This window comes from Helicobacter sp. 12S02634-8 (assembly GCF_002272865.1).
Classification (GTDB): Bacteria; Campylobacterota; Campylobacteria; order Campylobacterales; family Helicobacteraceae; genus Helicobacter_J.
Genome location: NZ_MLAP01000005.1, coordinates 1 through 56,817 on the forward strand (window position 1 = coordinate 1; position 56,817 = coordinate 56,817).

Below are 56,817 nucleotides of genomic sequence, written 5' to 3' on the forward strand. Positions count from 1 at the left end.
CCTCCCTCCTTTTATTTAAAAATAAATAATACTTGGCGATAAGTATATTCTAATCAGAAAGGTTTGTCAATAGTATATAAAGTAATAAAATCTAGTCTTTTATATAGCTATTTTATGTCCTATGGATCATAGCTGATGGGTGGATTTGGGTTAAAAAGATATGAAATATTTTATCTATGGATACAAATAGATGTTGCATTTTATTGGTTGTGTGTGCCTTCTAATGTGTATGCAAAATCGTGATAATGCTTGATGTGGGGGGGATATGAGAGGATATGAAAGGAGGGTTGTGTATTTTTAGTATCTATTGTCGATAGATATTTGATAGGTTTTAGAGTGGTAATGATTATAGTATTTAAAATATTTAATTTTATGGAAATTTTTCTATTTTTGATAAAAGGTAAAATGATATTGATATATTTCTTTAATCCATTACTTTCCCTCATATCACCCAAATAAATCACTATGCTTGCCTATATCAATGCAAATTAAGATCAGTCCATCTTGTTGTTTTTGATAAATCAATAATAAATCAGGTCTTAAGTGGCATTCTCTGTATTTTTTCAATTTACCCATCAAGCTATGATCTCGATACTTTTTGTCTAAAACTTCATTATTGGCAAGCTTTTCTAAAACAATCTTGAATATATTTTTATCTTCTTCAGAGAGTTTTTTATATGACTTCTTGAATGATTTTGTTAGCTTAATGGTTGGCATCTAAAAAATCTATTGCTTCATTATAGCTAGAAAAGATATCGACTTTTCCATTTTCTGCTTCTGTGATCGCATTTTTTAGTTGTTTGCCAGGAGAGCTTTTGTCTATTTTTGGAAAAGCTGATTTTGTATTATTCCCTTTTCTAACCTGTATTTTTGCTTGTGGCTCTAGTTTGACTACGCTTTTTATAGCCTTTAGCAATCGCTCATCTGCATTGGATATTTTCAATATTAATTCCACTTTGCACTCCTTACATTTTCCCAAAAGGGATAATGCCCTTGATTTGTTGTATTATAGCATAGCCTTTTCTCTCAAGCTACAAACAAAATCCAAGGGAGCATAACAAGCCTTGAGTTGGGAATTTAACTTAAGGGGTGGTTATCAAACAACAGACATAAAAACTCTTTAAGTTTCCAACTGATGGAATATACAGCAATAAAGTGGTTACCATTTGAATATGCTTGAAAGATTATTTTAAATGGTAACCACTTTGGTAACCATTGTTCTAAAAATAGGGGAGTTTCGCAAATCAGGGGCTTGCAGAAAATCTATCAAAAAAATCTGCCAAAAAAGCTCGTAAAATAGGTGGTTTTAGAGGAAAATTGTATCAATGTTTGGAATATTGTATGCAAAAGAAAATGGAAATGGTGTCCACGGCGGGATTTGAACCCACGACCTTATGATTAGGAATCATACGCTCTATCCAGCTGAGCTACGAGGACTCAGGGACCGCACCTTGAGCATAGCTCAAAATGCAGTGAGTGATTATTTTTTCACTTTAGCTACAAGATCTTTAAGACCTTTTCCAGGTTTAAATTTTGGCACCATTTTATCGGCTGTTTTATAAGTTTTGCTGCTTCCAGGAACTTTTCCTGATTTGCCTTTTTGGAGAACGACTTCAAATTTTCCAAAACCTACTAGCTCAACATTTTGCTTTTTAGAAAGTGCTTTTTCTACAGCTGCTGTAAAAGCATTGACTGCGTTTTCAGCCTCTTTTTTGGTCGCAAATTCACCTGCATCTTTGACAAAATCTACAAATTCTGCTTTATTCATAATAGCCTCCATACTTGGAATATTTTTGTTTTTATTCAAAACTCGGCTATTCTACTTATATTTTCTCTTAAAATCAAGGCATTTAAGGGGATTTTGCAAACTTTAGGGGGAATTTTGCTCCTTTTTAAGGCATTTTTATATACAATAAGCTCCAAATTTATCCCTATCATCACTCTAAAGCAAAGGATTTGACAATGGCTCTAAAAGTCGCAATCAACGGAAGTGGGAGAATCGGACTCTGTGCAAGCAGAGTGATCGGCGCAAGAGATGACATTGAGCTTGTAGCCCTCAATAGCACTGCTGATATCGATACATTGCTACACCTCATCTGTTTTGACTCAGTGCACCGAGGCTACGATGCAGAAAAAATCGATGCGACAACCTTACGCATTGGCAAAAGCAAAAATGTAAAAATACTCTCCAATCGCGATCCATTGCAGCTAGACTTCTCTGCGTATGGGGCAAGGGGCGTGATTGAATGCACGGGCAAATTCAACTCTTTGGAAAAATCCTCCCTCCACCTCAAAGACAACATTGAAAGAGTCATCATCTCAGCGCCTGCTGAAAATACCCCGACTTTTGTCTATGGCGTCAATCATACCACCTATCAAGGGCAAAAGGTCATTTCAAACGCTTCTTGCACGACCAACTGCCTAGCACCCATTGTCAAAGTCCTCCACGAGCGTTTTGGGATAGAAAACGCCTTGATGACAACGATCCATAGCTACACCAACGATCAAAATCTCTTAGATGTCAAGCACAAAGATATCCGCCGTGCTAGGGCTGCAGGGCTCAATATGATCCCCACGACAACAGGTGCAGCCAAAGCCATTGGGCTAGTGATCCCCGAGCTTGAAGGCAAACTCAATGGTATTTCTATTCGCGTCCCCACTCCTGATGTGAGCTTGATTGACCTCAGCGCTAATCTTGCCACAAGCACCACAAAAGATACCATCAATCAAGCACTCACAGAAGCACAAAATAGCTCAATGCAAGGTATCATTGCTGTGGATACAAACAAATGCGTTTCTAGCGATTTCATCGGCTCAGCCTATAGTGCCATTTTTATACCCGATAAAACGCTTGTGCTCGCAGATAAAAGTATCAAGGTCTTAGCTTGGTATGATAATGAAATGGGCTATAGCCACAGACTTGTAGATATGAGTGTTTGGGCGTTGAGCCATTAGAGATTGTAATGCTAACTTTCAATCAATATTTTGACAAAAACCCCGAGCTAAGACATCTTGCTCACCCCACTAAAAAAGCCTTGGATAATGTGTTTGGAATCATCAATGCAGAATATCGAGCCAAAAAGAGTGGTTATTACAGACTGCCCTTTGAAGAAAAAGCCCTCAAAGATTCCAAGCAATACATCACAGACCATCAAGCCCTCCTCAAACAAATCAAAAACTTAGTCATCATCGGCATAGGTGGGAGCTCTCTAGGGCTCAAAGCCATTGATAGTATCCTCCAACATCTCCCCGTGCGCAAAGAAATCACACTGACCTTTTTAGAGCATACCGATCCGATTGAAATACAAAAATCACTCTTTGGTATCAGCAAAGAAGATACTTTATTTGTCATCATCTCCAAATCTGGCACGACCATCGAAACTTCATCGTTGATGAAATATGTCATCTGGCGCTATGAGCTGCTTGCTAGCCAAGAAAGTAAAGAACATATGGTATTGATTACTGATGAAGACTCTCCTCTACATCTCTTAGCACAAGATCAAAATATCCCCGTGCTCACTATCGCTAAAAATATCGGGGGGCGCTTTTCTGTCTTGAGTAGTGTGGGGATTTTGCCTTTAATGCTTTTGGGCTATGATGTCAATGCCTTGCTGCAAGGGGCTGCTGCATTTGAACAGAGATTTTTTGAACGCAAAGAAGAGCACTTGCTTAAAAAAGCAATTTTTTTAGCCAAAAATCGCGAACATTTTCCGATCAATATTCTTTTTTCATATTCGAGTGCGCTCAAAGATTTCAACTCTTGGTATGTGCAGTTATGGGGAGAGTCGCTAGGAAAGCTTGATATTTATGGTAAAAAGGTTGGTCTTACGCCGATTGGTCTTATCGGGAGTATCGATCAGCACTCATTTTTGCAGCTCATCGCACAAGGACTGATGGATAAAACCGTGACTTTTATCAGCCTAAATCGGACCAAATATGCCGAACCCAAAATCCCTGATTTAAAATGCAAATACCTTGAATCGACAGATTTTGTCAATAATACCTCCTTTGCTAAACTGCTCAATCTCCAGCAAATCGCCACGATGGAAACGATACAAAATGAAGGTATCCCTACAGACCATATTGAAATCGATGAGCTGTGTGAGGGGAGTGTGGGGAAGTTGATTATTTATTTTGAGCTTTTGACTTCGTGTGTGGGCGGGATTTTTAATATCAACTCCTACGATCAGCCTGCTGTAGAGTTTGGCAAAATCCGATTGAGAGAGATGTTTTGAATCCAATCAATCAGCAAGGCTAGGAAAGGCTAAGAGATGGGATATTTTCAAAAGTATCTGCAAAAGTATCTATATGCATGATGTGATACCACTAACTAATGTAAATATATGCTCTGATTGCAAGGTCAGCACTCCATGAATACACTCAAGGTATGCTTCAATCAGTATATTTTACGCTATATGCATCTTTATGACCCTGGTTATTTTAGCTTGATCTATGCTTTTAAGACGCTCATTGCAGTGTTTTTGAGTATTTTTATCAATGTGCTATTGTTTGGCCCTGCTGTGATTGTATGGGCAGGTTTGTTGCCGATCCATATTTATTTTTTGAATACCTTGATTGGCGATAGACCTTCAAAAATAAAATACCTGATTGCCTTTGTGTGCTTGAGTGCTTTGGCTGTATGGATATTTAGCATAGTGGCAGATTATGGGGTTTGGCTGTCTGTGCCTGTGGTGGTATTGGCTTTTATAGTGGGGATTGTGGGGGCTTATAGTATCGATTTGCAAAAAGTCCTCAATATGGTTCTCATCAATGGTCTAGTCGCTTGTATCTATGTGGATTCTCAAATCTCCTTGAGCTTAAATCACGAGATTTTGACGATTCTTATAGGTGGTGGGAGTGGGATTTTGCTGCAGCTTTTTGTGTTTGTGGGCAAATATGGAAAATTCACCAAAAAAAGATTCCCACCCTTGCTCTTTGATTTAGAATTAATGCTCCAAAGCATTACAGACACAGCCGATTATCCCCAAATTAGAGATAAGACACTCCAACAAATTGAGAGTATCAAATATATTTTCAACTCTCAAGCAAGCAAAATCAAAGACCCCCATACAGTCAAAAACGCCAAACGAGCTTTATTCTATCTCTATCGGATTGAAGAAATCTACCACTCGATTGATTCGATCCATCATTATTTCACAACTCAAGGCTTCCCAAAGCTTTTTACCCATCTCCAAAGAGAAATGATACACAATCTCAAAGAGCTATCCAAGCTTTTTGAAGCCCATCGCCCGCACCTAGAAAGAAACGCCCTCCAAGAAGCCTTGAGGGCTGATAACATCGCAATAGACAGAGTGTTTATCAATTCGATAAAAATCATCTATAACAAAATGGAGTCTTTCCGCAGAGGCGGGGAAGAAGAAGCCTATCTTGCGCAGTTTGTCCCCCCAAAAACGCTCAAAGATATTTTAGGAGTATTCCAATATGCCCACCCTATCTTTCGATATTCGATCAAATACGCCCTAGTGCTTGGGGCAAGTATCTTTGTAGCCAGATACCTCAAGATAGACCACGGCATGTGGATTGCTATGGGGGCAATCGCTATCATCAGACCAAGCCTAGGGAGTATCAAAGGTATCAGCAAGGATTATGTGATCGGGACTTTTATCGGATTACTCGCAGGTATAGGGCTTGTGATGGTGTTTGGAGGGACGCAGGTATTCCATCTTTTATTTTTGGTCGTTTTGTTTTTATTCATCTATTTAAAAGTCTATCCTTATTGCTTATGGTCTGGGGTGATGATGGTGGCGTTTGTGATGTTGTTTGCGAGCTTGAGGGCAGATTTTTTGCCATTGATTTTTGATAGATTTTTGTATATTTTGATAGGTTTTGGGATCGTGTTTGGGGCTTTTTGGTTTTTATGGCCCAAATATAGCCGCGATGAAGTGATACCTAATATCAAAAATAATATCTTACAGCTAAAAAAGCTCACAGCCACAATCTTAGAGGGATTGGGGACAATGATGGATGCACGCAGGGAGTTTTTGGGGCTACAAAGTGTATTTTTCACTCAATACAATCAGCTCAATGCCTCGATTCAAGAAGCAGCAAAAGAAAACAATATCCCAAACACTTCTGAAATCACTCACGCATTGAACGCTCTCAAATACATCGATCATATCCATCAAAACACCAACAAACTCTATGATTATTTGCTGCATATCCCACAAGCTGAATTATGCGATAATAGAGAGCTTTTCAAAAATGATATGACCCTGCTCTTGACGCGATATGAAATGCTCTCAAAGCTCATTGATGGGCTGCCTTATTATTTCAAAGAAGAAAAAGATGGGCGATTTTTATGTATGGAAGAAAAATTCAGTATGATAGTCGATAATATTTTTGACTTACAAAATCAACTCTATCTGGTTGTTTTGTCAAAAATCAAACACTGATTAAACGCTAAAGTAGGGGCAAGTCCCCAAGTTAATTGCAATATTGATTAAAGTTTATGGAGAAAAAATGAATACCTTAGAAAAAGAAAGAAAAAAAGTTGCTTTGTTTATTGATTGTGAAAATGTCAGTCAAAAACTCATTGGCGAGATTATGGAGCGCTTGGCTGAAGTGGGAGAAGTGTGTGTGAAAAAGGCATATGGAGATTGGCGCAATACTGCAATCAAGGGCTGGGAAGAGGCATTGATCAAGTATTCGATTGAGCCCATACACATCATCACAGGCAATCGCAATGGCGATGGGAGCAAGGCAGGCAAAAACTCTTCAGATATTAAAATCACCATTGATGTCATCAACACATTGCACTCAGGCGTGATGGAGTGTATCGCTTTGGCTACAAGTGATAGTGATTTTGCCCCCTTAGCCCAAGAGATAAGAACTAAGGGCATTCCAGCCATTGGCTTTGGCGAGAGAAAGGCAAGAGAGGATTTCCGCAAGGCTTTCACGAGCTTTGAAGAACTAGGTATCATACACCCTACCAAAGACCCCCAGCTCTCCAAAGACAAAAACCTCATCAAGCTACTCAAAGAAGCTGTCGAATCCACCTCAGGCGATGATGGCAAATCGCTTGTTTCTCGGGTGGGTCTTTGGATCAAAAATAACTATTTCAAATCAGCTTCTTCTTATGGTCTTGATGGCTGGGGCGATGTGTTTAAGGCATTGCCCGATTTTTTTGATGTGACTTATAGTGGTGTCAATAACAGCATCATGAGTGTGCAATACCGAAAAAAATCCTAAAGCCCAAAATATCTCCATAGTCCAAAAATTTTTAAAAATTTTAAAAAATTAAAAAAGAAGGGGGGTGGCTAGAAAGTTCAATGCCATAGATAAGAGGGATAAGTGCTATGCCCACGCGCGAGTTTGCCAATACAAGTGATACGAACTCGATATTTTTTAGCAAGACGCAAAAGCCGCACAGAATCTTTAGGTGCGATACAAAAAAGCACTTCATATTCTTCACCACTCTGATAAGCGCTCTTGCGTTGAAAGAGCTTAAAGGCAAGGCGATTGGCGTTTGAGAGCGTGTTGAGCTCTGCGTAGATACCATCAGAAACATCTGTGCATATATGCGTAAATTTGGCAATCGCGCGGATAAAACTCTCGCGCAAAATCGGAGAATAAAAACGCGAACGCAAGGATTTGACACCACCTCTTTGGCGATTTTTAAGCTCTTTGAGGCTGCTACCTAGAGTGCCTGTGTGGTAAATCAGATCCCCTACTCTGCCCCCATATCGCAAGAGCGCAGGTCGCTTCGCTTGCCCAATCATTGTGATTGTGATACCCAATATGGGCGCACTGATGGTATCGCCCCCGATGATTTGGATCTGAAACTCTCTGCAAGCCCGCACAAAACCAGCAATCAAAGCGCGGATATAGCCTTTGGTAATGTCTTTAGGGAGCGAAAGGGCTAAAAGTGCATATTTAGGCACAGCGTTCATCACTAAAATATCTGAAATATTGACCAAAAATGCCTTATAGCCAATCTCTTGAGGGCTAAACCACTCCCTTTTGAAATGCACCCCCTCCCAAAACATATCCATTCCATACACAGGGCTATTGATATCATTAGGCAAACAAGCAGGCTTTGGATAGCCACCTTTTTGAGAAGTCAGCAAAACTGCATCATCACCCAAGCCTTTTGTGATACCTGTATCTTTGAGGGTTTGGATAAAAAACTTTTCAATATCTTCCATCAATGCCTACTGACTTTGATTTGATACACAAACTCATTGCATTTTCATACTCATATCTATCCAAACAGCCTGATGGATCAAAGACCCCACACTGATGGCATCTACGCCACTTTTAGCATAGGCAAGTATCTTGTCTTTAGTGATATTCCCACTGCCTTCAAGCAAGATATGGGGATAGTGAGTATCTCGATAAGCAACGACTGCAGAGATTTCACAAATAGGCATATTATCACACATCACAATATCTGCGCCTGCTTGCATAGCGATTTTAGCAAAGCCCACATCTTCGCACTCGATTTCGATTTTTGATGTCCAAGGGATATGCAAGCGCGCTTTTTTGAGAAAAGATTGAAGCTCTTGGGGTTGGATATGTCGCAAATGTGTATCTTTGAGCATTAAAGTATCATCTAAGCCCATACGATGGTTTTTCGCCCCACCATTACGGACAGAATATTTTTCAAAATCCCTCAAAAGCGGACGCGTCTTGCGTGTATCTAGCACAGCTATATCAATACCTTTGAGTTCTTTGAGATAAGCTGCGGTGTTGGTTGCGATCCCACTAGAATGCTGCAAGATATTAAGAATCACCCTCTCGAGCTTGAGTAAAAGCGTATAACTCCCCTCTAACTCTAGCAAAATCTTACGATCGCTAAATGCCTCACCATCATTGATATGCCATATGCATTTGACATTGATGAGCCCAAAAAGCTCACAAATATACACCTTGCCTGAAAATACGCCAGCTTCTTTGGCGATAATATGGGCTTTAGCACTAAAATCTTCATCAATCAGTCGCTCAAACAAATCCCCCCGTCCCAAATCCTCTTCCAAAGCTTGTAAGATAAATTCTCTTCTACTCTTTGCCATCAAGAAAGCTCCAACATCTTATCCAAAGCCTGCTTGGCAAACACAGCTGTTTGTGTATCGATATTGATTTGATTATAGGGGCGATGGTTTTTATAGGCCTTCAGGACTTCAAAAATATCTTCTAAGGTCGTTTCGTTCATCGTGGGGCATTCAGGGATAGTCGATGAGAGCACAAAGGTATTTTTCTTGCCAATAGGTGTAGGGCGCAAGCGATTGACAAGGTTGAATTCTGTGCCAACAGCGACCTTTTGGGTTTCAGGAAGTGCGCGGACATAAGCAATGATCTGGCTTGTAGAGCCAACAAAATCAGCCAACTCCACCACATCAGGGCGACACTCAGGATGCGCAGCGATGAGTATATCGGGATATTTTTGCCTAAAAAACTTCACATCATCGGGCGTAAAAAGCTGATGGACAGAACAAAAACCATTATAACAAATCACATCAGCCTCCAAGACCTTTTTTTGAGAATCGATACCTAAAATCGCTGATTTGAGCCCATAAGAACGCGCAAGATTCTCGCCCAAACATTTATCGGGCAAGAAAAAAATCTTTTTTTGCTGCTGATAGGTGTGTTCAAAAATCTTTTTAGCATTAGAGCTTGTGCAGACAAGCCCTCCCATCTTACCGACCTTGGCCTTGACATCTGCGTTGGAATTGATATAAGTGATCGGAGTGAGCATAGAAGCAGGAATACCATAGGATTCCAAAAGAGCAAGGCTATTGTCAAAATAAGTGCTACTAACCATACGCGCCATCGAACAACAAGCGATTTTAGGCATAATCACTTCTTTTTGAGGGGCTAAGATCTTCACGCTCTCACCCATAAAGCCCACGCCACAAAACACAATAAGGTTTTTTGAGCTTTGAGAGCCCTTTTTGGCAAGCTCTAGGCTATCTCCACTGAAATGCGCTAAATGCACAATCTCATCTTTTTGATAAAAATGTGCCACCAAAAGAGCGTCCAAATCCTCTAAAAGTCCTTTAATTTCTTGTTGAATGTCTCGCATCATTGCAACCTTTGGTTATAGAGTTTGTGTCGTGTCTGTAATCAATTCGCCTATTGTATCACCAAATTTTACTTTTGAGCTAACAAGACAAGAGGGCAAACAATGCTCCACAAACACTACAATCGTAGATCCCATCTTGAAAAATCCGATTTCTTGGGCTTTAGCGATATGAATAGGGGTGGGATAATGGTAGGTGGTGCTTTGTGCGTGTGCGGTGTTTGTGCTGATACGAGGCTCAAAATGCAACACCATCTGCCCCACATTTAAAGCCCCCACTGCCACAAAATACAAAATAGAATCATTGGGGGTCTTGGCTACAATCACTACGCGTTCATTGCGGACAAACAAATGGGCATTTTTGCGTAATGATGGTTCATTGACAGGCAAAAGCTCTCCTGCAAAATACCGCACTTCCATCACCTCTAAATCACAAGGGGCGTGATAGCGGTGGTAGTCTTTGGGCGAGAGGTAAAGATTGATATAAAAATATCCTGATTTGAGCGAGCTCTGCCCCAAAAGCTCGCCCACGCTATAAGACATACCTTTGATTTGGAGGGCTTGGGCGTCAATGACTGCACCTAGTTCAGTGATTTTAGCATCACAAGGAGAAATGAGTGTCTTAGAAGATGGGTCAAATGGGCGTTGTGTGCGTAAAGATCGGGTAAAAAGAGCATTGAGTGTTGCATAGCTCTCTATGGGGTCAAACTCTTGCAAAGAAATACCAAAGATTTTGACATAAAGCGCATTGATACGCCTTTGGATAAAAGCAGGGAATTTATAATTAGCGAACTTTCCAAAATATCGTGAGAGAGTATTAGACAGATGCATTTTTTTCCTTTTGATAGATTTCCCAAATGGGGATTTCAAAGAGATCGGGCGCATTTTGGAGCACTTCAAAGGGCTTGAAACGCTCCTTATATCCCATACAATAATGGTCTTTGATCCAATACCCTGGATAGAAAAATTTCAAGCCCTTTTGCTGTGCGAGCTTGATTTGGGATAAGATATTAAATGTCCCTAAGCTCAAATCCTCTCTGCTAGGGTCATAGAAAAAATAAATCGCTGAAACACTATCCAAAACAATATCCACCAGCCCAAGCCCCACAAGCTCATCTTGGATATAATAAGCAAACTCATAGCCAAAATTCATAAACCCCTCAACAAACATATCTCCATAGCTCATCGCATCAATACCCTTATAATCCCAGCCCTTTTTACCCACCATATGGCAGTGGTATTTGTGATACAACTCTAGCCGTGCTGTATCAACTTGAGGTTTTGAGATGATGAGTTGTGTGGCTTTATTTTTAGCGATGGTGCGTTTGTGGTTTTTACTCAAGACAAAATCCCCCACAAGCTGACGGATTGAAATACAATCTCTACACCCCGGACAAACAGGGACAAAAAAATACCGCCCAAATCGCCGCCAACCCCTCTCAAGCAGCCCTCTATAGAAATGAGGACGGCAGTTTTGGATATGGAGATAATAAAATTGGCTTGTTCTGGTCTTGATATAGTTGCACTCTCTTTGTTCGGAATAAAAATCTGTAATCTGCATGCAATCAGAATATCACTTGATATCAGCCAGCTTCAAAATAAACTCCACTTCACCCCGCCCAATTCTGAGTTCTTTGGCAATAGACTCAATACTCCAACCATCTTGAAACATCGTGATAATGCGTTTTTCATCGATATCATTGCCACTGGGTGCGAAATGCCCAAATTCACGCAGTCTATTTTCTAATGTGATGATCTTTTCTTCAAAATAATCCCTATCTTTCTCTAATGTTTCTTGCACCCCTTGGATATGCGTATAGAGATTAGAAAAGCTAGCACTCAAATTGCTTTTGACTTCATTTTTGATATTAGCCCCCAGCGTTGAGTTAGCAAATTCAGATTGCATTTCATTTTCTTGCACCCATTTTTTGATTTTATAGATTTCTTTACCCAATATCTCAATGGCCTTTTCTAGGCGCTGGGCTTTTTTCTGGGATTCTCTGTCTTTGATATAGCTATAAAGCACCAAAAATATCAGTGCCAAAAGCACCAATCCAGCAGATGCTAGCCATAAATCATCAGGAGTTATATGCATATATTTTCCTTTCTATCCCATCGGGAGTGTATTGGGGTGTGGTTGTGATTTTTCATATTTATGCCTCCGCAAATATTCTATTTCTTGATTGGCAATATACATATCAAAGTCTTGAATATCCCTTGAGTGCATTTGCGTAATCTGGAGGATCTGCGTATCAAAAGCCTTGCCAAAAGCCCCGATATATCTTTGAGGGAATATAGGAAGCTCAAAGCGCAAATAATATTCTTGTGATGGCTCAAACGCCCCCTGATTAGCACAAATCACCCCGTGCCCTAGGGCTTGGATTGATGTTTGAAAATCTAAGGCAAGGAGTTTTGGGGCTTGGTCTTTGATGAGGGCTTCTAATGTGTTGAGTTTATGATAAATCTGTATCAGCACCTCTAAAATCACTGCATTTTCTCCATTGCCAAAAGCATTGCTAGAGGCATTGGCTTTGTGTTTTAAATTTTCTAGCCATTTACCCAAGGTATCGCTCCCATCTGTGCTTAAATGCTGATATTCTGCAAATGTATCCACGCAAGGTATGCCATATGCAAGGGGCAATAAACAAGGGACAATGCGCGTAGGGAAGCCATTATCTTTGCAAACCTTAGCAAAATCAACTTCCATAAGTCCTACCCAGCCCATCTAAGAGTATAAAAAGGAAAAATACAAAGCCCAAATAGCCATTGGAAACAAAAAACGCCTTAGGGATATTCTTAAAATCAAGACTGACTAAATACTGCTCATACACAAGCATTATCATTGCAATCCCCAACCCCATATAAGCAAAGATCCAGCCATTTGAACAATACACAAACAAAGCCCAAAACACAACAGCAATCATATGGAAACATCGTGAAATCCAAAGTGTTTTTGTTGTGCCAAATGCTGATGGGATAGAATAAAGCCCCTCTTGTTTGTCAAACTCAATATCTTGGAGTGAATACAACAAATCAAACCCAGCGACCCAAAACACAACCCCCAAAGCTAAAAACAAACTCCATAAAGGCACGCCCCCCAAAACAGCAATGACCCCAGCAATCGGAGCTAACCCCAAAGAAATGCCCAAGACCAAATGGGCCAAATAGCTAAAACGTTTCATATAAGAATACCCACCTAGCACCACTAAAAAAGGCACAGAGAGCAAAAACGCTAAATCATTGATCCCATAGCTTGCCCCGATAAAAATCAATGCATTGCAAGCACAAAAAATCAAAATACTCCCCGCACGCACTCGCCCATCTACGCTCGGGCGCTGATTGGTTCTAGCATTTTTTGCATCAATATCCCGATCGCAATATCGATTGAACGCCATAGCAAAATTTCTCGCACTCACTAAAGCGATCGCACATAAAATCAAGGTTTTTACTCCAAACCAAACACTATGATTGGCATCAACAGAAGCCACAACCATTGCAATCAAGATAAATGCCCCAGAAAATATCGTATGCTCAAACACCACAAGTTCGCTGAAATTTTTAAACTTTTTTAACACACTCGCCTCGCTAAAAACTATTTGATTCCCAATGAAACGACTTTTTTCAAGCCCTCTGAAACGCTCATATCTGATTTTTGTATCTTGTCTTTTTTGACCCGAAGCAAGATACCTGAAGTGGGATTGGGCGTAGTGGGGATAAATACCCAATAAAATTCTTCTTCTTCTTTTGTGATAAAACCTATGAGGCTATTACCTGCTAAATCCACATACCCCACGCCCAAATATCCCTCAGCTCCCTTGCCTGAAAACATCTTGATGATGTCTTTTAAGACAGCATATATCGTAGCCACTCCAGGGATTTTGCCGATGATAAATTCTGAAACCTTAATCAGCAAAAATTCTTTATTCTTCTCAAACAAAAACCCCGCATAAACCAACAATAGCACCATCGCTACCAAAATCCCTGCTGTAGCGCTCATACTATTGGCTGTGGTATCAAAAATAATCTCAATGAAATATTTGATGAATCCAAAAATAAAAGAAAGCAACCAAAGCAAAAGAATAATGGGCAAAAGCACCAAAATACCTTTCCCTATCAGCCTAAAAATCGTATCCATTGGTTTCCTTGAACTTTTGGGGATATTTTACAATTTTTTACCTATAAAAGCTATAAATATCGCCACAGCAAAACAATAAAAAATCCGATACTCCAAAGATTCAAAAGCACATACATCTTCTTTGAATAAATCGCACACAAAGACAATCCCACATATGCAAGCACAAAAATCCCCGGCGCATAATACTCAATAAATGGAGGGTTCAAAGCAGCCCCTTGGAGCAAAAACTTATCCATCACCCCGCCAAACCCTAATGCATGCAGTCCCAAACTCAAGGGAAAAAAGACTATAAAAGCAATGCTTACTGGGATAGAAATCAGCTGATAGGGCGTGAAATAAGGGAAAAAATAATGCACGATGGGAGCGATGTTAAAAAAAATCGCAAAGTTGAATAAAATCGCATAAAAAATCTTATGCATTTTAGGGCAGTGCTTGATGAATAAAAAGATATAAAATACTCCTGCTACTGACAAAATAAAGCCGATATTTATTAGCAATGATGGGAAAAGAGCGATACAAAAAAGACAGACAAAAAACAATAAAGAAAAGCTAAGCAGCCGAATCCCGCTATAATAAATCAAAAACCCAAGCACAGCCATCACAAAAGAGCGGAAAAAAGAGGGCTGATAATCCAAAATCAGCAAATACCCAAACATTAATATCAATATCAAAGCCCCCAAATCATAGGCTTCATTGCGATAAGGAAAATAACGATGTTGGCAGTAGCGATACAAAGGCGCAAACACAAGATAAAAAACTCCACTCAATACTCCCAGATGGAAGCCACTGATAGCGATGATATGGGCAAGCCCAAGCTTGTTAGACACATCTCGCCATTGCTTATCAAGGGGATCAGCGATAAAAAGTGCACGATAGAGATTCCCTGCAGACGCCCCCTCTGCTGCTTGGGCGTGCTGCTTGTCGATAAAATCTCTGATTGTATCTCGATAATCCCTTTTATGCAATAAAGAAATACTATAGGCAAACACATAACAGCTTTTAAAAAACTGCAAAAAGCTACATTTTTGGATCTGTCCATATAGGCGAATATAGCGATTTGCTATAGATTTTAGGTCTTCTTTTGAGGTGGTATAAAATATGTTGTTGTTTGTATCTGAGAGCTTGAGGACAAAATAATGTTCGATTTTGCGTGTGCCATTTTTGAGGGTTTTTTCTACAGATTTGGGGTATTGCAAGACAACTTGCGCATAGATTTCTTGGGGTTTACTAAAATCAAGCTGAGAAAACTGCCGATACTTCTCCCCCACACTATAGGCAAACACAAGCACAAACAATCCAATAAAAAACACCCACTCACGCACCCCCTCAATCAAAAGCACAGCATAGGGCGAAGACTTAGACTTATTCACAAATCAAATATCTGCAACCGAGATGACCGCAGAATTGGAGATAGAAGTGGCTGTGGGGATAGAGGTGGCTGTATAGGAAACTTCAGTTTCTGAAGCAATATCTTCAAAGCGCGTATAAGTGCCATTGAATTGGATTTTGATCGTGCCGATTTCACCATTTCTATTTTTAGCCACAATGATTTCAGCAGGCTCAATCGCCCCTTTTTTGCTTGATTCTTCTTTGGAGCGCCTAAGCTCTGCTTCATATTCCCGTAATTTCTTTTCATCACCCTCTTTTTTGAGCTTAGCGAGTCTGTGGTCTTCATCTTTTTTGCGATAAACTTCATCACGATAGAGAAATAAAATAATATCAGCATCTTGTTCAATCGCCCCTGATTCTCGCAAATCTGACAATATCGGCCGCTTATCATCGCGGCTATCGACAGATCGGTTGAGCTGACTTAACGCGATAATGGGTATCTCTAGCTCTCTAGCTAGCGTCTTGAGTCCTCTGCTGATTTCGCTGATTTCTTCTTGGCGCATCATATCAGGGCGACGATTCCCATTACCCATCAGCTGGAGGTAGTCAATGATAGCAATTTCAATATTTTGATTTTTACTTTTGAGTTTGCGGAGTTTAGAACGCAATTGATTGATACTCAAGCTCGAGCCATCATCGATAAAAAGGTCTTTAGACGCCATCATCTCAGAGTATCTTGAGAGCTCTTGCCATTGGTTGTCATTGAGATTGCCAGTTTTAAGCTCTCCTAGGGGGATAGAAGTCATTGCTGAGAGCAAACGCAACATCAAATGCTCTGCAGGCATTTCCAAACTAAAGACAGCCACGCCTTTATCGTGATTCAAAATAGTCTGTGCCATATTCAAAAACAAGGCCGTTTTTCCCATCGAAGGCCGCGCCCCGATAATGATAAGCTCGCCTTTATTGAAGCCTGTAGTTTTTTTATTGAGTTCTTTGAAGCCTGTGTTGAGCCCTGTGAGGTAGTGGTTACCTCTTTGTTTGCGCTCTTGGATAAGGGCGATAGTGCTGTCTATGATTTGAGGGCTATCTCGGAAGCCACTTTCTGTGGTTTTCATAGAAATGCTATAGATTTGTTTTTCGATCTCATCAAGAATCTCTTCGCTGCTCGCCCACGCGTCCATTGACTTTTCGCGCAAAGTATTTGCCAAAGAGTGCAATTCTCTTTTTAAAGAAATGCTTTTGAGCTCCTTGATATAACCCTCGATATTAGCAATGGGATTGCTTGAGAGGATATATAAAAATTCATCATCGCTGATTTTTTTATTTTCAGGGATTTTTGAACGGATAAATTCTGCGTCCAAAGGGAGATTTTTCCTGAAAAGATCTAAGGCAATCTCAAAAATCGTCCGATGTGGGATATGGGAAAAATCCTTAGGTTCAAGCAAATCAGCAATACTATCAAAACGATTAGGATCAAACATAATCGAAGAAATCACAATGCGTTCGATATTTATAGGGTGGCTATTGGGGATTTCAAGCATAGGCTACTCTCTGTCAAATATATGATTCTAACGCAACTCACTTTTATTTTTGCTTTGAAAGATAAAAAACAAACCAAAAAGATACATCAAGCAAGTAAAAATCAAAAACAATCCCAAAAGTGTGTAGGCATTGACGATAGGCTGGGTCAAAAGCGGGGAGGCAAACTGCCCTAAGAAAATCGAACTCGCCATAAAGCCCAAAGCCCTAGCGCGCTGATTTTCAAGTGCCATAGAAAGGATATAAGAACTGCTATTGATAATAATAAGCCCTCCACCTGCTCCCAAAAACACTAAAGAAACCATCACAATCCAATAATTATGCACCACATACAAGAGCAAAAAACAAGTCCCCATCAAAAAAAATCCCACAGCATAAATCCCATAAATATTCAAAACATTTCTCAAACGCGCATAAAACAACGAAAAAGCCCCATAAGCAATCGCTGAAGCCGACATAGAAATCCCAACAATATCACTGCTTTTACCTAGATCGTGGATAATGAAAAATGGAATTTGTGTCGGAGAAATATAATAAGCCACATTACACAAAAAGACTAGCAAATATGCAGGCAAAAATCTAAAAAAATCAAATTTACCGATTTGTGCGTGGGTAGTGAGCGATCTTTTTTTGGGCTTATGGGGTTCAAAAAGCTTGGCATAAGCCAAAAAAGCTATGAGAATCCCCAAAAGATATGCCAAAAAAGGATAGCGCCAATCAATGCTTGAGAGATACCCTCCTAAAGAAATAAAAACAGCACTCCCCACTGCTGTAGCAAAGCCTTGCTTGCCAACTGCTTTCTGCCTATCTTCGCCCAGATAATAATCCCCAATCAAGGCACTCGCCCCTGTCATGATCAAAGCAGTTGCGATACCAAAAATCGCCCTTGAAACCAAAAGCAAATAAACATTATCCAAGAAAAACCCACAAAATCCAAAAAAACTCCATACAAACATCGCAGGGATCAAAAACTTGATTTTGCCATAACGATCGAGCAAGATACCACTCAAAGGCGAAAAAAGCATTACAAAAAGAGCAGGCAAGGTCAAAATCAGCTTGGATAAAAACTCAATCCCTGCAACTGAGTGGAAATGGGATTGGATCGCAGGCAAAGATGGAGCGATGACTACACTGCCCAAAATCGTCATTGAGGTGGTCGAAAACAAGGCGATTTGAAAAATTGGGCGATGGACAATCTTTTTGAGCTTGCCTTCAAGTTTGGTATGCTGTGTGGGCTTTTCTTGCATTGCCCCTCCTCTCAACAAAATAATTCTCGCCATTATATCCGATAAAAAGTAAATTTATTTGTTTATTAAACTATATTTTTAATATTTTCTATTAATTTTAAAGGTGTTAAGCCATAGCTAGATTTTTCCATTCTCGCACCAAAAGAATGTGCCAAAGAAGCAGTGATACTGGCCTTTAAACCTCCATAACCTTGAGCCAACAACGCCCCAATCAGCCCTGCAAGCACATCACCGCTCCCGCCTTTAGCGAGATTGGGTGTGCCAAAATGATTGATATAGATTTTGTCATTTTGAGATATGAGAGTATTAGCACCTTTGAGTAATGTCGTGATATGGGGATATTTCATACCAAATGCACGCAAAATCTCCATCTTATCGTTCAAAAGCTCCAAAACATCTATCTGCGCAAAACCTGTGAGCGATAACAATGAAACAAACTCCTTGGGGTGGGGAGTAAGAACAAGATTTTCATAAGATTCTAATATGCCCTTGATCCCCTCATAATAAAATAAATCTGCGTCCAAAACACAAGGCGCACACGCAAGCATTTTATCAAGATCACAAGGCACAGCCCCCATACCCATACCAAGGGCAAAGGCACTCACATTTTTGGGAATACTCTGTGTGGCCATCAATTCTATAGGCTTCACAAACCCCTCCCCTAGCACACTCACAAGCCCTGCCCCAAAGCCATAAGCTGCCATACCCGCCAAAAGAGCAGCCCCACTATGCTCCCCTGCATACACACACAAATGCCCAAAATCGCCTTTATGCACATTAGCACGATGGCGAATAGGCAAGTGCATATCAGATTTTTCAAGCAAATGCGTGTTAGAACTGACCTCATAAAGCTCTCTACTCACTCCCAAATCCCCTACAACCACCTGCCCAACGCACTCCTTTGCCCTATCGCTAAAAAAAGCCGTCTTCAATGCCCCCATACTCAATGTCCAATCTGCCTCAAACACCACTTCAGACGCACGCCCATCTGCAAACAAGCCGCTAGGTATATCACAAGCAATCTTTATCCGACCAAGCCGATTCATACTTGTGATAATTTTTTGATAATCACTCAAGACCTCTCCTACCAATCCCGTGCCAAAAAGACAATCGATGATAATATCGCAAGGATAGATTTTTTTTACCACTTCAATCTGTGCTTCCATAGCTCGCTGGTGTTGGATAAGGCACATTTTGCTTTTGGGCTCTTTGGCGATAAAAAGCTTGGTGTGAAATTCCCCTACTAATCTTCTGGATAAAGCATAGCCATCAGCCCCATTATCCCCACCTCCACAGACAATGATAACCACACTCCCGCGATGGCTGAGCTTGGTGATGAGCGTATGCAGAGCAGCCGCAGCATTTTCCATCAAAATCTCTCCACTCAAGAGATACTTTTCTATCGCTCGCTTGTCTAAAATCTCTAAATTTTTATAAACATTTTGCATATCAAACGCTCATTTTTTGGGGATAAAATGCAATGAAAGAGAATTGACACAATGCCTTGTATTTTTAGGTGTATAGCCCTCTCCGACAAATACATGCCCCAAATGCCCTCCACATTGCTTGCATAAAATCTCTGTGCGCCTTTTATCAGCATCCAATTGATATTCAATCGCTTCAGAAATGCACGCATCAAAGCTGGGCCAACCACAACCTGATTTGAATTTTGCACTCGAAGTATAAAGCTCTGCCCCGCACTGCTTGCATACATAAATCCCCTCTTGGTAAAAGTCGTTATATACACCACTAAATGGGGCTTCTGTGGCTTTTTTGATGATAATGTCATATTCTTGTGGGGTCAATGGATTCATCTGTATTCCTAGTGGATAAAATCAATAAGGAATAATATACCATAAAAAACAAGATTGTGTATTCTATTGGAGAGATAAAAGCAAGGGAGTAAGGGGTGTTTGATATTAAAAAAAGGGGGGGTGTTTGATGAGGGAGAAGCCCTATCAAACAAATTCGATGATAGCCATAGAAGAAGCATCGCCCCTGCGCAGACGCGTCCGCTGTATCCTTGTATAACCACCTTTTCTATCGCTATATTTAGGAGCGATTTCAGTAACTAGTTTTTTAGTAGCTGATTTATGCTGCAAATAAGCAAACACAAAACGATGGGCGTTGAAATCCCCTACTCTTGCAGCACTGATTAATTTTTCAATATAAGACTGCAATTCTTTTGCCTTGAAAACACCTGTTTCGATTTTATTATGTTCAATTAAAGCAATCGCAAGATTCTTTAACAACGCCTTTCTGTGTGAAGAGGTTCTGCCAAGCTTTCGATACCCGTGATTGTGCCTCATTGTTTCTCCTTAATTTTTCATCTTTATAATTTTTTTATTCAAAGACAATACCAACTCGCTGGGCAACTCAGACCCCACAGGATAGCCCAATTCTTGGAGCTTTTCTGCAATCTCATCATAGGATTTTTTACCCATATTTTTGATATTTTTTAAATCATTTTCACCCATCAAGACAAGCTCGCCGATATATCGAATCCCTGTCCTATCCAAGCAATTAAAACATCGCGCACTCAAATTGAGTGTATCGATTTTAACCATCAGATCTTTGAGCTCTGCAGCATCATCTGCAGATCCCTTAGCAATCGCTGGCACAGCTGTGATATCTGCCCCAAAAATACTCATTTGTGCGTGCATCACAGCAATTGCCTCTTGAAAAGCTTTGTAAGGCTCTATCTGCCCATCTGTTTCGATATCAAAAACTATCTTTTCATAGCTAGGATTGTCTTCTACCAAGACATTTTCTATCTCATAAATAGCCTTTTTCACTGGCGTAAAATATGCATCAAGTGGGATAAAATCCTCAGGGACAACTTTTCTTATCTCCTCACTAGGAACATAGCCCATACCTTTTTGCACGATGATAGAGAAATTCAAGACAGCATCTTCATTGATAGTGGCCAAATAAGCTTCTTTATTGACAACATCTAAAACATCATTAGCTAAATCTGCCCCCGTAAGTCCCATAGGACCTTTAAAAGAGTAATTGACAACAACTTGTTCCTCGCTTTCAGCAAAGGCTTTATAAACAAAGCGAATATTTTTTAGATTGATGATAAAAGGTGATACATCTTCTGATATACCCCGAACAGAATCGAACTCATGGGTCACACCCTCAATCTTAAGACCTATAGGAGCATAGCCGACCGAACTTGAAAGCAGTAATCTCCTGATAGGGTGGGCCAAAGTGATCGCATAGCCCGATTCAAAGGGATAAACTGATACTTTGATCCTGTTTTTATTGCTCTCTTCTATATTGATATCAGTAGGAATATAGGGAGCTGTTTTAATAGTTTTCATTCTTTTACCACCTGATTATTTAGAATACAACTCAACAATGAGCCTTTCCTCTATGGGAATCACAACTTCTTCTCTTTCTGGATAACGAGTGAAAATACCATATTTTTTATCTTTTTCTACATCTACCCAAGGCACTATGCCTGTTTGAGCAGTCAGCTCAATAGCGCGTGTGATTTGTGTGTTGTTTTTTGCCTTTTCTACAATCTCAATCTTTTGTCCAGCTTGCACAAAATAAGAAGGGATATTGATTTTTTTACCATCAACGAGAATATGTCCGTGGGATACTAATTGGCGAGCAAATCTCCGAGTGGTAGCAAAGCCCATACGATACACGACATTATCAAGCCTTCTTTCAATGAGTCGGATCAGATTTTCCCCTGTATTGCCATCGAGTCTGTTTGCTTCCACAAAAATCGATCGGAACTGCTTTTCTGAAACACCATACATCACTTTAGCTTTTTGTTTTTCACGAAGTTGCAAGCCATATTCAGAAATCTTACCTCTTTTTTGTCCGTGCTGACCTGGACCATAAGGTCTTTTGTCCAAAGCACTCTTGCCTGCTAGTCTTCGCTCACCTTTTAAAGCGAGTGACACACCAAATCGTCTTTCTAATTTTTCAACCGGTCCTCTGTATCTTGCCATTGTATGCTCCCTTATACTCTTCTTCTTTTAGGTGGTCTGCAGCCATTGTGGGGCAGTGGAGTGATGTCTTTTATCCAAAGGACTTTAATGCCCTCAATAGTCCCTACACTCTTTACAGCTGTTTCTCTGCCACTTCCAGGTCCTTGCACCTTGATCCCGACTTCTTTGATACCGTGCTCTTTGGCTTTTGCCATCGCACTCTCAACAGCCTGCTGTGCAGCATAGGGGGTAGATTTCTTAGAACCCTTAAAGCCAAGTCCACCAGCAGTAGCCCAACAGATCACATTACCCATTTCATCAGTGATGGTTACATTTGTATTGTTGAACGAAGCAGATATGCAAACAATGCCTTTTGCTATATTTTTTCTGATAATTCTCTTTTTAGTTGCTACATTTCTTTTAGCCATCAGTCAAGCCTCCTTATTTACTGCCTACTGTTTTTTTCTTGCCTTTTCTTGTGCGTGCGTTATTTTTAGTTGTCTGACCCCGCACAGGCAGTCCTTTTCTATGGCGAAGGCCACGATAATTCCCTAGGTCCATCAATGATTTGATATCCATTTGAACTTTTTTCCTTAAATCACCCTCGACCATGTAGCCTTCTTGAATTTTTTTAGCAATTGCAGAGACTTCATCTTCGCTGAGATCATGAACTCGCTTATCAAAAGATATATTTACGGCTCTCAAAATATCTTGAGAACTTTTCAAACCTACTCCATAAATATAAGTAAGAGCATATTCAACTCTTTTCTTTTTTGGCAAATCTACACCAGCAATCCTAGCCATATTTTATCCTTGTCTTTGTTTATGTTTTGGGGTTGAGCAAATCACTCGAACCACGCCTCTTCTCTTGATAATTTTACACTTATCACACATTTTTTTGACCGAAGGTCGCACTTTCATTTTCATCTCTCCTTAAATTCATGCCTATGCATAAAATCTTTTTAAAGCCCGAATAATCTCCATAATGGTTCTTCAGATACTAAAAAGCTGTCATTATAACAACTTTAAGTTTAAAAGCTTCTTAGTTTATTTATATCTGAAAGTAATCCTACCTTTATCAAGACTATAAGGCGTGAGTTCAATTTTTACTTTATCTCCGGGCAAGATTTTGATATAGTGCATACGCATTTTTCCAGCGATATGGCACAACACAATATGCTTGTTATCCAATTCGACTTTAAAAGTAGCGTTTGGCAGTGCTTCTAAGACCTTTCCATCTACCTCTATAATATCATCTTTAGCCATTATCAAATCTCCGTAAGTATTTCAGGTTTTCCATTGACCACTGCGATAGTATGCTCATAATGGCTGCCATTGAGTCCATCAACAGACACTACCCCCCATTTATCATCAAGAATCTTAGGCTCACCATCACTCTGGCAAATCATGGGTTCTAGGCAAAATACCATTCCCTCTTTGATCTTAGGGCCTGAGCTGATAGCGCGACCATCAAGGTAATTTGGGATTTCAGGCTCTTCGTGCGGCTTTCTGCCGATACCATGACCACAAAATCCCTTCAAAGGGACAAATCCCCGCTTGAGGATAGCAGCTTCAATAATGCCACTGAGCTCTTTAAAGCGCAAACCCACTTTGATATGGTCAATCGCTTCATACAAAGTGTCCTTAGCACAAGCTATAAGCTCCTTGTCTTTGCTAGAAATCTCTCCCACACCAAGAGTCACTGCCCCATCACCATACCAACCCTCATATTCTACGCCCACATCAAACCCCACTATATCGCCATTTTTGAGTAAATAGCCATTGGGGATACCGTGGATAATCACAGCATTGACAGAGATACACACAGCATTAGGGAAGCCATACAATCCTTTAAAAGCAGGTCGTGCACCATTTTTGCAGATAAAATCTTCAGCAATTTTATCCAACTCCAAAAGACTCACTCCCTCTTGTGCGTGCTGACTCAAAAGCTGCAATGTTTCGCCCACAAGGCGATTTGGCTTGCGCAAAAAATCAATTTCTTTGTGGTTTCGTATATTGATAGACATCAAAAGCCTACCGCACTGAGTGTTTTGTATTTATTCATATAAATTTGGGCTTCGATTTTACGCATTGTATCGATAGCAACTTGCACAACAATCAAAACTGCTGTCCCACCAAAATAAAATGGAACACCCATGCCCTTGACCAATATCCAAGGCAATGTAGAAATCAATGCCAAATACAAAGACCCCCAGAAAGTGAGATTACTTGCCACAGAATTCAAAAATGATGATGTTCCCTCTCCAGGCCGCATACCAGGTATATACCCCCCTTGGCGCTTGAGATTATCGGCAATATCTTTGGAATTAAACACAATTGAAGAGTAGAAATAAGCAAAAAATATCACCAATAAAAACATCAAAATATTATACGCATAGCCGTGTGGGCTTAAAAAATCGGCAATAGCTTGGATCGTCTTATTCGAAGAAGCTTGCAAAATTGTCGATGGAAACACCAACAAAGCTGAGGCAAAAATAGGGGGGATCACCCCACTGAGATTGAGCTTAATGGGTATGTAATTCATGATACGCTTATTTTGATTTTGCATAATGACTTTTCTAGCATAAGAAACAGGGATTCTGCGCTCAGCCAATTCGACATAAATAATCACAAAAACAGTGGCTAAAATAATCACAAAAATGCCAATCAGCACTAAGAAATTGATGACACCCGTGTTTGCGAGATTGAATGTCCCAGCAATCGCAGAAGGTATGCCTGAAACAATACCAGCAAAAATAATCAAACTAATCCCGTTCCCCACGCCTCTTTGTGTGATCTGCTCTCCAATCCACATCAAAAGCATTGTGCCTGTAAGCATTGAAAAGGTAGAAATCAGCAAAAATGTCTGCATATCAATCATGATCGCACCATTAGGACCATGCCCAATACTCTTCAGACCAAAGGAAACACTGATGGCTTGTATGATCGTGATAAAAATAGTCGCATAACGGACAATCTGCATATATTTTTGCATACCATCGCGTTCTTTTTTCATTTTTGCTAGGTTGGGGAAAGTAGCTGCGAGCAGTTCCATCACGATAGAAGCAGTGATATAGGGCATAATCCCTAGTGAAATGATACTCAAACGAGAAACTGCATCACCACTAAACATATTAAACAAACCCAAAGCATTCCCTGAATTATTATCAAAAAACGACTTGATAGCCGCTAAATCAACTCCGGGGATAGGCACATAGGCTAGAATCCTATATAAAAATAGAAAGCCTAAGGTGATTAGGATTTTGCCAACAACTGCCTTGTTCATCGCTCTTGCCCACTAGTCCTGATTCGATCGTCTTTGATTTTGGCTTTCAAATCACACGCACTAGAGCCGATGATCTTGATTTTTTCTATGTAAGTGGGGAATTTATGCACAGCTCTGATACTTTCAAAAGTGATTTCAGCAAGCTCTGCAATGCTTTTAAATTTATCGATATTGATCACATAGGGTTTTTGGATCTTTGTCCTGAATCCGACTTTTGGTAGTCGTCTTTGGAGGGGTTGCTGCCCGCCTTCAAAACCTCTTTTTGCTTTGTAACCACTTCTGGCTGTCTGCCCCTTGCCCCCTCTAGTAGAGGTTTTGCCCATACCACTGCCTTGACCTCTGCCAACGCGTTTGATATCTCGAGTGCTCCCGTGGGCTGGTTGTATTTTTTCTAGTGCCATAATGCCTCCTTAAGCCTTAATCCTAGCGAGTGCATCAATAGTCGCTCGCACAACATTATAAGGATTGTTTGAACCCAAAGACTTTGTCAAAATATCCTTAATCCCTGCTAATTCAATCACTGGTCTTGCAGAACCACCTGCGATGACACCTGTTCCCTCGCTTGCAGGCTTGAGCAAAATCTTGCTTGCATTGTATTTGTGCTCGATGTCATGGGGGATAGTTGTGCCTTTGATATGCACTTGAATAATGTTTTTAAACGCATCATCAACAGCTTTTTTGATCGCATCGGGGACTTCCTTTGCCTTGCCCAATCCAAATCCCACAGAGCCATTTTTATTTCCAACGACCACAAGGGCATTGAAGCGAAATCTCCGCCCACCTTTGACAACTTTTGTAACCCTTCCGATATTTACAACAACTTCACTAAATTCTTCTCGATTGATTTCCATATTTTTCCTTTAAAGAACGATGCCGTTTGTTCTTAGAGATTCTGCAAAAGCTGCAACAACGCCGTGATATAAATAGCCATTTCTATCATAAATAATCTCTTGAATACCTATTTTTTTCAACTCCTCTGCAAAAGCTTTGGCAATATTTTGGGCATCTTCTTTGTTGTTTTTTAATCCCATTTTTTTCCCATCAACGCAAGCAAGCGTTTTTTGAGATACATCATCAATAGCTTGGGCATATAGGTATTTGTTGGATCTGAAAATACTGACTCTAGGCTTGGTAGATGTGCCAAACAATTTACCTCTCACTCGAAGTTTTCTTTTGCTTCTGAGTTTCTTTTTTCTTTCTAATGTTTTACTTGTCATCTTATCACCTTTTATTTCTTAGCAGTTTTACCAGCTTTGCGGATAATGATCTCATCGCTGTATTTGATACCCTTACCTTTATAGGGCTCTGGAGGTCTGAACTCTCTGATCTCAGCTGCAATCTGTCCGATTTGCTGCTTATCGCTCCCTTTGATTGTGATTGTATTTTTATCCACACTCATTTCAACGCCCTCTGGTATGGGGTATTTCACAGGGTGGCTAAAGCCCAGTGCGAGCTCAAGCACCTTTCCAGAAACTGCTGCCTTATAGCCCACGCCATTGATTTCTAAAACTTTGCTAAAGCCTGAAGCAATGCCTGTGATGATATTGCTTGCTAAAGCTCTGTAAGTCCCCCAATAGGCTCGAGATTGCGGCTCATTATCGATAGAGCGAAAACTCAATTCGCTCCCACTCAAATCAATATGAACTCTTCCATAGGTTTCAAGTTCTTTAGTGATTTTGCCACCCTTAAACACAATTTTGCTCCCTTCGACAGATACTTGAACTGCACTTGGAATGCTAATAGGTCTTTTTCCAACTCTTGACATATCTCTCTCCTACCATATACTGCAAAGCGCTTCACCGCCCACATTTTGTTTATAGGCATCTTCATTAGCAATCACACCCTTGCTGGTGCTAACCACAATCGTGCCATAGCCATTTTTAAACTTCTTCAATTCATTTCTACCCTTATAGACTCTCCGACCGGGCTTGCTGATGCGCTTGATCTCATTGATGAGAGAATAACCTCTTTCATCATAAGCCAACTGCACTGAAATGGATTGTTTCCCGTCTTTGTCATTGACATTATAGTCTTTGACAAAACCTTTTGCTTTGAACACCTCAAGAATAGAAACAACAATCTTGGCATAATAAAGATTGGTGACCTCCAATCTCCTCATTGAAGCATTTCGTAATCGTGTCAATGAATCTGCAATTATATCATTTACCATATTTATTCCTTACCAACTAGCTTTTCGAAGTCCGGGGATCAGCCCTTCATTACCCATTTTTCTCAAACACACTCTGCAAAGCCCAAAATCCCTATAAACTGAATGGGGTCTCCCACATACTTGGCATCTGGTATATTTTCTTGCACTGAATTTTGCTTTTCGTTTTGTCTTAGCAACCATTGATTTTTTTGCCATATTTATTTTCCTTTTGCAAATGGCATACCAAGTAATTCAAGCAACTTGAATGCCTCTTTATCGTTATTTGTGGAAGTGACTATTGTGATATTCATACCGTGAGTTACCATAATATCATCATAAACTACTTCAGGGAACATCAATTGTTCATTGAGTCCAAAGCTATAATTCCCTCTACCATCAAAGCCATTTCTGGAAACACCCCTAAAATCCTTAACTCTGGGTAAAGATATCACGATGAGTTTTTCTAGAAAGTTATACATTTGATTACCCCTGAGAGTAACCTTTACCCCCATTGGCATTCCCTCACGCATTTTAAAGCCTGCGACAGATTTTTTTGCCAATGTGATCACAGCCTTTTGCCCTGCAATCAGTGAAATCGTATCTGCTATATTTTGCATGATTTTTGCATCTTTAGCGTGATCGCCTGCACCCACACTGATAATGATTTTTTCAAGTTTTGGCAAGAGCATAGGATTTTTGATACCTAGCTCAGAAACAAGCTTTGCCTTCACTTCCTCTTGATAGAATTTCTTCAAACCAAACATAATTATTTCTCCTCGGCTTTCTTGACATTTGAAATACTCATGGGCATTTCTTTGTGGGCAAAACCACCTTTGGGCTCATTGTCTGTTGGTTTGATAGCTTTTTTCACTACTTTACAGCCCTCTACAATCACTTGCTGTGTCTTAGGCAACACGGCAAGAACTTTCCCTGTTTTGCCCTTATCATCTCCAGCGAGGACTTTTACCATATCGCCTTTTTTTACTTTAAACTTTATCACTATAACACCTCCGGAGCTAACGATACTATTTTCATAAAATTCGCATATCGCACTTCTCTGCTGACTGGTCCAAATATCCTTGTGCCAATGGGCTCTTTTTTTGCATCCAAAATCACAGCTGCGTTATCATCAAAGCGAACCAAAGAGCCATTATCCCTTTGGATTTCTTTTTTTGTTCTGACAATGACAGCTTTGACCACCTGCCCTTTTTTCACCTTGCCATTGGGGATAGCCTTTTTGACAGAGGCGACAATGACATCTCCTACGGTAGCATATCGCCTATGGCTACCACCTAGCACCTTGATACACATAATCTCTTTTGCACCGCTATTATCGGCTACGGTCAATCTTGTAAAACTCTGTATCATCTCACACCCCTACCAAAACAATTTCTTTGAGATTGAAAGCCTTGGTTTTAGAAATCGGCTTACACTCGATTGCAGCGACCACATCGCCCACTTTAGCAGAGTTGTCTTGATCGTGTATGGTATATTTCTTAAATCTCTTGACAATCTTTCTATATTTGGGATGGACAACTTTTCTTTCAACCAAAATCACTACGCTCTGATCGCCTGCCTTGCTCACGACCTTGCCTTGAATCACTCTTTTATGTGGTTGTTTTTCACTCATTTTTGATCCTTCTTAGCAGATATTGCTGTATTGATACGCGCAATATCTTTTCTGATGACTGCAATTTGCCCAGGATTATTCAATTGCATTGTTTTGAGTTTGAGTCTGAGTTCAAAAAGCTCTGACTTTTTCTCAACTAACAGCTTTCTTAGTTCCTCGATTTCTTTATCTTTTAATTCAATAAATTTCATTTTCACTCTCGCTAGTTATGATTTTTGTCTTGAAAGGTAACTTGCTTTGAGCTAGAGCCAAGGCCTCTCTAGCAGTCGCTTCATCAATACCTGTCATTTCATAAATGATTCTTCCGGGCTTGATATTCATCACCCATTTTTCTACCGAACCCTTACCCTTACCCATTCTGGTTTCAAGAGGCTTAGCAGTCAATGGCTTATCGGGGAATACCCTAATCCAGACCTTTCCTGCTCTCTTGATGTGTCGAGTGAGTGCGATACGCGCTGATTCGATCTGCCTAGAATCAATCCTGCCGTGTTCAAGTGCCTTGATAGCGATATCACCAAATGTCAGAGAAGATCCTTTGAAAGATTTGCCCCTATTTCTGCCTTTCATTTGTTTTCTGTATTTTGTTCTTTTTGGCATTAACATTGTTATTATCTCCCTCTTCTACTTCTGGTTTTGGTATCTCTACCCTCTCTGTCGTCTTCTTTTTTCTCAGGTTGGATACCTTTTTGCAATACTTCACCTTTAAAAATCCAGACCTTAACCCCTATGATCCCATAGGTAGTCATCGCTTCTGCAAATCCATAATCAATTTTTGCACGGAGAGTATGCAAAGGAACTCTGCCCTCCATATACCACTCAGTCCTTGCCATCTCTGCTCCAGCAAGCCTGCCTGATACTCTGACCTTTATCCCTCTAGCTCCTGATTTGATAGCTGTTTGCATGACTTTTTTCATCGCTCTTCTGAAAGCTACCCGCTTTTCAAGCTGTGTAGCGACATTTTCAGCAGCTAATTGTGCGTTGGCTTGAGGGCGTTTGACTTCTTTGATATTGATAGAAATATCTTTTTGGACAAGCATTTTCAAAGATTGCTTGACCTTTTCAATATCAGCACCTTTTTTCCCGATGATAAGACCCGGACGAGCAGCCACGACCGTTACTCGAAGCTTCTTAGCTGCCCTCTCAATGATAATCTCACTCACACCTGCATAATAAAGCTCTTTTTTCAAAAATTTTCTGATTTTGTAGTCTTCGGCAATATTTAAGGGCGTATTTTGGGTATTTGGAAACCATCTGGAAGTCCAATTTCTGTTAATACCTAACCTTAAGCCTATTGGATTAACTTTTTGTCCCATAATTACTTATCCTCGCCTTCTGTTTTTTTGCTCATCTGTGATGTCCTTTTTGAAGCCCTTTGAGAGTCCTTGGCTTTTGGTGAATCTTTCTTTGGAGTGGCTTGTGTATTTTTAGCAGAGCCTTTTTTAGGATTTTTTGCCTGCACTTGATCGCTCACTTCGACTAAAATATGAGAAGTGGGCTTGCGGATAGGCGTTGCCCTGCCCTTAGCGCGTGGCATGAATCTTCTCAAAACAGGGCCTGCATCGACTCTGCAAGAAGTGATATAACTATTTTGGGCATCAAAGCCTCCATTTGCGATTGCTGAAGCGATGACTTTAGAAATAATTCTTGCGGCTTTATTTGGGGTGAATTCCAAGCTTGCAATCGCCAATTCTGCGTTCATACCTTGAATCTCTCTGGCTACCAATCGGGCTTTTGTCGGGGAAAGCCTGATATATCTTAATAGTGCTTTACTCATTGACTTTCCTTATTTACCAATCTTTTTTTGGACACTGCCTTTATGTCCTTTAAAAGTCCTTGTCGGAGCAAACTCGCCCAACTTATACCCCACATGGTTTTCAGTAACATACACAGGCACAAACACTCTGCCATTATGGACATTATAAGTGAGCCCTATCATATCAGGCAGTATTGTGCTTCTTCGTGACCAAGTTTTGATGGGTTTATTGTCTTTGCCTTCTTTGGCTTTTAATGTCTTTTTCATCAAGCTCTCATCGATGAAGGGACCTTTTTTAATTGATCTTGCCATATCGTATCCTTATTTTTTCTTTCTAGAAATAATCAATCTATCGCTAGCTTTCTTGCGTCTTGTCTTATAGCCCTTAGCAGGAAGTCCCCAAGGAGAAACAGGATGCCCACTTGATCCCGTTTTGCCCTCACCACCACCGTGTGGGTGATCGACAGGGTTCATCGCACTACCTCGAGTCTGGGGTCTAATACCTCTGTGTCTGTTTCTGCCTGCTTTACCAATTGAGATATTGATAAAGTCTTCATTACCCACTACACCGATGGTTGCCATACATTCTTCAAGGATATAGCGCATTTCCCCACTTGGCATTCTGATGATTGTGTATTTACCCTCTCTACCCATAATCTGAGCACTCGCACCTGCACTTCTAGCAAGCTGCCCCCCAGCCCCAGGGTGCATTTCAATATTATGCACGATTGTGCCGATAGGGATACTTTTAATCTTCATCGCAAAGCCTGTTTTGATATCAAGCCCTGCTTCTGCAGCTACAACCACATCGCCCACTTTAAGACCACTCGGCTGTAAAATATATCTCTTATCCCCATCAGGATACACAACCAAAGCGATCCGACAATTTCTGTATGGATCATATTCAATACTCTCGACTTTTCCTTCAATATTGTATTTATTGCGCTTGAAGTCAATGATACGATAGAATTTCTTTGCTCCACCCTCTTTGTGGCGGCTTGTGATGCGTCCGTTATTGTTTCTCCCTGCAGTTACAGGCAATTTTACGAGCAATTTTTTTACGCTTGGTTTTGCTGTGATGTCTTGAGAGCTAAGCCCTGACATAAATCTTCTGCTAGGAGTGTAAGGTTTATAGGTCTTGATTGCCATAGTATCTCCTTATGCGGTGAGCGAAGGGATCTTCGCATCTTCTGGGACTTTTACATAAAACTTTTTAAATGCATTTCTTTGTCCGATTCTGCCCTTGAAACGTTTGATTTTCCCCTCTTGTCGCAAAGAATTGATACGCAAAGGAGTGAAACCAAAATAATCCTTAAAAACTTGCTTCAATTGATTTTTAGTCACCTTGCTAGAAGTCTGCACGACCATAATCCCACTCTCTTGCATTGACAAAGATTTCTCTGTATAGAGCATCGATTTTATATCTGTTATATCTGCCATATTGACCTTCCCTAATTATTTAGATTGAATAATCTCATCAAAAACAGCCTTTTCCATCACGACAGAATGAAAAGCTGCGACCAAATAAGCATTCAATTCATTTGCATCTACCAAATAGCAGTTTTTTAAATTTCTGAAAGCCAAAAATGTTGGCTCATCACTCATTTGGCATACAAACAAAACACTTCTTTCACCCAAAGTCTTCACAATCGCTTGAGCGTCTTTTGTTTTAGAGCTTGCCACTGCGATAGAATCCGTGATATAAAGCTTGGCATTTTCTGTTTTTTGTTTGAGTGCATATTCAAGAGCAAGTTTTTTTTGCTTTTTGTTGATTTTAAGATCATAGTTTCGGTTATTGCTCGGACCATGTGAAACACCACCACCTACAAACACAGGTGAAGTAATACTCCCTGCTCTAGCTCTCCCGCCGCCTTTTTGACTCCAAGGCTTTTTGCCCCCGCCACTGACTTCGCCGCGATTTTTTGCACTCGCACTATTAGCTCGGAGTGAAGCGAGGTAAGATTTGACATAAAGATACAGATTGTGCTCATTGATCCCATCGTATCTTTGGGGCAAATCAATTTCACTTGCCTTTTCGAACTGATTGTCCAATATGATTGCCTTACTCATTTTTAACCCTTATTATTTCATAATCATTATGCGGCCATAGGCACCACAAAATCCTGCTACAGAGCCTTTAACAGCTAAAATATTGCTAGCTTTATCAAAAGAAACCACTTCATTTTGCCCTGTAACTTTTTCATTGCCATAATGCCCTGCCATTTTCTTACCCGGCTGGACTCTCCCTGGCCATTCTCTATTACCGATAGACCCAAGTCTTCTATGGAATCTACTCCCGTGCGCAGCAGGCCCACCTTGGAAATTCCAGCGCTTCATCGCACCAGCAAACCCGCGACCTTTGGTATGGAAAGCCACCTTGAGTTTTTTGGCATTTTCTAAACCCGCAGTATCTAAATCGCCCACTTCTTCATTGGCAACACTCAAAGTAACAAAATGGTTGAATTCTTTGCTCAGATTGTATTTTTTCTGTTGGCCTTCTATGGATTTATTGTATTGCTTCCCATAGGAGTAAGCAACCAACGCTTTGCCATTTCCATACACTTGGCAGACTTTAGCATTGACAACTCGCAACAATGTGACTGGGACGCTTGATGTTCCAATCGTTCTGCTCATACCAATTTTTTCTACTAAAAATTCCATTCTCTATCCTTGCCTTATTTATTTTCCATAGAAGTCACTTCGACATCGACCTCAGGAGCCAAATCAAGCTTCATAAGACTATCTACAGTTTCAGGTGTTGCAGACATAATATCAATGATCCTGCTATGCACTCTGATTTCAAACTGCTCCCTAGAATCTTTATTGATATGAGGGGATCGCAACACGGTGTATCTCCTATTTTTTGTCGGCAATGGGATCGGCCCTCTGATGTCTGAACCTGTCCTTTTCACTGCCTCGACAATCGATGCAACAGATCTGTCCAAAACTCTGTGGTCATAGGCTTTGAGCTTAAGTCTGATTTTTTCCATTTATTTACTTCCTTTACAAAGAACTCATCAAAATAGATGCAATTACCAAAATTTGGAACGGGTATTATAAGTAAAATATAGTCACATAGTCAAGGATTTATCCTATTTTTCGTATTTTTATTGCAAATTAATTTCCTTATCAAAAGGAAAGTATGCTATGATTTCTTTATGATTTCTTGAAAATATTTTAGGACAATTATATGCAAGATTTGGAGCAAAATTTCATCGAAAAAACGCAAGGCTTTAGTATCTTGCCTCGTCGTTTTGGGCTAGGGGCTAATAAAATCCACCTTTTTGGTCCTCCCAAATCAGGAAAAACATCTATCGCGCTTGATTTTGCTAGGCTATTCAAAAAGCCTGCTTATTTTGACTGCAAAGACCCAAGAACAGATACAGAAGCCATCAAACCCATACTACTCAAGCTGTATTTAGAGAAAAAAATCGACATACTCATCATAGACAACTTTCCCCAAGACTTCTCTTTGCCTAACCTAGAAAATATGATTCTCATCACCCACTCACAGACCACCCCTATCCCAGAGGGGTTTGTATCCAAGTCTATCACGCCTTTGAGCTTTGAAGAATATATCAGCTTTGATAAAAAAAATCTCTCTATCAACACGCTTTTCAACCACTTCCTCAAAGACGGCAACTTGCCTGAAATCCAAGCTCTCAATGACTATCAAAAAATACCACGCAGGCAAGAAATCACCACATTGGCCTTTGGCAATGCTGCTCAATTATTCCAGAATCTCATCTCTTATCAAGCCCATAAAATCAGCACCAACCAACTCTACACACAGATCAAAAAACACACTAAAATCTCAAAAGACACGATCTATCAATCCATTGCTACTTTTCAAAAAGATCAAGCCATCTATCTCCTCCCCCACCACAAAGACAAATCCCAAAACAAAAAGCTTTATTTTTATGATTTTTCCCTGCCCTATGCCTTTGCCTCGCTCAAGTCTTTCCAAGCTATCTTTGAAAATATGGTATTTTTAGAGCTATCTTATAAAAACACAAATCTCTCTTATGCTGAGGGCTGTGATTTCCTCACACAAGACGCACACGCTTATATCGCACTTGCCTTCCCCACAGCTGCTGCTATCGATGAAAAAATCACCAAAATCCAAAAAATATTTTCACACATCACTATCATCACGATCAACTATGAAGCAAGCGCGCAAACGCCTTATGGGCGATGGGAAGCAGTGAGTTTTATCAACTTTGCCCTACAAGATCTCTAAATGACAAACTCTATGTTAAAGCACAAAAAAGTTATCCAAAGTTTAGGGGGTTTTTGATGGTGAAGCTTTTGCGATGGTGGGGCGTATAGCCATAGAGTGCTAGAGTTTTGAGATGTTCTCTGCTCCCATAGCCGATATTGTTTTTGAAGCCATATTGCGGATAAAGGGAGTCAAGGGCTAGCATTTGGGTATCTTTGGCTGTTTTAGCAAGGATTGACGCAGCTGCGATTTGAGGGATTTTATCATCACCTTTGATGATAGGGCTCAAGCGATAATCTGAGCCACCTTGAAGCCCAAAAAGTGTATTGCCATCTACATAAAAATCATCACTCCAAACTCTCAAATGCTCAATAATCTCAGAAATTGCCTCTTTCAAGCAAATACTCAAGCCCCTCTCATCAATTTGTGTGCAAGTTTTTTCAACAATATGGGTATGGATATTTGTGTTTTCTGAGAGTTTTTGGGCTAGGGCAAAGCGTTTGGTTCTTGATAGCTTTTTGCTGTCTTTAACGCCAATAGAGCACAGCCACATGGCCTCAACCTCTCTGCAAGCCACCCCTGCAATAAACATACTCCCGCACAAACTCCCCCTGCCTGCCTCATCAACCCCACAAATCACCCCTATTCCTTCGGCGAGATCATATCAGCTGGCACGACAAATCTATCAAAATCTTCTGCACTCAAAAATCCCATTTCCACACAAGATTCTTTAAGACTGATACCCTTTTTATGGGCATTTTTAGCGACTTTGGCCGCATTTTCATAGCCGATATGGGGATTGAGCGCTGTGACAAGCATTAAAGAATTGTGCAAATTATAATCGATTTTTTCTAAATTGGGCTCTATCCCTTGCGCACAATGCACATCAAAAGAATCCATACAATCAGCCAACAAACGCAAGCTCTGCAAGAAATTATAAATAATCACGGGCTTGAAAACATTGAGTTCAAAATTACCCTGAGAAGCCCCAAAGCCAATCGCACTATCATTGCCAAAAACTTGCACAGCAACCATCGTTACAGCCTCTGATTGCGTGGGATTGACCTTTCCGGGCATAATCGAGCTTCCGGGTTCATTTTCTGGGATATGCAACTCCCCTAGCCCACATCTTGGACCTGAAGAGAGCCAACGGATATCATTAGCGATTTTCATCAGATTTGCCCCTAGGCCTTTGAGTGCCCCGTGTGCAAAGACTAGCCCATCGTGGCTAGTGAGTGCGTGGAATTTATTGGGTGCAGAGATGAATCGCTCGCCAGTGAGTTTGGAAAGCTCTTCGCTGACCTTTTGGCCCAATTGTGGGTGTGCATTGATCCCTGTGCCTACAGCTGTCCCTCCGATAGCTAGCTCTCTGAGTGGCTCTAAGCTCGCTAAAATCTGACTTTTAGAGTGTTCTAGCATACTCACATACCCGCTAAATTCCTGCCCTAAAGTCAATGGTGTTGCATCCTGCAAATGCGTCCTACCTATCTTGATGATGGAGGCAAAGGCTTCAGATTTTTGCTTGAGGGTGTGGTGGAGGCGATCTAGGGCTGGCAATAAGCGATGTGAGAGCTCTAGCACAGAAACAATATGCATTGCTGTGGGAAAGGTGTCATTAGAGCTTTGGGACATATTCACATCATCGTTGGGGTGGATAAGCTTTTGCTTTCTGAAATCAGCACCCAAAATCTCTGTAGCCCGATGGGCGATCACTTCATTGAGATTCATATTTGTCTGTGTCCCACTCCCTGTCTGCCAGATCGCCAAAGGAAACATATCATCAAATTTACCGGCTAAAATCTCATCACACGCACGGACAATCGCCTCACTTTTTTTAGCCTCTAGCTTACCCAAATCACGATTCACAACAGCCAAAGACCTCTTTAGCTTAGCAAACGCATAAATAAGCTCTTGGGGCATTTTCTCTGTGCCGATTTTGAAGTTTTCAAAGCTCCTTTGGGTTTGTGCCCCCCAATACTTAGAATCCTCAACCTCTATAGCACCCATTGTATCGCGTTCTGTTCGGTAATTCATATGACTCCTTTGCAAGTATTTTTTTACATTTTACCACAAATTTCAATCCCCATACAAAAAATGCCCGATTTTGATACAATGCGACCATTTAAATATTCTGGAGAATATATGAAAAGATTTTTTGTATTCTTTTATTTTATTTTACCTCTTTTAGCACAAGGGGCGCCTGATAAATGGGAAGAATTGCCTGCCACATACGAGCTCAATTCAGGAGAAACCAAACAAATTGATGTGATGGTAGATAAAAACAAAAATTTTTACAACAAATCTGGCTTCACTTATTCGACCAATGGCTCCTCTCCCTCAACACTCATACTCCAACCCGATACGACCACATCTATCAGCAGCTTTTATAATGAAAGCACAATCAAAATCAACCCAAACTCCCAACTCCAGATCCATTTTACAAATACTAATTTTATCTCCAATGCCAACTCTTCATATGCAGTGAGTAAAGGGGCTAGTCTGCAGGTATTGGGCAAGGAATTCACCTCATATGGTGGGGGAATCTATAACCAAGGCACAATGGAACTCAACCTAAGCTCATCTTTTAATAATGTCATCAATAAAAATGGGACTCAAATCCAAGTGAGCCAACTTACAAACAATGGTGGGACACTCACCATCAATACACCCAAATTCAATAACGGAGATACGGCTAATGGTATAGGCTCTCAAGGGGTATTTGAAACCACAAATGGCGCTACAAGCACGATCATAGTTACAAAAGAGTTCAACAACTTTGGCTATATCTATAAAATACTAAATGGACAAATATCAGGGGATAAAAATCTCGATGCAATCTCTACTATCAATATCTCCAATCAAAGCACCCTCACAATCCAAAGTGGCAATGTCTATAATGGTGGGACAATAAAAAATAGTATCTATGATGATTCTGGTGCGGGTGCGATTAATATCGATGATAGTAAGCTCATTATCCAACAAGCTCTCTTCTCAGAGGGTGCGGGCAAGACACTCAATGCAGCGAGCGCTTCTAATGCAGTTCGCTCACAAATCCATCTCAAAAACCACAGCACGCTCCAAGTCGGCACTGACTTTACCAACGGAAAATATAGCGATATCCTTTTGTATGATGGGAGTCAAATCGAAGTGGGTAATACATTTGAAAGCACAAGTGGGAGCAGGATATTTTTTAGTGGCGATTCTGTGCAGTATGGCAAAATCCAAGCTAAAGACATCAAAGTCAAAGATGCTACGCTCAAGTTTTTTAAAGGGAGCGCACGCCCCAACAAACCCTATACATTTTTGCAAGCTAGCAATTCTTTAGAATTTGATAACACTCTTCTTTCACTCCATGAAGTGACTGCAGAAGATGGCAGCACCAATCAATTCTATCAAGTATCCATCGCACAAAAAGACAATGCCCTCACGATTACTTTCATCGATACGACTGCTGGCAAAAAGCTCTCTGAAATCATCGCAGAACAAACACCCCTAACCTCCAATGAAGCCACCATCATTGATGCTATCGATACGATCAGCACACAAGGGCATTTAAATGGTTTAGATATTCGCAATCTTGGCAACGCACAAATCAAAGATATGTCTGTGAATATCCAAGAGGGAATCGCCACCTTTGCACACAGCAAAGATGTTTTGACACAAAGTCGATTCGATACAATCAGAGCCTCGGTTTTTGATCGCATGATTGCATCCCAATCACAGCCCATTGTCTTGAGCGCCTTGCCTAGATATGCGAGCAATACCATCGCCCTCCCTAATTCCACTCCCCAATCAGACTACATCTCTCAAGCCTATCCCCGCCCTATTCCAGCAGCAAAAAATAATTCTGTATATGCCTCACTCTTAGGGGCTTATCAGACCAACACCACTACAAAAGGCTATAGCTATGGAATCAATGCTGGAATCGATAAGAAATTCACACCTTATTTGTTTTTAGGTCTTTATACGGGCTATATCGCAAGCAACGCACAATTCACAACCTTAAGCACACGCACGCACAGCTTCCAACTCGGGGCTTATATGCGAGCGTATCAGCCCATCGGACATATCGGGCTCGAAACTGACACCATCTTGGGCTATGATTATGGAGCAAGCCAAGCAAACAAGACCATCACCATCGCCACTAACTCCTATGCCCAACACACGCCATATGCCACCCACGCGTTCAATCTCTTAGTCCAATCTGGCCCTAAGTTTGATATTTTCCATACACACACAATCAAGCCTTATTTAGGGGTCAATCTCTATTATGAAATCAACCACAAAGCCCAAGAGAGGGGAGTATTTGAGAGTGAATATCTTTTCAAAAATCATTTTTATACACGATTGATTGCGGGGATAGAATATAGAAAATATATGGAAAGGGGTTATTTTTTTATCCGCCCTGCATTTGCATACACCGTTTATAGCAATCTCAAAAACATCGAAGTCTTGTTTTTAAACAACACTCTGACAATCCCCACGCCCCCAAAAGAGCACTTCGCTTCTGTGACCATGGGAGGTGAGATACCTTTTAGCAAGCAGTTTTTGATCCACCTCAATGCCTCAATGCAAGCTTCAACGCAAAAAAGCTTTGTTATCGGTGGGAGTGCAGCACTCAAATATGTATTTTAGTTATTGGCAGTTGTAGCACTCTACAGACCTATCCATCACATTTTCATCGATACTAGGGCTTTCGCTTCTCAGATAATAAGTCGATTTCAATCCTAATTTCCACGCTAGCATATAAATATCGTTCAAAAGCTTGCCACTGACTTTTTCAAGGCGCATGAAAATATTAGTGCTCTGCCCTTGGTCGATCCATTTTTGCCTAATAGCTGCAGCTTTAATCAGCGCAGTCTGATCGATATCATAAGCAGAAGTATAATAATTCCAAGTTTCTAAATTGAGATTGGGGACAACTACAGGGATAAGCCCACTCAAATTTTCTTCATACCATTTCTTTTTATAGACAGGCTCGATAGTCTGTGTCGTGCCTACGAGAATAGAAATTGAGCTTGTAGGAGCGATAGCCATTAAATAGCCATTACGCATACCTTGGGCCTTGACAATCTCTCGCAAGCCCCCCCAATCACAGCTATGGCTAAAAAGCCCTCCACGATCAATGAGCTTGAGGGCTTCTTTGTTTGCCCGATCGATAGGGAAAATCCCTTGCGACCAGCTAGAGCCCTCATATTGCGGGTATTTGCCCTTTTCTTGTGCCAAATGAGAAGAAGACAAAATCGCTTCATAGCTAATCATCTCCATCACTGCATCGATTTTTTCTAAATGCTCTTGTGAGCCCCAATGGATCTTAGCATCAGCAAGCATTTGTGCCTCCCCCATCACGCCTAAACCAATAGCCCGATTTTGCAAGTTAGTGACCTTGACTTTTTTATTGGGATAAAAATTCAAATCAATCACATTATCGAGCATACGAATCGCTATAGGGACAACCCTTTGGATATCTTCTTGTGTGTGGATTTTAGATAGATTCACGCTCGCAAGGTTACACACAGCTGTGCTCCCCCCTATCTGCTTGCGAGTCGTGATGAATACAGGCTTGCCTTTGAGTGCATCGATACTCGTGAGTTTGTTTGCCTTTTTCTTCACTCCTGCGTCTGTGAGGACTTCTTGTCTTTCTTCAAAAACCTCCAAGCTCCCATCTGTGTATTCTACTTCGATGACATAATGGCTTGGCGCGGTGTTTTGGAATATCTCTGTGCATAGATTGGAGCTGCGAATAATTCCAGCGTGTGCGTTGGGATTGGCACGATTGGCATTATCTTTGAAACACAAAAAAGGCAGCCCTGATTCAAAATAATTCGTCAAAATCTTCTTCCATAAATCCTTTGCATTGATATGCTCTTTCAATACATTGGGGTCTTTTTCATATTCGAGATATTTTTGCTCAAACGCTTCGCCATAAAGCTCAGTGAGTTCTTTGCACTCATAGGGGTCAAACAATGTCCATAGGGCATTTTCTTCAACTCTTTTCATAAACAGATCACAAATCCACACAGCAGGGAATAAATCGTGCGTCCTACGGCGCTCCTCGCCACTATTTTTACGCAAATCAATAAAATCATTGATATCAGCGTGCCAAATCTCTAAATAAGTCGCAATCGCCCCTTTGCGCGTGCCTAGCTGATCCACAGCAATGGCTACATCATTAGCGATTTTTAAAAACGGCACCACGCCCCCCGCAGCATTTTTATGCCCATCAATAAAGCTCCCTAAAGCCCGCACGCAGCTAAAATCCCAGCCAATCCCTCCACCATATTTGGATAAAAGTGCCATTTCTTTATACGCATCAAAAATCCCCTCAATATTATCGGGTGTGCTGCCAATATAACAAGAGCTCAGCTGATGGCGCGTTGTCCTTGCGTTTGCTAGAGTTGGTGTCGCAGCAATCACTTCAAACTTACTGATAATATCATAAAACTTTAACGCCCACTCATTGGGTTCTTTTTCATTTTGGGCTAAAAACATAGCAATTGCCATGAACATATGCTGGGGCAGTTCAATGGGCTTATTCTGCCCATCTTTAATCAAATAGCGATCATATAGCGTCTTAATCCCTAAGTAATTAAACTGCAAATCCCGCTCAGGCTTGATTTGTGCGTTCAAAAATTCTAAATCATATTTATCTCGCAGACCTTTGAGGATTTTCCCCTCTTTTTCCCCTTGTTCAAAATATGCTTGCAATGTCTGATAACCCGTAAAACCGCTCACCTTGTGATAGAGATCATACAAAAACAACCTTGCAGCGACAAAAGTCCAATTGGGTGTATCCACATCGATCTTATCGACAGCAGTTTTGATGAGAGTTTGCTGGATTTCTTCTGTCGTGATCTTGTCTTTGAAATGGATTTTAGCATCGACTTCTAGCTCGCTTTGACTCACGCCCTCCAAATCTTTCACAGCACTAGAGGTATATTTTTGTATTTTTGTAATATCCAATGTTTCTACGCGCCCACTTCTTTTTATAACCGTTATCACAAAAGCTCCTTATAATTTCTATATATTATTTTATTGATATGTAACTAATTCATGTATGTCTAAACGATATTTTTCGGCAGGCTGTGGATGCAGCCGATACCCAAAAGCAACCAACAGCACAATCTGTTCCAAGCCCCTGTCTATCGCAAAAAGCTCCTCTAGCTTCCTTTGTTCAAAACCCTCAATCGGACAAGAATCAATCCCCATAAACGCCGCACAATTCATCATCGAACTTGCCATCAAATATGCTTGTCTGGCTGTCCAATGGATCATATTTTCACCCAACAAATCATTATCACGCAAAAAGCCCTCTATCCTCTGGCAATAAGCTTCAAACTTCTCTTTTTGCGCCATCTTTCTGCTTACCAATCTTCTGACATAGTTGCTAGGTGCCCTCAAAGGTGCGATCAAAGATTTGAATACAACCAATTCACTCGCACTCGTAATTTGGTCTTGATTCCAGCACAAAGGCTTCATTGCTTCTCGCAAGCCCTTATTTCTAACCACGACCATTCGCGTAGGCTCTAGTCCCAATGAGCTCGGAGAGAGCTGCCCAGATCGCAAAATCACTTCAAAATCTTCTTTTGGGATTTGCTTATTTGTATCAAACGCCTTGCAAGCGTGCCTAAAATTCATAGCCTGAATAAATTGATTTTCTTCCATCACATGATCCTTAATTATTTGAGATATACCCATCATATGGATTTAAAGTAAAAATATCCTTTATTGTATCAAGCTCTATCATTTTTCTTCAAGATTTTCTAGCACACCATTTGCTATCAACCCCACTAACACAATGCATACAGAATTTCTAAAAAGCTTGTATTTTGCATATAACTCAAGAGCCCCCCATAAGCAAAATCTCCTTATCTCCTTTACCCCCTAAAATAAATCATAAAGCCCTGCAACTCTGCTGATCCATCAGATACCACACAGCACAATCCCTCAAGATCCCTTGATGATAGAGCCTGCTTTTTGCTTGCCTATTTTTTTAGCCTATCAAAATCTTTTCATATCAGACCAAACCCCCTCCTGATACCACCCTCACCCTCACACAAATCATTTGCTTGAATTTGCCCCCTCCCTGATTGATGGTATTTCCTTAGCATTGGGATTATTTTTTTGTCATACGTTTTCTTTGGTTGGGATCGAGGTATTTTTTTCGGATACGAATACTTAAAGGCGTGACCTCTAAAATCTCATCATCTTCAATCCACTCCAAAGCCCTCTCCAAAGTAAGCTCTCTTGGGGGGACAAGCTTGATAGCATCATCGCTCCCACTCGCACGCATATTCGTGAGGTGTTTGGATTTGATGGGGTTTACATCTAAATCATTATCCCGACTATGCTCCCCGATAATCATTCCAACATACACTTTAGTCTGAGGATTGATGAATAAAACACCTCTTTCTTGGATATTAAAAAGCGAAAATCCTGTTGCCTCGCCATTTTCCATACTGATGAGCGCACCATTTTTGCGAGATTCTACGCTGCCACTATAAGCACGAAACTCCAAAAAAGAGTGGTTCATCACGCCCTCGCCCTTTGTATCTGTCAGAAATTCACTGCGATAGCCAATCAACCCACGCGCAGGGATTTCAAACTCCAAACGCGTATAGCCATCACCCATTGGGTTCATCGCTTTCATCTCTGCTTTTCTGCGGCCAAGCCGTTCGATAATCGTGCCGCTAAAATCTTGGGGAGTATCTACGACAAGATGTTCAAAAGGCTCGAGTTTCTTGCCCTCTTCTTCTTTGATGATGACTTCAGGCCTTGAAATGCTAAACTCAAAGCCCTCGCGTCTGAGATTTTCTGCCAAAATCGTGATTTGCAGCTCCCCGCGCCCTGAAACTCTGAATTTCCCCTCGCCCATCTCCTCACAACGCATAGCAATATTGGTCTGCATTTCTTTGAGCAGTCTGTCTTTGAGTTTATTGGCTGTGACGTGCTTGCCCTCTAGACCTGCAAGAGGTGAATCATTGACAGAAAAATACACGCTCATAGTGGGCTCTTCTAGGTGCATTGGGTCTAGGGGCATTGGATTATTGGGATCAACAACACTATCGCCAACATCGATCGCACTAAATCCTGCAATTGCGACAATATCGCCTGCTTCAGCTTCATCAATCTCTGTGCGGGCAAGCCCCAAAAAGCCGATTAATTTAGTGATTCTGCCACTTTCTTTGCTCCCATCGCCTTTAGCAAGCATTACATTTTCACCCTTTTTGACCCGACCATTGAAAACCCTAGCAATACCGATTTTTCCTACATAATTATCATAATCAAGCGTGAAAATCTGCATTTGCAGTGCATTGCTACTATCGCCCTCAGGCAATGGCACGCGTTCTAAAATCGTTTCAAAAAGTGGCTCAAGATTCTTTTTTTCATCAGTGAGATTTTTGATCGCATAGCCATCTCTTGCAGCCGCATACACAACGGGAAAATCTAGCTGTTTATCGCTCGCTCCCATCGCTACAAACAAGTCAAACACCTCATCAACCACGCGATCAGGCTCTGCAGCAGGCTTGTCTATTTTATTGACAACAACAATGGGGCAAATCCCAAATCCCAAAGCCTTTTTGACCACAAATTTTGTCTGGGGCATTACGCCCTCTTGCGCATCAACAAGCAAAAGCACGCCATCAACCATTTTCAACACGCGTTCGACCTCACCACCAAAGTCAGCGTGCCCGGGCGTGTCGATAATATTGATTTTTGTGCCTTTGTAATGGATCGCTGTATTCTTGGATAAAATTGTGATCCCTCGCTCTTTCTCTAAGTCATTGCTATCCATCACGCGTTCATCGACCTTTTCTCTCTCTCCAAAAGTCCCAGATTGCGTAAGCAAGCCATCGACTAAAGTCGTTTTTCCGTGGTCTACGTGTGCGATTACAGCGATATTTCTAATATTTTGCATGGTTCTCTCTTCGTTTGGAATTAATCCCAAAAGTATAAGCTATGTCTGCTTAAAATTCCTTATTTTTACAGACAAACCCAGTGGATATTGCGTGGATTTAATGGAACTATTTTTGCTTTTTCTATTTTATCTATACAATCTGTTTGCATATTCAATAGACAAACAGACAGATTGGGTCTAAAACCCTCTTGAAGGAAACTTGATGTTAGAAAATATCCTCAATACCCCCGCCCCACAAACAGAGTCCTATGAAGCCAAAACACCCATGGGCACAAAAAAGTCAAATGCAAAAACCCAAGAGGACGCACAAGCCCTCAACACAAGCAATGAGCCAAACAACGAACCAAAAGAAGCCTTTAAAAATATCTTGCAAAAAAACCTTTCAAAAGAAAAATTAGATTCCAAAGAACAGACAAAAAAAGAATCCGATCCAAACAAAATCACTCAAAACACCTCCAAAACAGATGAACAAAAAGCGCTCATAGCCACAAACTCCCCACTCACAAACACACCCCATAAAACTGGGCTCACAACCACCCCAAGCACTCAAGAATCTAAAAATTTAGATACCAAAACCCAGCCTAGCGCACAAACCCTTGTTAATTCTCAAGCGCTCTCAAAAGATACTCCCTCGCTCAAAACTCCCTTAGATAGCACGACTCAAAACAAGCTCTCAGATATCAAAACACTTGCTGAAGCCAAAAACCTCCAGCCCCAAAATCTCTCAGCTCAAAACACACCATCTGCCAAAGAAATCCCCACACAAAACATACTCGAACAAAAGCTCAAAACTCAAAGCAAAGCCCAAGAACCCCAAGAAGACAAGCCCCTATCTGTAGCCCTCAAAACCCTAGCTGCGCTCGATACTAAAGAAATCAAAGCACGCAAAAAATTCAACCAAGCCCATAAAATCGAATACAAAACAGAGGGCAAAAGCGAAAAAATAGCCATCATCGAACGCGGCGCACATCTCCCTAAAAATATCATTGCTAACAAACTAGACACACAAGACACACAAAAGCCCAACGCCAAAGATATGTTATCAAAAAAGCCCCTCCAAGAAGCTATTTCACAAGCCTTTATCAAAGAAATCAAGCCCAAAACAAGCGCCATTAGCTCCAAACTCCAAGAGGGGACTGAAGAAAATACACAAAAAAAAACTAAAAAGCCCTCCCCCACACCCTTAAATCAGCCCAATGCGCCTTTTGGACTCAATGCAAAACCCCAAGATACCCGACTCACTCCCCTCCAATCGCTACAATCACAAGCAGACCAGATCCAAGCAGATAACGAAGAGATTTTAAAGACTGAAAATACCCATAAAAAGCAAAACAACACCCAAGCACAAAAAAGCAAAGAACTCCTCTTGCAAGAAACAAGCAAACCCAAAGACTCTACACCCACGCTCGGGCTCGCTTCCTTGCAAAATGACCTGATTTATAAAAGCACACAAGCCAAAGAAACCATCAAAAATTTCACACAAAATTTCAAAGAAGAACTCAAGAAATTCAAACCCCCTATGAGCAAAATCTCCCTAGAGCTCTACCCAGAAAAGATTGGCAAACTCGAACTCACCATCAAGCAAACAGGCAATAACCTCCAAGTGAGCGTTATCTCCAACCAACAAGCCATTGCTTTGTTTGTCCAAAATCAGCTCGAACTCAAGCAAAACCTCGCTTTTATAGGTTTTGAAAATATTGATTTGAATTTTTCTTCTCAAGGGGATTCAAGCCATAGCCACAACCCTGAGGGCAAGGATACAAAAAGGAACAAAAATAGCTTGCAATCCTATCAAGAAGTCAAAAATATATCTCAAATCCCATATGACACGATGGAAATCACAATTCCAAAATATGCATAGGAGTTCTCATGGCTATTGATCTTGCCGAAGTCACTGGAGCTAAAGCTGCAGCCGCACAGAAAAAAACCGAACAACCCAAAGTCGCAAATGGATTGGATAAAGATGCTTTCATGAAATTATTTTTAGAGCAACTCAAAAACCAAGACCCCACTGCCCCTATGGAAACAGATAAAATCATCACACAAACTGCCCAGCTCACTCAAGTAGAAATGCAAGAAGAAAACAAAAAGACAATGAAGGAAGTGGCTGAAGCCATGCAATCCACTAAAGACACCAACCAATCGCTCAAAGACTTCCAAAGCACGCTCAAAGAAACATTAGAAAACCTCGATAAGGGACTGCAAGCGCGTAGAGAATCTGATACAAAACTAGCCCAAGTCCAAGCCCTAAATACCGTGGCAATGATTGGCAAAATTGCTGAAACTGACATCAATGGGGTCAATATCAAAGGAGCAGGAGAAGTGCATTTTACCCTCTATTTTGATACGCCCATTGACACAAAAGAGGGCAAAGCAGAAATCCAAATTTTTGACAAAGACAAGCAGCTCATACGCACAATTCCCCTCGCTAGCCAAGATGGGAAAAGCGGCTATATCCCCTTTAGTTGGGATGGGCTTGATACAAATGGCAAGCAAGTCCCTGAGGGGAGTTATGAAATATTTGCTCAATACAACCTCGATCCCAAAACCAAGCAATACCACCAAACACGTGTAGGAAGAGGTGAGGTAGAAAGCGTGCTTTTTAACAAAGGCGAGCCAATGCTGCGTATGGGAGAGATGGTCTTGCCTTTAGAGAGTGCTATTGAGTTTTATGACAAGGAAAAGGCATTATGAACGATACGATATTGAACTCTTATAGTGGTATCAAGACCCATCAATTCGGACTTGATAGTATTGCCAATAACATTGCTAATATCAACACAACAGGCTATAAAGAAAATATCCCTGAATTCAAAAGCCTTTTTGCCACGCATTTAGACTCCCTCAATGCCTCTTCGATCACAAGCAATGACAGAAACTTTGGTGCAAGTGGAGCGAGCAATGCCATATCCAATAAAGATGGCAACTACCACCAAAGTGATGGAGAGTTTGATATGGCTTATCAAGGGAAAGGCTGGTTTGTGGTAGGCCCAAACAAACAAGGCAGTTTCAAGATCCAAGAAGATGGCTATGAGCAGACACAGCCCAATTATTTCACGCGCAATGGGAGCTTTGGGCGCGATGGAGATGGCTATTTGGTCAATTCGAGTGGGTATTATGTCTATGGTATCAATCTGGGTAAAATCAAAAATGGCGTATTCACTGCCAACAACGACACAGACAAAGACATACAAGAACTCACAAGCTCCACCCTCACGCCACTCAATATCCCCCAAGAGCTGAAATTCCAGCCCGTGCTGACTTCAAAAGTTGATATCAGTATCAACCTCAATCCAAAAAGTGGATTCAAAAATGCCCAAGACTTTTTTCTCGACTCTGAAGGAGAGCTTTTACAAGACAGATGGGACAAGCAAGATATCAACGCACTTGCTGATAATAACAATGAGCCCTTAGACACTTCTTTACACAAAACCATCACCATTGCCATCACCAAAAACAAGCAGACTCAAAATTTTGAATTCACCTATGGCACACAAGGCACAGATCATAATGAATTTACCACAATCAAAGACCTCCAAACACTATTCAAAGACAAAACAGGGCTTGATCTTGAAGTCGCCAAAGATGAAAATGGCAAGCCCAAAACGCCCCTATCTTTGCGTATCACAAACAACAGCGAGGATATGGATCTCTCATTGGGCGGGAGCTTGGCTAAAAAACTAGGGCTACAAGGGCAGGATATGCCTTTCAAAAAGGGGAGCTATCAAGATTCTAATCCGATAAAAATCCCTGCTTATAGCACTTCTGTAGAGATTTATGACAAAGATGGGAAAAAATTCTTGCTCCAAAGTGATTATTTCCTCACGACCACAGACAACACCAATCAAACCCCGCCTATCCATCAAAAATGGGAAGTCCAAAGCGCAATTTATGAACCCAAAGACCACGATATGCTCAGCAAAGCCCCTATATGGCAGACTATAGAGTTTGATCCAGATGGCAAGATCATTGCACAGCCGATTACGCTTGATTTTAAGGGCAATACCTTGGAGTATTCTCTCTCAAAAAGCAAGGACTATACATCGACCAACCACCCCTATCAAGACTCCAAACTCAAAGAAGCCACTCAAGATGGCAGACCTGAGGGCTCGCTCCAAGAAGTGCGCGTTGATGATAATGGTATCATCTATCTGGCCTTTAGCAATGGGGCGATAGAGCCCATGGGGCGTGTGGGTATTGCTGCATTTATCAATGACCAAGGGCTGAAAAAAATCGGAGGCAATCTTTTTGAAATGGCCTCAAGCACGATCAATGGAGAAAACAAGCTTTTGAGTGGGAATCCACTTTTGGGCTGGAATCAAGAAGATGGGCAGCTAAAGTTTGGCAAAGTGATGCATAAATACCTTGAAACTAGCAATGTTGATGTTGGCGATGCACTCACTAATCTCATCTTAATGCAGCGGGGCTATTCAATGAACGCTAAGGCCTTTAGCACGGGCGATGAACTCATCAAAGAAGCTATCAATCTCAAAAAATAGCCTTTCTTAAAAACCCCAAACGCACATAAAATATCACACCCCCAATTCAAAGCAGACTCTCAATAAAATCTCATTATAATTCCCCCCACACGCCCCCTTGATAAAAACTATGGGACACCATCTAAAGGAACAGACAATCCATGAATACCCACGAGGCCCCTAACCTCAATCTCGAACAACAGCTTGCTGCTAGTGCCCCCATGGGGCATAATCTCATCATCGCTTCTGCTGGCACGGGCAAAACCTCTACTATCGTAGGCAGAATCGCCCATTTGCTTACCTTAGGAATCGCCCCCCAAGAGATTTTACTACTCACTTTTACCAACAAAGCAAGTGCTGAAATGATCGAACGAGTCGCTAAGATTTTTGGCAACAAACAAGCCGAACAAATCCAATCAGGCACATTCCACGCTGTCGCATACCGATACCTCAAAGAGCATTTTAAAATCTCGCTCAAACAACCCCGAGAGCTCAAAACACTCTTTAAAAGTATCGCTGAACGCAGGGTCTATACCCACAAAACCAGCACACCCCCCTACTCAGCCCAATATCTCTATGACATCCACTCTCTTTATTGCAACACCCAAAAAGAACAGAGTTTTGAGCAATGGTTGGTGCAAAAATCCCCCGATCAAGCCCCTTATATCACTATCTATGAAGACATACTCGAGGAATTCCAAGCGCTCAAAAAATCCTATGGCTATGCTGATTATAATGACCTTTTGATTTTATATCGCGATGCGATGGCTACCCAAAATAGCCCATACAAGGAAGTTCTATGCGATGAATACCAAGACACTAACCCACTCCAAGACTCTCTGATTGATGCCCTCAACCCCCCAAGCTTATTTTGCGTGGGCGATTATGACCAGAGCATTTATGCCTTCAATGGCGCAGATATTAGTATCATCAGTAATTTCACGACCAAATATCCCAATGCCCAAGTATTCACGCTCAAAAAAAACTATCGCTCCTCCTATCCCATACTCGACCTTGCTAATAAAATCATACAAAAAAACGAGCGTATCTATGCTAAAAGCCTTGAAGTTGTCAAAACAGGGCAATACTCCTCGCCCAAACTACTCATATATGATGAATTATTTTCACAATACCAAGGTATCGCGCAAAAAATCGCAGCCAGTGGGCGGTATTTTGAAGATATTGCTGTGATTTTTAGAAACAATGCAAGTGCTGATGGCTGTGAAGCGTCCTTGCGAGAGATGGGGATCCCCTCTAGACGCAAGGGAGGGATTAGCTTTTTTGATACAAAAGAAGTTTCTTTAGTGCTTGATATCTGCTCTTTGCTCTATAATCCCAAGGATATGATGGCTTATATCCATACTCTAAGCTATGGGAGTGGTATTGGCAGCTCAATTGCAAAAGATATTTATGAAGCGCTCATCACATTAGGCAAGGGCTGTGCCCAAAAGGGCTTGCTCGCACCTTTTGAGGGGATCAAACCCTATGCCTTGAGAAGCAAAAACACGCAATTAGGGCTTTTTGATGATTTTTTTACTCTGCAAAATAGCTCCCAATACAATGAATTCCTACCTCCCAAATTCCACTCCCACCCCTTGCTAGCCCACCCTAAGCTCACCAAAGATGGTGCGATATTTTTAGGAAAATTTTTCTCACTCTATCAGACTTGCTATACCTTGAGCTCTCCTTTGAATCTACTCAGGGCGATTGGGGATTCAGAGTTTTTCAAACACATTGCCAAATATCTAAGTTATGAGCGATCTAAAAATAAAGATGGCACTATCAATGAAGCCCTCAGACTAGAAGCGTTAGAAAAAATCGAGCGCAAAATCTCTTTGCTCGCTGATCTCTCAAAAAGCTATCAAGACATTGGGCGATTCTTAAATGCAATGGTGCTAGGGTCTAATGAAGCCAGTGAGGGGAGTGGGGTCAATCTTTTAAGCATACACGCTAGCAAGGGCTTGGAGTTTGGTGATGTTTATATCATCGATTTGATGGAGGGGCGATTCCCCAATCGCAAGCTTATCTCTAAAGGCGGGAGTCTTGAAGAAGAGCGGCGGCTCTTTTATGTCGCTATCACACGCGCTAAAGAAAATCTCTATCTCTCCTATGCCAAAAAAGATAGAATCAAAAACATCACTTATGAGCCATCGATTTTTTTATATGAAGCAGAGTTGCTCCAAAAATCACCCCATCACTAAATCATTAAAATATCGCTGAAATATTTAAGGCATTGAAAATATTGAGAGCATTGGTCTTTGAAGCCCTAAAGACTTCAAAAATCCATATTCAAAGCCAAGAAATATCGCCTGCCCTCACGGATATAATTATAGTTATTGACATAAGTGGGGCTGCTATTTTTACCTCCCATATTCACAGGACTATAATCGACAAAATTATGATTGAGTAGGTTATAAACTCCCATATGCAAACGCAAATTCTTACTAATAGCATAATGCCCCCCTAGGTGCAACAACCAGTAGCTATGGTAATATGGGCTTAAAGTCGGATTGGATTTTAAGAATTGCTCTAGGGCTGATAATGAGCTAGCGCTCGACCCTGCGCGCCCACCGATATATGTCCGCAGCTGTTGGGCGCGATATTCTGTGCGTAGATAGAGCCCAAGATTTGCAATAGCAAAATTCAGTGCAGTATTCAGACTATGGGCGGGGACATCGCTCAAAGGCAGTCCTTTTGCCTTGCCTGAAGTTTGGCGCGATTTTGTAAAAGTATAGTTGAGATTCAATCCCAATGTGCCATAGACCACAGAAAATGGCTTGATACCCAAAAACACTTCTGTCCCATAAGCAATGGCTGAATCAGCATTTTCATTATAAGAGCAATTGCCCGAGCTTGCCGCACAAACTCCAGCTCCTGCAACAGGAATCTGCACGTCTTTGGCTACAGAAACACTCTGGATTTTATCACTAAAGGTATTATAAAACCCCATCACGCCCATATCTGTGTAGTCTGTTTCAGAAAGAAAGCCTAGCTCAAAGTTGATAGAACTCTCTGGCTTTAAGTCAGGATTGCCATAAGTAGGCACCATGCCTTGCGCTGTGAGTCCATTGACCCCACGCACAAGCTGTGAAACCGTGGGAGTCTTATACCCCGTGGATATCCCGCCTTTAAGCGTGAGCCAATCTGTGGTATTATAGACAAGATAAGCCCTCGGTGAGGTGTTAAACCCAAAGGCTGAATTGTAATTTTCTCGCACACCTAAGGTCAAAAACAAATCTTGCAAAATCGCGATTTCATTTTCAGCAAACAAGCTCGCATTGTGCTGATACATAAAGCTATGCCCGACCACTGCCCTATCTCGCATACTTGCAAACCAATACCTCCCGCCTAAAGTCAGCTTGCTTGAACCCACATTGATCACAAGCTTCGTATCTGCAAGCACATCATCTCCCCGCAAACCTCTATCTTTACCCACCAAGGGACTGCCAGTAGGCACGGCATCTTGAGTGATGAGCCGCCCTTGATTGCTTGTTGAGAGATATTGGATAGAGGTGTCTGTGCTCCCAAAGGCATACGCACCCAAATGGGCTAGCGTAAGATTGTTACGCATGAAATATAAATGATTAGCATAACCGCCCTTAGCCCCTGCTGTGCCTAAAAGACTTTGTTTGTTGTTGTAATATTGCAAGCCATTTTGATAATCCAAATAATAATAATCCTCTCCATTGGGTGCATAAGAAATCCGTCCACCCACATCATAGACATTAGACTCAGACAAGCCCACCACGCCATTTCTCCCCACGCTCCCCCCACTAGGGACAACTTCCAAGTCAGCAGTCGGGACAAAATCTCGATAATATTCACGCCCACGCAGTGCAAAACCCCATTTTTTAGCCTTATCTAAAGGCCCTGAGGTGTAGAAACTCCCTGAATAAGTGTTTCCAAAAAGTTTTTCTTCTTGCAAAGTCATCTCCAAAGAAAAGCTTGAAGCAAAGCGATCAAAATTCTTTTTCGTGATGACATTGACAATCCCACCAATCGCATCACTCCCATAAAGCGTGCTCATCGGACCAGAAATCACTTCAATGCGCTCAATCGCTGCTAATGGGGGCATGAACGAAGTAAAAACTTCTGTGAATCCATTAGGAAAGGCCGCAGAGGTGACATTTTGCCTTTTGCCATCTGTTAAAATCAATGTATAATCTGCGGGCATACCTCGAATCGAAATATTATATCCCCCTGTTTTCCCCACACCTGTTTCAATACTCACTCCTGGTAAAGTCGAGATTGCCTCGCCCAAATCCCTATAAGGTCTATCAGCAAGCTCTTCTTGCGTGATGACAGAAATCGAAGCAGGCGCGTCTTTGAGGTCTTGGGCAAAGCCCGAAGCTGAAACGACAGATTTATTGAGTATATAGGATTTTGGCTCTTCTTGAGCTAATAAGCAAGCTGGCACTGACATAAAAATTAATTTTTTCAAGCTATGTTTATTGATCATACAAACTCCTTATCATTATTTCAAGTAATAATAATTATTGTAATTATAGTTTATGAAGATATGATTGAGATTTGATAAACTCTAAAATCATACGCCAACAAAAACAAATCCCTCTAAAATCTAAAGACTCAAATACCCCAAAAACAAGGTCACAAAAAGCCCTGCGACAAAACTTAAAATAATTTCTTTGCGTTTGTGCTTGCAAAATGCCGTCATCACAACCCCGCTCATATAAAACAACACCAACGCCACCCCAAAAGCCACGCTCAACACATCAAAATACCATTTGCCCTTTGCCTTATGCAGCATAATCATATTCCCCAAAAGACTCCTCTTGACAGATTGGATTATTGTTTGATTGTCTTTGACCTCTAAGCTCAAAGCCTGCTTGGCTGAGCCCAACATCAAAGCCCCGCGGTATTCTCTGGGATTGAGCTCATTTGGAAGCTCAATCTGATGTTTTTGCGCAAAATCAATCAAAAAATCCAACTGCCTATCCTTAGCCACGCCCCCATCGAGTGTCCATTTTTGCTTATCTGCGCCCACATCTTGATTGAAGCCAAAAATATATACAATCCCTGTGATAGCAAAAAGCAATGCCATGGGTAACAAAAACATACTCACATAAATGTGAAACTGATGGGAAAATCTTTTCAAATTTATTTTCTTTTTCATCTTGCTCCTTTATGTTGATAATAAGAATTGTAATACGCTTTTATGAAGTATGTGTGAAAAGCCATCAAGCCAAAAACTAAAAGAGATAAAAAGAGTTAAAAAAGAAGAAAATAGACAGAAAGAAATATCAGAGAATTAAGAAAAATAAGGGAATCACAAGCTAGCCAAAACACCTAAAGCCATCAAAAGTTTATCAACCAATCATATGGCTGATAAACTTTGAATAATTATCTAAAATCAATCCACCCTTTCTAAAGCCCAAGGCACAAGCCTCATAAGCATAAAATACATTGGGTTGGTAATAAAGCCCTCCTGAGCTATTGAGTTCATAAAACTCTTGATAAATCGGCTTATGGTTGTGATAAATGCCATCATTTTTTGCCATAGATACCTGATGCATATCTAACACCTCTACATTAGCCCCCTCACGCCCAAAGGCTCTTTTTTCTACTTGTTTTTTGCCCTTGAGTGGTTCATAGCTAGTTTCTAAAAGCAAAGGGTGATTGGGGAAAAGATCCCATAAAAGCTTCAAAAAACGTTTGCTCTGAAACATCACTGTGTATGCGGGATTTAAAAAAATAGCATTTTTATTTTCCATCATCGATTGCATGATTAAAGCAAGCTCTGGCTCATCGATAGCGATATTCTCCCAAGGCAAAAGTTTGAATAAAAATTCATGATTGACCCCTTGGGCAAATACCCCCTCATCAGGGGAAAACGCAACTTCATCGATATAGCAAAATGCTGTTTGAAACCCAACGCTTTTGGCAATATCTTGCAAAAATCTTGTTGTCTGCTCCTCTTCGATATTACCCCGAACGCTAGAAAACAAAATCCTCCAGCCCTCATACATCTCCTCAAAATTCCCCGTATCTGCCCCCAAAGTAATCATACGTTTGAAATTCTCGCCCAAAGCCTCATAGAGATTATTGAACTGCGCGTTTGTATCATAGCCATTGTATTTGAGCATTGCCCACTGCACCACAGAAGTTTCATAAAGCATTGTAGGAGTATCAGCATTAAACTCCAAAAGCTTGATAGGTCTGCCATCAAGCCCACCTGCTAAATCAAAACGCCCATACAAATGCCAATGGATCTCTTCCTCCCAGCTTTGCTTGATCATAGGGACTAAGGTATTGGGAATATCAAGCTCAAAAAACAAATCATTTGTAATCGCATACTCCCCTGCTTGCACATACATATCATAAAGTTCATTGCACGCCTGATAATACGCATCTGCCTCTGCTTGAGAGATAACGACCACCTCATCGCCGATATAAGGGGTATTATCAGGGTCAGTATGCCAAGGCAAGCCAATTTCTGTGAGAGTTTCTTTATCAAGAGGTTTCAAAGGTTTTATTTGCATTTAAGCTCCTTATTTTCCATCAGCTAAGCCCCTTTTTTATGCACCAAAAGAGGTAGCACCTCTAGTGCTTTGTGTGTTTGTATTCCCGCCAAAAAACCCACTCTTAGCGCCACTAGGACGGCTCGCCCCTTGCGTGCTTGCAGTGTTTTTGAAGCTATTTTGACTCCTCTCATAAGCTTGGGGAGATTTATAGTTGCGCTGGCTGTTTTGCTGATAATTGGGATTATTAAAAAGCTTATTGCCGATATAACTCCCCAAAATCGCCCCTGCTGCACTCGCTAAAATCGCTCCACCAAGCCCCAATCCACCACTAGAATTTGCATTTGTCAGCTCGCTCGTGCCATTATCAATCTTAGCTTCTTCTTGCTTGATGAGCTTTTGGACTTCTTCATCTGAGAGCACCCGTTCATTCCCTTGCTTATCCCGCACCACTATGTGCGTCTTAGCACTCGGATATTCTTCGATGACCTTATACCCCCCTGTTGGCTGCTCTTCGAGGATAACAAACGCACCCTTTTGTGCCACATCAGCCAGCCCTGTAGGCTTCTGAGAAGCCTTATCAGACCCATCTCCACAAGCAGCCAAACTCACAACCACAAGAGCACTCAACCCCCCAATCATCGCATAATCAGATATTTTCCTTAAGT

Annotated in this window: 65 protein-coding genes and 1 tRNA gene (1 of these 66 only partly in view); 10 read left to right on the forward strand and 56 right to left on the reverse strand. The window is 41.0% G+C overall.

Going from position 1 to position 56,817, the window contains the following annotated elements; genetic code table 11:
* Positions 1-447: 447 nt before the first annotated feature.
* From BKH46_RS04000 to BKH46_RS04015, 4 genes are all read right to left on the reverse strand, one after another.
* The gene (locus BKH46_RS04000; RefSeq protein WP_095225551.1) at positions 448-717 is read right to left on the reverse strand and encodes a type II toxin-antitoxin system YafQ family toxin; all 270 of its coding nucleotides are present in this window, start codon (positions 715-717) and stop codon (positions 448-450) included.
* Positions 704-955: a hypothetical protein gene (locus BKH46_RS04005; protein WP_095225552.1), complete on the reverse strand. Its 252-nt coding sequence runs from the start codon at positions 953-955 to the stop codon at positions 704-706. Before BKH46_RS04005 ends, BKH46_RS04000 begins: the two co-directional genes overlap by 14 nt.
* A gap of 405 nt (positions 956-1,360) precedes the next feature.
* A tRNA-Arg gene (locus BKH46_RS04010) sits at positions 1,361-1,437 on the reverse strand.
* A 43-nt stretch (positions 1,438-1,480) separates the two neighbouring features.
* Positions 1,481-1,768, reverse strand: coding sequence for an HU family DNA-binding protein (locus BKH46_RS04015; protein WP_095225553.1), 288 nt, complete (start codon positions 1,766-1,768; stop codon positions 1,481-1,483).
* Between the two features lie 194 nt (positions 1,769-1,962).
* Between BKH46_RS04015 and gap the strand changes: the two genes are divergently transcribed.
* The 4 genes from gap to BKH46_RS04035 all read left to right on the forward strand — a co-directional run bounded on the left by gap (position 1,963) and on the right by BKH46_RS04035 (position 7,209).
* Positions 1,963-2,955, forward strand: coding sequence for a type I glyceraldehyde-3-phosphate dehydrogenase (gene gap / locus BKH46_RS04020; protein WP_095225554.1), 993 nt, complete (start codon positions 1,963-1,965; stop codon positions 2,953-2,955).
* Complete coding sequence (locus BKH46_RS04025; RefSeq protein ID WP_253248299.1) at positions 2,937-4,235, forward strand: glucose-6-phosphate isomerase; 1,299 nt, start codon at positions 2,937-2,939, stop codon at positions 4,233-4,235. The genes gap and BKH46_RS04025 overlap by 19 nt, the downstream gene beginning before the upstream one ends.
* Positions 4,236-4,370: 135 nt before the next feature.
* Entirely contained in the window at positions 4,371-6,413 is a 2,043-nt protein-coding gene (locus BKH46_RS04030; RefSeq protein WP_095225556.1) for an FUSC family protein, read from the forward strand.
* A 67-nt stretch (positions 6,414-6,480) separates the two neighbouring features.
* The gene (locus BKH46_RS04035; RefSeq protein ID WP_095225557.1) at positions 6,481-7,209 is read left to right on the forward strand and encodes an NYN domain-containing protein; all 729 of its coding nucleotides are present in this window, start codon (positions 6,481-6,483) and stop codon (positions 7,207-7,209) included.
* A gap of 77 nt (positions 7,210-7,286) precedes the next feature.
* Here the strand turns inward: BKH46_RS04035 and BKH46_RS04040 are convergent, their stop codons facing one another.
* The 43 genes from BKH46_RS04040 to rpsJ form a co-directional block, all read right to left on the reverse strand.
* Positions 7,287-8,165: a thiamine-phosphate kinase gene (locus BKH46_RS04040; protein ID WP_095225558.1), complete on the reverse strand. Its 879-nt coding sequence runs from the start codon at positions 8,163-8,165 to the stop codon at positions 7,287-7,289.
* 33 nt (positions 8,166-8,198) lie between these two features.
* On the reverse strand, positions 8,199-9,032 hold the full coding sequence (gene nadC, locus BKH46_RS04045) for a carboxylating nicotinate-nucleotide diphosphorylase (RefSeq protein WP_095225559.1): 834 nt from the start codon (positions 9,030-9,032) through the stop codon (positions 8,199-8,201).
* Positions 9,032-10,045 (reverse strand): quinolinate synthase NadA, encoded by a 1,014-nt coding sequence (nadA, locus tag BKH46_RS04050; RefSeq protein WP_172402551.1) that lies wholly within the window; start codon positions 10,043-10,045, stop codon positions 9,032-9,034. The genes nadC and nadA overlap by 1 nt, the downstream gene beginning before the upstream one ends.
* Positions 10,046-10,057: 12 nt before the next feature.
* Positions 10,058-10,870 carry a phosphatidylserine decarboxylase gene (locus BKH46_RS04055; RefSeq protein ID WP_095225561.1) on the reverse strand — a complete coding sequence of 271 codons (813 nt, stop codon included), beginning with the start codon at positions 10,868-10,870 and terminating at the stop codon, positions 10,058-10,060.
* On the reverse strand, positions 10,857-11,600 hold the full coding sequence (locus BKH46_RS04060) for an arginyltransferase (protein WP_095225562.1): 744 nt from the start codon (positions 11,598-11,600) through the stop codon (positions 10,857-10,859). Before BKH46_RS04060 ends, BKH46_RS04055 begins: the two co-directional genes overlap by 14 nt.
* Positions 11,601-11,612: 12 nt before the next feature.
* Positions 11,613-12,134, reverse strand: coding sequence for a helix-turn-helix domain-containing protein (locus tag BKH46_RS04065; protein WP_095225563.1), 522 nt, complete (start codon positions 12,132-12,134; stop codon positions 11,613-11,615).
* A 12-nt stretch (positions 12,135-12,146) separates the two neighbouring features.
* Positions 12,147-12,746: a hypothetical protein gene (locus BKH46_RS04070; RefSeq protein WP_095225564.1), complete on the reverse strand. Its 600-nt coding sequence runs from the start codon at positions 12,744-12,746 to the stop codon at positions 12,147-12,149.
* On the reverse strand, positions 12,736-13,614 hold the full coding sequence (gene mqnP / locus BKH46_RS04075) for a menaquinone biosynthesis prenyltransferase MqnP (protein WP_095225565.1): 879 nt from the start codon (positions 13,612-13,614) through the stop codon (positions 12,736-12,738). The genes BKH46_RS04070 and mqnP overlap by 11 nt, the downstream gene beginning before the upstream one ends.
* Positions 13,615-13,631: 17 nt before the next feature.
* Complete coding sequence (locus tag BKH46_RS04080) at positions 13,632-14,174, reverse strand: DUF502 domain-containing protein (RefSeq protein ID WP_095225566.1); 543 nt, start codon at positions 14,172-14,174, stop codon at positions 13,632-13,634.
* Positions 14,175-14,224: 50 nt separating this feature from the next.
* Positions 14,225-15,544: a ComEC/Rec2 family competence protein gene (locus BKH46_RS04085; RefSeq protein ID WP_095225567.1), complete on the reverse strand. Its 1,320-nt coding sequence runs from the start codon at positions 15,542-15,544 to the stop codon at positions 14,225-14,227.
* 3 nt (positions 15,545-15,547) lie between these two features.
* Positions 15,548-17,044: a replicative DNA helicase gene (locus BKH46_RS04090; protein WP_095225568.1), complete on the reverse strand. Its 1,497-nt coding sequence runs from the start codon at positions 17,042-17,044 to the stop codon at positions 15,548-15,550.
* Positions 17,045-17,071: 27 nt separating this feature from the next.
* Positions 17,072-18,289: an MFS transporter gene (locus tag BKH46_RS04095; RefSeq protein ID WP_095225569.1), complete on the reverse strand. Its 1,218-nt coding sequence runs from the start codon at positions 18,287-18,289 to the stop codon at positions 17,072-17,074.
* 65 nt (positions 18,290-18,354) lie between these two features.
* Positions 18,355-19,737: an NAD(P)H-hydrate dehydratase gene (locus tag BKH46_RS04100; RefSeq protein ID WP_095225570.1), complete on the reverse strand. Its 1,383-nt coding sequence runs from the start codon at positions 19,735-19,737 to the stop codon at positions 18,355-18,357.
* Positions 19,738-19,746: 9 nt separating this feature from the next.
* Positions 19,747-20,103, reverse strand: coding sequence for a methionine-R-sulfoxide reductase (locus BKH46_RS04105; RefSeq protein WP_095225571.1), 357 nt, complete (start codon positions 20,101-20,103; stop codon positions 19,747-19,749).
* 144 nt (positions 20,104-20,247) lie between these two features.
* A complete protein-coding gene (gene rplQ, locus BKH46_RS09660) occupies positions 20,248-20,598 on the reverse strand; it encodes a 50S ribosomal protein L17 (protein ID WP_216358697.1) in 351 nt (116 codons plus the stop codon).
* 9 nt (positions 20,599-20,607) lie between these two features.
* Entirely contained in the window at positions 20,608-21,615 is a 1,008-nt protein-coding gene (locus BKH46_RS04110) for a DNA-directed RNA polymerase subunit alpha (protein ID WP_216358698.1), read from the reverse strand.
* A gap of 15 nt (positions 21,616-21,630) precedes the next feature.
* Complete coding sequence (rpsD, locus tag BKH46_RS04115) at positions 21,631-22,257, reverse strand: 30S ribosomal protein S4 (RefSeq protein ID WP_095225572.1); 627 nt, start codon at positions 22,255-22,257, stop codon at positions 21,631-21,633.
* A gap of 11 nt (positions 22,258-22,268) precedes the next feature.
* Entirely contained in the window at positions 22,269-22,664 is a 396-nt protein-coding gene (gene rpsK, locus BKH46_RS04120) for a 30S ribosomal protein S11 (RefSeq protein ID WP_095225573.1), read from the reverse strand.
* A 13-nt stretch (positions 22,665-22,677) separates the two neighbouring features.
* Positions 22,678-23,040, reverse strand: coding sequence for a 30S ribosomal protein S13 (rpsM, locus tag BKH46_RS04125; protein ID WP_095225574.1), 363 nt, complete (start codon positions 23,038-23,040; stop codon positions 22,678-22,680).
* Between the two features lie 3 nt (positions 23,041-23,043).
* Entirely contained in the window at positions 23,044-23,157 is a 114-nt protein-coding gene (gene rpmJ / locus BKH46_RS04130) for a 50S ribosomal protein L36 (protein WP_095225575.1), read from the reverse strand.
* 126 nt (positions 23,158-23,283) lie between these two features.
* On the reverse strand, positions 23,284-23,502 hold the full coding sequence (gene infA, locus BKH46_RS04135; protein ID WP_095225576.1) for a translation initiation factor IF-1: 219 nt from the start codon (positions 23,500-23,502) through the stop codon (positions 23,284-23,286).
* A 2-nt stretch (positions 23,503-23,504) separates the two neighbouring features.
* Positions 23,505-24,263, reverse strand: a complete 759-nt coding sequence (map, locus tag BKH46_RS04140) for a type I methionyl aminopeptidase (protein WP_095225577.1) — start codon at positions 24,261-24,263, stop codon at positions 23,505-23,507.
* Complete coding sequence (gene secY, locus BKH46_RS04145; RefSeq protein WP_095225578.1) at positions 24,263-25,522, reverse strand: preprotein translocase subunit SecY; 1,260 nt, start codon at positions 25,520-25,522, stop codon at positions 24,263-24,265. Before secY ends, map begins: the two co-directional genes overlap by 1 nt.
* Complete coding sequence (rplO, locus tag BKH46_RS04150) at positions 25,519-25,923, reverse strand: 50S ribosomal protein L15 (RefSeq protein WP_095225579.1); 405 nt, start codon at positions 25,921-25,923, stop codon at positions 25,519-25,521. The genes secY and rplO overlap by 4 nt, the downstream gene beginning before the upstream one ends.
* Before the next feature lie 9 nt (positions 25,924-25,932).
* Positions 25,933-26,373, reverse strand: coding sequence for a 30S ribosomal protein S5 (gene rpsE / locus BKH46_RS09460; RefSeq protein WP_172402552.1), 441 nt, complete (start codon positions 26,371-26,373; stop codon positions 25,933-25,935).
* A 9-nt stretch (positions 26,374-26,382) separates the two neighbouring features.
* Positions 26,383-26,739 (reverse strand): 50S ribosomal protein L18, encoded by a 357-nt coding sequence (gene rplR / locus BKH46_RS09465; RefSeq protein ID WP_172402553.1) that lies wholly within the window; start codon positions 26,737-26,739, stop codon positions 26,383-26,385.
* Between the two features lie 11 nt (positions 26,740-26,750).
* Positions 26,751-27,287 carry a 50S ribosomal protein L6 gene (gene rplF, locus BKH46_RS04160; RefSeq protein WP_095225580.1) on the reverse strand — a complete coding sequence of 179 codons (537 nt, stop codon included), beginning with the start codon at positions 27,285-27,287 and terminating at the stop codon, positions 26,751-26,753.
* 9 nt (positions 27,288-27,296) lie between these two features.
* Complete coding sequence (gene rpsH / locus BKH46_RS04165) at positions 27,297-27,692, reverse strand: 30S ribosomal protein S8 (protein WP_095225581.1); 396 nt, start codon at positions 27,690-27,692, stop codon at positions 27,297-27,299.
* A 9-nt stretch (positions 27,693-27,701) separates the two neighbouring features.
* Positions 27,702-27,887, reverse strand: coding sequence for a type Z 30S ribosomal protein S14 (locus BKH46_RS04170; protein WP_095225582.1), 186 nt, complete (start codon positions 27,885-27,887; stop codon positions 27,702-27,704).
* Between the two features lie 2 nt (positions 27,888-27,889).
* Positions 27,890-28,435 carry a 50S ribosomal protein L5 gene (gene rplE, locus BKH46_RS04175; RefSeq protein ID WP_095225583.1) on the reverse strand — a complete coding sequence of 182 codons (546 nt, stop codon included), beginning with the start codon at positions 28,433-28,435 and terminating at the stop codon, positions 27,890-27,892.
* A 2-nt stretch (positions 28,436-28,437) separates the two neighbouring features.
* Positions 28,438-28,671, reverse strand: a complete 234-nt coding sequence (rplX, locus tag BKH46_RS04180; protein WP_172402554.1) for a 50S ribosomal protein L24 — start codon at positions 28,669-28,671, stop codon at positions 28,438-28,440.
* Positions 28,671-29,039: a 50S ribosomal protein L14 gene (gene rplN / locus BKH46_RS04185; protein ID WP_095225584.1), complete on the reverse strand. Its 369-nt coding sequence runs from the start codon at positions 29,037-29,039 to the stop codon at positions 28,671-28,673. The genes rplX and rplN overlap by 1 nt, the downstream gene beginning before the upstream one ends.
* Position 29,040: 1 nt before the next feature.
* Positions 29,041-29,301: a 30S ribosomal protein S17 gene (rpsQ, locus tag BKH46_RS04190; protein WP_095225585.1), complete on the reverse strand. Its 261-nt coding sequence runs from the start codon at positions 29,299-29,301 to the stop codon at positions 29,041-29,043.
* Complete coding sequence (rpmC, locus tag BKH46_RS04195) at positions 29,298-29,492, reverse strand: 50S ribosomal protein L29 (protein ID WP_095225586.1); 195 nt, start codon at positions 29,490-29,492, stop codon at positions 29,298-29,300. The genes rpsQ and rpmC overlap by 4 nt, the downstream gene beginning before the upstream one ends.
* The gene (gene rplP, locus BKH46_RS04200; RefSeq protein WP_095225587.1) at positions 29,479-29,904 is read right to left on the reverse strand and encodes a 50S ribosomal protein L16; all 426 of its coding nucleotides are present in this window, start codon (positions 29,902-29,904) and stop codon (positions 29,479-29,481) included. Before rplP ends, rpmC begins: the two co-directional genes overlap by 14 nt.
* Before the next feature lie 5 nt (positions 29,905-29,909).
* Positions 29,910-30,614 (reverse strand): 30S ribosomal protein S3, encoded by a 705-nt coding sequence (gene rpsC, locus BKH46_RS04205; protein WP_095225588.1) that lies wholly within the window; start codon positions 30,612-30,614, stop codon positions 29,910-29,912.
* Between the two features lie 2 nt (positions 30,615-30,616).
* A complete protein-coding gene (gene rplV / locus BKH46_RS04210; RefSeq protein WP_095225589.1) occupies positions 30,617-31,075 on the reverse strand; it encodes a 50S ribosomal protein L22 in 459 nt (152 codons plus the stop codon).
* 9 nt (positions 31,076-31,084) lie between these two features.
* Positions 31,085-31,366 carry a 30S ribosomal protein S19 gene (gene rpsS, locus BKH46_RS04215; protein WP_095225590.1) on the reverse strand — a complete coding sequence of 94 codons (282 nt, stop codon included), beginning with the start codon at positions 31,364-31,366 and terminating at the stop codon, positions 31,085-31,087.
* Positions 31,367-31,375: 9 nt separating this feature from the next.
* Positions 31,376-32,203 (reverse strand): 50S ribosomal protein L2, encoded by an 828-nt coding sequence (gene rplB, locus BKH46_RS04220; protein ID WP_095225591.1) that lies wholly within the window; start codon positions 32,201-32,203, stop codon positions 31,376-31,378.
* Between the two features lie 9 nt (positions 32,204-32,212).
* Entirely contained in the window at positions 32,213-32,494 is a 282-nt protein-coding gene (locus BKH46_RS04225; RefSeq protein WP_095225592.1) for a 50S ribosomal protein L23, read from the reverse strand.
* Between the two features lie 15 nt (positions 32,495-32,509).
* Positions 32,510-33,124, reverse strand: a complete 615-nt coding sequence (gene rplD, locus BKH46_RS04230) for a 50S ribosomal protein L4 (protein ID WP_095225593.1) — start codon at positions 33,122-33,124, stop codon at positions 32,510-32,512.
* Positions 33,125-33,136: 12 nt separating this feature from the next.
* Positions 33,137-33,715, reverse strand: a complete 579-nt coding sequence (gene rplC, locus BKH46_RS04235; protein WP_095225594.1) for a 50S ribosomal protein L3 — start codon at positions 33,713-33,715, stop codon at positions 33,137-33,139.
* A 14-nt stretch (positions 33,716-33,729) separates the two neighbouring features.
* Positions 33,730-34,044, reverse strand: coding sequence for a 30S ribosomal protein S10 (gene rpsJ / locus BKH46_RS04240; RefSeq protein ID WP_095225595.1), 315 nt, complete (start codon positions 34,042-34,044; stop codon positions 33,730-33,732).
* Positions 34,045-34,244: 200 nt separating this feature from the next.
* On the opposite strand from rpsJ, the gene BKH46_RS04245 reads away from it, so the two are divergent.
* Positions 34,245-35,294 carry an ATP-binding protein gene (locus BKH46_RS04245; protein ID WP_095225596.1) on the forward strand — a complete coding sequence of 350 codons (1,050 nt, stop codon included), beginning with the start codon at positions 34,245-34,247 and terminating at the stop codon, positions 35,292-35,294.
* Between the two features lie 31 nt (positions 35,295-35,325).
* On the opposite strand, the gene BKH46_RS04250 is transcribed toward BKH46_RS04245, so the two are convergent.
* Both BKH46_RS04250 and fumC read right to left on the reverse strand, forming a co-directional pair.
* Positions 35,326-35,913: a ribonuclease HII gene (locus BKH46_RS04250; protein ID WP_095225597.1), complete on the reverse strand. Its 588-nt coding sequence runs from the start codon at positions 35,911-35,913 to the stop codon at positions 35,326-35,328.
* Between the two features lie 2 nt (positions 35,914-35,915).
* Positions 35,916-37,307, reverse strand: a complete 1,392-nt coding sequence (gene fumC, locus BKH46_RS04255) for a class II fumarate hydratase (protein ID WP_095225598.1) — start codon at positions 37,305-37,307, stop codon at positions 35,916-35,918.
* Between the two features lie 108 nt (positions 37,308-37,415).
* On the opposite strand from fumC, the gene BKH46_RS04260 reads away from it, so the two are divergent.
* Positions 37,416-39,908 (forward strand): autotransporter outer membrane beta-barrel domain-containing protein, encoded by a 2,493-nt coding sequence (locus tag BKH46_RS04260; RefSeq protein WP_172402555.1) that lies wholly within the window; start codon positions 37,416-37,418, stop codon positions 39,906-39,908.
* Here the strand turns inward: BKH46_RS04260 and BKH46_RS04265 are convergent, their stop codons facing one another.
* From BKH46_RS04265 to typA, 3 genes are all read right to left on the reverse strand, one after another.
* Positions 39,909-42,275, reverse strand: a complete 2,367-nt coding sequence (locus BKH46_RS04265; protein ID WP_095225600.1) for a ribonucleoside-diphosphate reductase subunit alpha — start codon at positions 42,273-42,275, stop codon at positions 39,909-39,911.
* A gap of 30 nt (positions 42,276-42,305) precedes the next feature.
* The gene (locus tag BKH46_RS04270) at positions 42,306-42,938 is read right to left on the reverse strand and encodes an NAD(P)H-dependent oxidoreductase (protein ID WP_172402556.1); all 633 of its coding nucleotides are present in this window, start codon (positions 42,936-42,938) and stop codon (positions 42,306-42,308) included.
* Positions 42,939-43,389: 451 nt separating this feature from the next.
* Positions 43,390-45,192 carry a translational GTPase TypA gene (gene typA, locus BKH46_RS04275; RefSeq protein ID WP_095225602.1) on the reverse strand — a complete coding sequence of 601 codons (1,803 nt, stop codon included), beginning with the start codon at positions 45,190-45,192 and terminating at the stop codon, positions 43,390-43,392.
* A 202-nt stretch (positions 45,193-45,394) separates the two neighbouring features.
* Here typA and BKH46_RS04280 point away from each other — a divergent pair, with 202 nt between their 5' ends.
* The 4 genes from BKH46_RS04280 (at position 45,395) to BKH46_RS04295 (ending at position 51,871) form a co-directional block, all read left to right on the forward strand.
* Positions 45,395-47,053 carry a flagellar hook-length control protein FliK gene (locus BKH46_RS04280; protein ID WP_095225603.1) on the forward strand — a complete coding sequence of 553 codons (1,659 nt, stop codon included), beginning with the start codon at positions 45,395-45,397 and terminating at the stop codon, positions 47,051-47,053.
* A gap of 8 nt (positions 47,054-47,061) precedes the next feature.
* Positions 47,062-47,886, forward strand: coding sequence for a flagellar hook assembly protein FlgD (gene flgD / locus BKH46_RS04285; RefSeq protein WP_095225604.1), 825 nt, complete (start codon positions 47,062-47,064; stop codon positions 47,884-47,886).
* Positions 47,883-49,691 (forward strand): flagellar hook-basal body complex protein, encoded by a 1,809-nt coding sequence (locus tag BKH46_RS04290; RefSeq protein WP_095225605.1) that lies wholly within the window; start codon positions 47,883-47,885, stop codon positions 49,689-49,691. Before flgD ends, BKH46_RS04290 begins: the two co-directional genes overlap by 4 nt.
* 140 nt (positions 49,692-49,831) lie before the next feature.
* On the forward strand, positions 49,832-51,871 hold the full coding sequence (locus BKH46_RS04295) for an ATP-dependent helicase (RefSeq protein ID WP_095225606.1): 2,040 nt from the start codon (positions 49,832-49,834) through the stop codon (positions 51,869-51,871).
* Between the two features lie 74 nt (positions 51,872-51,945).
* On the opposite strand, the gene BKH46_RS04300 is transcribed toward BKH46_RS04295, so the two are convergent.
* The 4 genes from BKH46_RS04300 to BKH46_RS04315 form a co-directional block, all read right to left on the reverse strand.
* On the reverse strand, positions 51,946-54,129 hold the full coding sequence (locus BKH46_RS04300) for a TonB-dependent receptor (protein ID WP_095225607.1): 2,184 nt from the start codon (positions 54,127-54,129) through the stop codon (positions 51,946-51,948).
* A gap of 120 nt (positions 54,130-54,249) precedes the next feature.
* Positions 54,250-54,804, reverse strand: a complete 555-nt coding sequence (locus tag BKH46_RS04305; protein WP_095225608.1) for a PepSY domain-containing protein — start codon at positions 54,802-54,804, stop codon at positions 54,250-54,252.
* A 193-nt stretch (positions 54,805-54,997) separates the two neighbouring features.
* Positions 54,998-56,170, reverse strand: coding sequence for a glutathionylspermidine synthase family protein (locus tag BKH46_RS04310; protein WP_095225609.1), 1,173 nt, complete (start codon positions 56,168-56,170; stop codon positions 54,998-55,000).
* Between the two features lie 36 nt (positions 56,171-56,206).
* Positions 56,207-56,817 carry the 3' portion of a UPF0323 family lipoprotein gene (locus BKH46_RS04315; protein WP_095225610.1) on the reverse strand. 7 nt of this gene lie beyond the right edge of the window, so only the last 611 of its 618 coding nucleotides appear in the window; the start codon falls outside the window, past its right edge; the stop codon is at positions 56,207-56,209.

What these genes read in the sequence shown, in the direction of transcription:
- BKH46_RS04000 (WP_095225551.1), bottom strand. Translation starts at nt 717, where the DNA reads ATGCCAACCATTAAGCTAACAAAATCATTCAAGAAGTCATATAAAAAA.
- BKH46_RS04015 (WP_095225553.1), bottom strand. Translation starts at nt 1,768, where the DNA reads ATGAATAAAGCAGAATTTGTAGATTTTGTCAAAGATGCAGGTGAATTT.
- gap (WP_095225554.1), top strand. Translation starts at nt 1,963, where the DNA reads ATGGCTCTAAAAGTCGCAATCAACGGAAGTGGGAGAATCGGACTCTGT.
- BKH46_RS04030 (WP_095225556.1), top strand. Translation starts at nt 4,371, where the DNA reads ATGAATACACTCAAGGTATGCTTCAATCAGTATATTTTACGCTATATG.
- BKH46_RS04035 (WP_095225557.1), top strand. Translation starts at nt 6,481, where the DNA reads ATGAATACCTTAGAAAAAGAAAGAAAAAAAGTTGCTTTGTTTATTGAT.
- BKH46_RS04040 (WP_095225558.1), bottom strand. Translation starts at nt 8,165, where the DNA reads ATGGAAGATATTGAAAAGTTTTTTATCCAAACCCTCAAAGATACAGGT.
- nadC (WP_095225559.1), bottom strand. Translation starts at nt 9,032, where the DNA reads ATGGCAAAGAGTAGAAGAGAATTTATCTTACAAGCTTTGGAAGAGGAT.
- nadA (WP_172402551.1), bottom strand. Translation starts at nt 10,045, where the DNA reads ATGATGCGAGACATTCAACAAGAAATTAAAGGACTTTTAGAGGATTTG.
- BKH46_RS04055 (WP_095225561.1), bottom strand. Translation starts at nt 10,870, where the DNA reads ATGCATCTGTCTAATACTCTCTCACGATATTTTGGAAAGTTCGCTAAT.
- BKH46_RS04060 (WP_095225562.1), bottom strand. Translation starts at nt 11,600, where the DNA reads ATGCAGATTACAGATTTTTATTCCGAACAAAGAGAGTGCAACTATATC.
- BKH46_RS04065 (WP_095225563.1), bottom strand. Translation starts at nt 12,134, where the DNA reads ATGCATATAACTCCTGATGATTTATGGCTAGCATCTGCTGGATTGGTG.
- BKH46_RS04070 (WP_095225564.1), bottom strand. Translation starts at nt 12,746, where the DNA reads ATGGAAGTTGATTTTGCTAAGGTTTGCAAAGATAATGGCTTCCCTACG.
- BKH46_RS04080 (WP_095225566.1), bottom strand. Translation starts at nt 14,174, where the DNA reads ATGGATACGATTTTTAGGCTGATAGGGAAAGGTATTTTGGTGCTTTTG.
- BKH46_RS04090 (WP_095225568.1), bottom strand. Translation starts at nt 17,044, where the DNA reads ATGCTTGAAATCCCCAATAGCCACCCTATAAATATCGAACGCATTGTG.
- BKH46_RS04095 (WP_095225569.1), bottom strand. Translation starts at nt 18,289, where the DNA reads ATGCAAGAAAAGCCCACACAGCATACCAAACTTGAAGGCAAGCTCAAA.
- BKH46_RS04100 (WP_095225570.1), bottom strand. Translation starts at nt 19,737, where the DNA reads ATGCAAAATGTTTATAAAAATTTAGAGATTTTAGACAAGCGAGCGATA.
- BKH46_RS04105 (WP_095225571.1), bottom strand. Translation starts at nt 20,103, where the DNA reads ATGAATCCATTGACCCCACAAGAATATGACATTATCATCAAAAAAGCC.
- rplQ (WP_216358697.1), bottom strand. Translation starts at nt 20,598, where the DNA reads ATGAGGCACAATCACGGGTATCGAAAGCTTGGCAGAACCTCTTCACAC.
- BKH46_RS04110 (WP_216358698.1), bottom strand. Translation starts at nt 21,615, where the DNA reads ATGAAAACTATTAAAACAGCTCCCTATATTCCTACTGATATCAATATA.
- rpsD (WP_095225572.1), bottom strand. Translation starts at nt 22,257, where the DNA reads ATGGCAAGATACAGAGGACCGGTTGAAAAATTAGAAAGACGATTTGGT.
- rpsK (WP_095225573.1), bottom strand. Translation starts at nt 22,664, where the DNA reads ATGGCTAAAAGAAATGTAGCAACTAAAAAGAGAATTATCAGAAAAAAT.
- rpsM (WP_095225574.1), bottom strand. Translation starts at nt 23,040, where the DNA reads ATGGCTAGGATTGCTGGTGTAGATTTGCCAAAAAAGAAAAGAGTTGAA.
- rpmJ (WP_095225575.1), bottom strand. Translation starts at nt 23,157, where the DNA reads ATGAAAGTGCGACCTTCGGTCAAAAAAATGTGTGATAAGTGTAAAATT.
- infA (WP_095225576.1), bottom strand. Translation starts at nt 23,502, where the DNA reads ATGGCTAAAGATGATATTATAGAGGTAGATGGAAAGGTCTTAGAAGCA.
- map (WP_095225577.1), bottom strand. Translation starts at nt 24,263, where the DNA reads ATGTCTATCAATATACGAAACCACAAAGAAATTGATTTTTTGCGCAAG.
- secY (WP_095225578.1), bottom strand. Translation starts at nt 25,522, where the DNA reads ATGAACAAGGCAGTTGTTGGCAAAATCCTAATCACCTTAGGCTTTCTA.
- rplO (WP_095225579.1), bottom strand. Translation starts at nt 25,923, where the DNA reads ATGGCACTAGAAAAAATACAACCAGCCCACGGGAGCACTCGAGATATC.
- rpsE (WP_172402552.1), bottom strand. Translation starts at nt 26,373, where the DNA reads ATGGAAATCAATCGAGAAGAATTTAGTGAAGTTGTTGTAAATATCGGA.
- rplR (WP_172402553.1), bottom strand. Translation starts at nt 26,739, where the DNA reads ATGACAAGTAAAACATTAGAAAGAAAAAAGAAACTCAGAAGCAAAAGA.
- rplF (WP_095225580.1), bottom strand. Translation starts at nt 27,287, where the DNA reads ATGTCAAGAGTTGGAAAAAGACCTATTAGCATTCCAAGTGCAGTTCAA.
- rpsH (WP_095225581.1), bottom strand. Translation starts at nt 27,692, where the DNA reads ATGGTAAATGATATAATTGCAGATTCATTGACACGATTACGAAATGCT.
- BKH46_RS04170 (WP_095225582.1), bottom strand. Translation starts at nt 27,887, where the DNA reads ATGGCAAAAAAATCAATGGTTGCTAAGACAAAACGAAAAGCAAAATTC.
- rplE (WP_095225583.1), bottom strand. Translation starts at nt 28,435, where the DNA reads ATGTTTGGTTTGAAGAAATTCTATCAAGAGGAAGTGAAGGCAAAGCTT.
- rplN (WP_095225584.1), bottom strand. Translation starts at nt 29,039, where the DNA reads ATGATACAGAGTTTTACAAGATTGACCGTAGCCGATAATAGCGGTGCA.
- rpsQ (WP_095225585.1), bottom strand. Translation starts at nt 29,301, where the DNA reads ATGAGTGAAAAACAACCACATAAAAGAGTGATTCAAGGCAAGGTCGTG.
- rpmC (WP_095225586.1), bottom strand. Translation starts at nt 29,492, where the DNA reads ATGAAATTTATTGAATTAAAAGATAAAGAAATCGAGGAACTAAGAAAG.
- rplP (WP_095225587.1), bottom strand. Translation starts at nt 29,904, where the DNA reads ATGTTAATGCCAAAAAGAACAAAATACAGAAAACAAATGAAAGGCAGA.
- rpsC (WP_095225588.1), bottom strand. Translation starts at nt 30,614, where the DNA reads ATGGGACAAAAAGTTAATCCAATAGGCTTAAGGTTAGGTATTAACAGA.
- rplV (WP_095225589.1), bottom strand. Translation starts at nt 31,075, where the DNA reads ATGAGTAAAGCACTATTAAGATATATCAGGCTTTCCCCGACAAAAGCC.
- rpsS (WP_095225590.1), bottom strand. Translation starts at nt 31,366, where the DNA reads ATGGCAAGATCAATTAAAAAAGGTCCCTTCATCGATGAGAGCTTGATG.
- rplB (WP_095225591.1), bottom strand. Translation starts at nt 32,203, where the DNA reads ATGGCAATCAAGACCTATAAACCTTACACTCCTAGCAGAAGATTTATG.
- BKH46_RS04225 (WP_095225592.1), bottom strand. Translation starts at nt 32,494, where the DNA reads ATGGCAGATATAACAGATATAAAATCGATGCTCTATACAGAGAAATCT.
- rplD (WP_095225593.1), bottom strand. Translation starts at nt 33,124, where the DNA reads ATGAGTAAGGCAATCATATTGGACAATCAGTTCGAAAAGGCAAGTGAA.
- rplC (WP_095225594.1), bottom strand. Translation starts at nt 33,715, where the DNA reads ATGGAATTTTTAGTAGAAAAAATTGGTATGAGCAGAACGATTGGAACA.
- rpsJ (WP_095225595.1), bottom strand. Translation starts at nt 34,044, where the DNA reads ATGGAAAAAATCAGACTTAAGCTCAAAGCCTATGACCACAGAGTTTTG.
- BKH46_RS04245 (WP_095225596.1), top strand. Translation starts at nt 34,245, where the DNA reads ATGCAAGATTTGGAGCAAAATTTCATCGAAAAAACGCAAGGCTTTAGT.
- fumC (WP_095225598.1), bottom strand. Translation starts at nt 37,307, where the DNA reads ATGAATTACCGAACAGAACGCGATACAATGGGTGCTATAGAGGTTGAG.
- BKH46_RS04260 (WP_172402555.1), top strand. Translation starts at nt 37,416, where the DNA reads ATGAAAAGATTTTTTGTATTCTTTTATTTTATTTTACCTCTTTTAGCA.
- BKH46_RS04270 (WP_172402556.1), bottom strand. Translation starts at nt 42,938, where the DNA reads ATGGAAGAAAATCAATTTATTCAGGCTATGAATTTTAGGCACGCTTGC.
- typA (WP_095225602.1), bottom strand. Translation starts at nt 45,192, where the DNA reads ATGCAAAATATTAGAAATATCGCTGTAATCGCACACGTAGACCACGGA.
- BKH46_RS04280 (WP_095225603.1), top strand. Translation starts at nt 45,395, where the DNA reads ATGTTAGAAAATATCCTCAATACCCCCGCCCCACAAACAGAGTCCTAT.
- flgD (WP_095225604.1), top strand. Translation starts at nt 47,062, where the DNA reads ATGGCTATTGATCTTGCCGAAGTCACTGGAGCTAAAGCTGCAGCCGCA.
- BKH46_RS04290 (WP_095225605.1), top strand. Translation starts at nt 47,883, where the DNA reads ATGAACGATACGATATTGAACTCTTATAGTGGTATCAAGACCCATCAA.
- BKH46_RS04295 (WP_095225606.1), top strand. Translation starts at nt 49,832, where the DNA reads ATGAATACCCACGAGGCCCCTAACCTCAATCTCGAACAACAGCTTGCT.
- BKH46_RS04300 (WP_095225607.1), bottom strand. Translation starts at nt 54,129, where the DNA reads ATGATCAATAAACATAGCTTGAAAAAATTAATTTTTATGTCAGTGCCA.
- BKH46_RS04305 (WP_095225608.1), bottom strand. Translation starts at nt 54,804, where the DNA reads ATGAAAAAGAAAATAAATTTGAAAAGATTTTCCCATCAGTTTCACATT.
- BKH46_RS04310 (WP_095225609.1), bottom strand. Translation starts at nt 56,170, where the DNA reads ATGCAAATAAAACCTTTGAAACCTCTTGATAAAGAAACTCTCACAGAA.